This window comes from Allocatenococcus thiocycli (genome assembly GCF_921292965.1).
GTDB classification, from domain to species: domain Bacteria; phylum Pseudomonadota; class Gammaproteobacteria; order Enterobacterales; family Vibrionaceae; genus Vibrio; species Vibrio natriegens.
In genome coordinates this window covers 1-57,671 of record NZ_CAKLCK010000015.1, presented here as the reverse complement: position 1 = coordinate 57,671, position 57,671 = coordinate 1, and the positions used below count along the sequence as shown (strand labels likewise).

At 45.1% G+C, this 57,671-nt stretch carries 42 protein-coding genes (1 of these 42 running past the window's edge); 18 read left to right on the top strand and 24 right to left on the bottom strand.

Translation table 11 applies throughout. From position 1 onward, the window contains the following. The 4 genes from L9Q40_RS06160 to L9Q40_RS06145 form a co-directional block, all read left to right on the top strand. A protein-coding gene (locus L9Q40_RS06160) for an alpha-ketoacid dehydrogenase subunit beta (protein ID WP_014234327.1) crosses the window boundary here: on the top strand, positions 1-483 show its 3' portion. 501 nt of this gene lie to the left of the window's left edge; the window shows 483 of its 984 coding nt (coding positions 502-984); its start codon lies beyond the left edge, outside the window; it ends in the stop codon at positions 481-483. Further along, positions 480-1,628, top strand: a complete 1,149-nt coding sequence (locus L9Q40_RS06155) for a dihydrolipoamide acetyltransferase family protein (RefSeq protein ID WP_498792705.1) — start codon at positions 480-482, stop codon at positions 1,626-1,628. Before L9Q40_RS06160 ends, L9Q40_RS06155 begins: the two co-directional genes overlap by 4 nt. Positions 1,629-1,829: 201 nt before the next feature. Then, the gene (locus L9Q40_RS06150) at positions 1,830-3,491 is read left to right on the top strand and encodes an electron transfer flavoprotein-ubiquinone oxidoreductase (protein WP_498792703.1); all 1,662 of its coding nucleotides are present in this window, start codon (positions 1,830-1,832) and stop codon (positions 3,489-3,491) included. 93 nt (positions 3,492-3,584) lie between these two features. After that, positions 3,585-6,413 carry an AMP-binding protein gene (locus L9Q40_RS06145; RefSeq protein ID WP_498792701.1) on the top strand — a complete coding sequence of 943 codons (2,829 nt, stop codon included), beginning with the start codon at positions 3,585-3,587 and terminating at the stop codon, positions 6,411-6,413. A 91-nt stretch (positions 6,414-6,504) separates the two neighbouring features. Here L9Q40_RS06145 and L9Q40_RS06140 read toward each other — a convergent pair whose 3' ends face one another. Then, positions 6,505-7,284, bottom strand: a complete 780-nt coding sequence (locus L9Q40_RS06140) for a DeoR/GlpR family DNA-binding transcription regulator (RefSeq protein ID WP_440878632.1) — start codon at positions 7,282-7,284, stop codon at positions 6,505-6,507. 329 nt (positions 7,285-7,613) lie between these two features. Between L9Q40_RS06140 and L9Q40_RS06135 the strand changes: the two genes are divergently transcribed. Both L9Q40_RS06135 and L9Q40_RS06130 read left to right on the top strand, forming a co-directional pair. Continuing rightward, positions 7,614-8,657: an oxidoreductase gene (locus L9Q40_RS06135; protein WP_498792698.1), complete on the top strand. Its 1,044-nt coding sequence runs from the start codon at positions 7,614-7,616 to the stop codon at positions 8,655-8,657. Positions 8,658-8,667: 10 nt separating this feature from the next. Further along, the gene (locus L9Q40_RS06130) at positions 8,668-9,141 is read left to right on the top strand and encodes a heme-degrading domain-containing protein (RefSeq protein ID WP_498792696.1); all 474 of its coding nucleotides are present in this window, start codon (positions 8,668-8,670) and stop codon (positions 9,139-9,141) included. 63 nt (positions 9,142-9,204) lie between these two features. On the opposite strand, the gene L9Q40_RS06125 is transcribed toward L9Q40_RS06130, so the two are convergent. Together L9Q40_RS06125 and L9Q40_RS06120 are read right to left on the bottom strand one after the other, a co-directional pair. Continuing rightward, positions 9,205-10,167 carry a tetratricopeptide repeat protein gene (locus tag L9Q40_RS06125; protein WP_498792694.1) on the bottom strand — a complete coding sequence of 321 codons (963 nt, stop codon included), beginning with the start codon at positions 10,165-10,167 and terminating at the stop codon, positions 9,205-9,207. Positions 10,168-10,171: 4 nt separating this feature from the next. Beyond that, positions 10,172-10,861, bottom strand: a complete 690-nt coding sequence (locus tag L9Q40_RS06120) for a phage tail protein (RefSeq protein WP_020334973.1) — start codon at positions 10,859-10,861, stop codon at positions 10,172-10,174. Positions 10,862-11,165: 304 nt separating this feature from the next. Here L9Q40_RS06120 and acsA point away from each other — a divergent pair, with 304 nt between their 5' ends. From acsA to ppsA, 5 genes are all read left to right on the top strand, one after another. Next, positions 11,166-12,902: an acetate--CoA ligase gene (gene acsA, locus L9Q40_RS06115; protein WP_498792692.1), complete on the top strand. Its 1,737-nt coding sequence runs from the start codon at positions 11,166-11,168 to the stop codon at positions 12,900-12,902. After that, a complete protein-coding gene (gene pdhA / locus L9Q40_RS06110) occupies positions 12,899-14,905 on the top strand; it encodes a pyruvate dehydrogenase (acetyl-transferring) E1 component subunit alpha (protein WP_491843510.1) in 2,007 nt (668 codons plus the stop codon). Before acsA ends, pdhA begins: the two co-directional genes overlap by 4 nt. 13 nt (positions 14,906-14,918) lie before the next feature. After that, on the top strand, positions 14,919-16,229 hold the full coding sequence (locus L9Q40_RS06105) for a dihydrolipoamide acetyltransferase family protein (protein WP_498792691.1): 1,311 nt from the start codon (positions 14,919-14,921) through the stop codon (positions 16,227-16,229). Further along, positions 16,226-16,471, top strand: coding sequence for an acyl carrier protein (locus L9Q40_RS06100; protein WP_498792689.1), 246 nt, complete (start codon positions 16,226-16,228; stop codon positions 16,469-16,471). The genes L9Q40_RS06105 and L9Q40_RS06100 overlap by 4 nt, the downstream gene beginning before the upstream one ends. Positions 16,472-16,533: 62 nt before the next feature. Continuing rightward, positions 16,534-18,948, top strand: a complete 2,415-nt coding sequence (gene ppsA, locus L9Q40_RS06095) for a phosphoenolpyruvate synthase (protein ID WP_498792687.1) — start codon at positions 16,534-16,536, stop codon at positions 18,946-18,948. A 17-nt stretch (positions 18,949-18,965) separates the two neighbouring features. Here ppsA and L9Q40_RS06090 read toward each other — a convergent pair whose 3' ends face one another. The 3 genes from L9Q40_RS06090 to fdhF are packed head-to-tail and all read right to left on the bottom strand — an operon-like array spanning position 18,966 to position 23,021. After that, positions 18,966-19,790, bottom strand: coding sequence for an iron-sulfur cluster-binding protein (locus tag L9Q40_RS06090; RefSeq protein WP_498792685.1), 825 nt, complete (start codon positions 19,788-19,790; stop codon positions 18,966-18,968). Continuing rightward, a complete protein-coding gene (locus L9Q40_RS06085) occupies positions 19,780-20,832 on the bottom strand; it encodes a 4Fe-4S dicluster domain-containing protein (protein ID WP_498792683.1) in 1,053 nt (350 codons plus the stop codon). Before L9Q40_RS06085 ends, L9Q40_RS06090 begins: the two co-directional genes overlap by 11 nt. Then, positions 20,829-23,021 carry a formate dehydrogenase subunit alpha gene (fdhF, locus tag L9Q40_RS06080; RefSeq protein WP_498792682.1) on the bottom strand — a complete coding sequence of 731 codons (2,193 nt, stop codon included), beginning with the start codon at positions 23,019-23,021 and terminating at the stop codon, positions 20,829-20,831. The genes L9Q40_RS06085 and fdhF overlap by 4 nt, the downstream gene beginning before the upstream one ends. Before the next feature lie 260 nt (positions 23,022-23,281). On the opposite strand from fdhF, the gene L9Q40_RS06075 reads away from it, so the two are divergent. Next, on the top strand, positions 23,282-25,999 hold the full coding sequence (locus L9Q40_RS06075; RefSeq protein WP_498792680.1) for a cation-transporting P-type ATPase: 2,718 nt from the start codon (positions 23,282-23,284) through the stop codon (positions 25,997-25,999). Here L9Q40_RS06075 and L9Q40_RS06070 read toward each other — a convergent pair. Further along, a complete protein-coding gene (locus L9Q40_RS06070) occupies positions 25,992-26,564 on the bottom strand; it encodes a dioxygenase family protein (protein WP_498792678.1) in 573 nt (190 codons plus the stop codon). The genes L9Q40_RS06075 and L9Q40_RS06070 overlap by 8 nt on opposite strands. 436 nt (positions 26,565-27,000) lie before the next feature. Between L9Q40_RS06070 and L9Q40_RS06065 the strand changes: the two genes are divergently transcribed. Then, positions 27,001-28,512, top strand: a complete 1,512-nt coding sequence (locus tag L9Q40_RS06065) for a sigma-54 interaction domain-containing protein (protein WP_498792676.1) — start codon at positions 27,001-27,003, stop codon at positions 28,510-28,512. Between the two features lie 135 nt (positions 28,513-28,647). Here the strand turns inward: L9Q40_RS06065 and L9Q40_RS06060 are convergent, their stop codons facing one another. The 6 genes from L9Q40_RS06060 to L9Q40_RS06035 all read right to left on the bottom strand — a co-directional run bounded on the left by L9Q40_RS06060 (position 28,648) and on the right by L9Q40_RS06035 (position 36,242). Next, positions 28,648-30,777, bottom strand: a complete 2,130-nt coding sequence (locus L9Q40_RS06060) for a 3-hydroxybutyrate oligomer hydrolase family protein (protein ID WP_498792674.1) — start codon at positions 30,775-30,777, stop codon at positions 28,648-28,650. A gap of 781 nt (positions 30,778-31,558) precedes the next feature. Continuing rightward, positions 31,559-31,990 carry an NUDIX hydrolase gene (locus L9Q40_RS06055; RefSeq protein WP_498792672.1) on the bottom strand — a complete coding sequence of 144 codons (432 nt, stop codon included), beginning with the start codon at positions 31,988-31,990 and terminating at the stop codon, positions 31,559-31,561. A 152-nt stretch (positions 31,991-32,142) separates the two neighbouring features. Further along, positions 32,143-32,520 (bottom strand): nuclear transport factor 2 family protein, encoded by a 378-nt coding sequence (locus tag L9Q40_RS06050; protein ID WP_498792670.1) that lies wholly within the window; start codon positions 32,518-32,520, stop codon positions 32,143-32,145. Positions 32,521-32,636: 116 nt separating this feature from the next. Then, entirely contained in the window at positions 32,637-33,239 is a 603-nt protein-coding gene (locus tag L9Q40_RS06045) for a class I SAM-dependent methyltransferase (RefSeq protein ID WP_498792771.1), read from the bottom strand. Between the two features lie 190 nt (positions 33,240-33,429). Next, positions 33,430-34,668 (bottom strand): ISL3 family transposase, encoded by a 1,239-nt coding sequence (locus tag L9Q40_RS06040; RefSeq protein ID WP_498791601.1) that lies wholly within the window; start codon positions 34,666-34,668, stop codon positions 33,430-33,432. 248 nt (positions 34,669-34,916) lie between these two features. Beyond that, positions 34,917-36,242, bottom strand: a complete 1,326-nt coding sequence (locus tag L9Q40_RS06035; protein WP_498792668.1) for a 6-phospho-beta-glucosidase — start codon at positions 36,240-36,242, stop codon at positions 34,917-34,919. A 232-nt stretch (positions 36,243-36,474) separates the two neighbouring features. Here L9Q40_RS06035 and L9Q40_RS06030 point away from each other — a divergent pair, with 232 nt between their 5' ends. Further along, positions 36,475-36,663: a hypothetical protein gene (locus L9Q40_RS06030; RefSeq protein WP_420660189.1), complete on the top strand. Its 189-nt coding sequence runs from the start codon at positions 36,475-36,477 to the stop codon at positions 36,661-36,663. Positions 36,664-36,729: 66 nt separating this feature from the next. Here the strand turns inward: L9Q40_RS06030 and L9Q40_RS06025 are convergent, their stop codons facing one another. Continuing rightward, positions 36,730-38,049 (bottom strand): DUF1254 domain-containing protein, encoded by a 1,320-nt coding sequence (locus tag L9Q40_RS06025; protein WP_498792667.1) that lies wholly within the window; start codon positions 38,047-38,049, stop codon positions 36,730-36,732. A gap of 162 nt (positions 38,050-38,211) precedes the next feature. On the opposite strand from L9Q40_RS06025, the gene L9Q40_RS06020 reads away from it, so the two are divergent. Further along, the gene (locus tag L9Q40_RS06020; RefSeq protein ID WP_498792665.1) at positions 38,212-39,093 is read left to right on the top strand and encodes a LysR family transcriptional regulator; all 882 of its coding nucleotides are present in this window, start codon (positions 38,212-38,214) and stop codon (positions 39,091-39,093) included. Between the two features lie 190 nt (positions 39,094-39,283). Here the strand turns inward: L9Q40_RS06020 and L9Q40_RS06015 are convergent, their stop codons facing one another. The 4 genes from L9Q40_RS06015 to L9Q40_RS06000 all read right to left on the bottom strand — a co-directional run bounded on the left by L9Q40_RS06015 (position 39,284) and on the right by L9Q40_RS06000 (position 47,559). Beyond that, entirely contained in the window at positions 39,284-40,366 is a 1,083-nt protein-coding gene (locus tag L9Q40_RS06015; protein WP_498792663.1) for a YkvI family membrane protein, read from the bottom strand. Between the two features lie 819 nt (positions 40,367-41,185). Continuing rightward, complete coding sequence (locus L9Q40_RS06010; RefSeq protein WP_498792661.1) at positions 41,186-44,962, bottom strand: S8 family serine peptidase; 3,777 nt, start codon at positions 44,960-44,962, stop codon at positions 41,186-41,188. 1,412 nt (positions 44,963-46,374) lie between these two features. After that, the gene (locus tag L9Q40_RS06005) at positions 46,375-46,968 is read right to left on the bottom strand and encodes a cysteine dioxygenase family protein (RefSeq protein WP_498792659.1); all 594 of its coding nucleotides are present in this window, start codon (positions 46,966-46,968) and stop codon (positions 46,375-46,377) included. Between the two features lie 120 nt (positions 46,969-47,088). After that, complete coding sequence (locus L9Q40_RS06000) at positions 47,089-47,559, bottom strand: nucleoside deaminase (RefSeq protein ID WP_498792657.1); 471 nt, start codon at positions 47,557-47,559, stop codon at positions 47,089-47,091. Positions 47,560-47,702: 143 nt separating this feature from the next. On the opposite strand from L9Q40_RS06000, the gene L9Q40_RS05995 reads away from it, so the two are divergent. Together L9Q40_RS05995 and thpR are read left to right on the top strand one after the other, a co-directional pair. Beyond that, positions 47,703-48,593, top strand: a complete 891-nt coding sequence (locus L9Q40_RS05995; RefSeq protein WP_498792655.1) for a LysR family transcriptional regulator — start codon at positions 47,703-47,705, stop codon at positions 48,591-48,593. A gap of 35 nt (positions 48,594-48,628) precedes the next feature. Continuing rightward, positions 48,629-49,159: an RNA 2',3'-cyclic phosphodiesterase gene (thpR, locus tag L9Q40_RS05990; RefSeq protein ID WP_498792653.1), complete on the top strand. Its 531-nt coding sequence runs from the start codon at positions 48,629-48,631 to the stop codon at positions 49,157-49,159. A gap of 95 nt (positions 49,160-49,254) precedes the next feature. Here the strand turns inward: thpR and L9Q40_RS05985 are convergent, their stop codons facing one another. The 6 genes from L9Q40_RS05985 to L9Q40_RS05960 form a co-directional block, all read right to left on the bottom strand. Continuing rightward, positions 49,255-50,685 (bottom strand): alanine/glycine:cation symporter family protein, encoded by a 1,431-nt coding sequence (locus L9Q40_RS05985; RefSeq protein ID WP_231113068.1) that lies wholly within the window; start codon positions 50,683-50,685, stop codon positions 49,255-49,257. Between the two features lie 310 nt (positions 50,686-50,995). Then, entirely contained in the window at positions 50,996-51,664 is a 669-nt protein-coding gene (gene artM / locus L9Q40_RS05980; protein ID WP_498792651.1) for an arginine ABC transporter permease ArtM, read from the bottom strand. Further along, the gene (gene artQ / locus L9Q40_RS05975; protein ID WP_498792649.1) at positions 51,661-52,350 is read right to left on the bottom strand and encodes an arginine ABC transporter permease ArtQ; all 690 of its coding nucleotides are present in this window, start codon (positions 52,348-52,350) and stop codon (positions 51,661-51,663) included. Before artQ ends, artM begins: the two co-directional genes overlap by 4 nt. 1 nt (position 52,351) lies before the next feature. Further along, positions 52,352-53,083, bottom strand: coding sequence for a lysine/arginine/ornithine ABC transporter substrate-binding protein (locus L9Q40_RS05970; protein WP_498792647.1), 732 nt, complete (start codon positions 53,081-53,083; stop codon positions 52,352-52,354). A gap of 99 nt (positions 53,084-53,182) precedes the next feature. After that, positions 53,183-53,911, bottom strand: a complete 729-nt coding sequence (gene artP, locus L9Q40_RS05965; protein ID WP_014234361.1) for an arginine ABC transporter ATP-binding protein ArtP — start codon at positions 53,909-53,911, stop codon at positions 53,183-53,185. 411 nt (positions 53,912-54,322) lie between these two features. Beyond that, a complete protein-coding gene (locus L9Q40_RS05960; RefSeq protein WP_498792645.1) occupies positions 54,323-55,708 on the bottom strand; it encodes an FAD-binding oxidoreductase in 1,386 nt (461 codons plus the stop codon). Positions 55,709-56,438: 730 nt separating this feature from the next. Between L9Q40_RS05960 and L9Q40_RS05955 the strand changes: the two genes are divergently transcribed. Next, the coding region (locus tag L9Q40_RS05955) for a DUF6851 domain-containing protein (RefSeq protein WP_498792643.1) at positions 56,439-57,671 on the top strand (1,233 nt) is incomplete at its 3' end.

Genomic DNA, 57,671 nt, shown 5'->3' with positions numbered 1-57,671 from the left:
GTCATGTTCTTTGAACCAAAAAGAATCTATCGCACCGTAAAATCGGAAGTGGTTGATAATGGTGAAGCATTACCTCTGGACACTTGTTTTACGTTACGCAAAGGTCGAGACATCACCTTAGTTACGTGGGGCGCTTGTGTTGTTGAGTCATTGCAAGCAGCTCAGACATTGTCGAAACAGGGTATTGAAGTCGAAGTACTGGATTTAGCCAGCATCAAGCCAATTGATACCACTACCATCTTCCGCTCATTGGAGAAAACTGGTCGCCTGCTCGTGGTTCACGAAGCAAGTAAAACTTGTGGTGTTGGTTCTGAGCTTTTAGCTCGCACCGCCGAACACGCCATGTGCTTATTAAAAGCGCCACCGAAACGGGTTACCGGAATGGATACCATCATGCCTTACTATCGTAACGAAGATTATTTTATGGTTCAGGAAGAAGACATTGTGAACGCAGCGCGTGAACTCGTGGAGGATTGGAAATGAAGACGTTTAACTCACCCGATCTCGGCGAGGGCCTCGCTGAGTCAGAAATTGTAAAATGGCACGTTAATGTGGGTGACATGGTCGAAGTTGATCAGGTGATCCTTACTGTCGAAACAGCCAAAGCAACAGTCGATGTTCCGGCGCCTTATTCCGGCAGAGTGGTTAGTCGCCACGGTGAAGAAGGCGATATCGTCAACATTGGTGCCTTACTTCTCGAAATCGATGAGAGCGGTGCAGAGCATCATGTCTCCGCTGAGAAAAGGCAAACTGCAGACGCGGCTACTGTGGTCGGTAATGTGTCGCACCAAACTCAAAACGTGAATGTCGATGACTTTTGGGTAGGCAGCAGCGACGGTACATCTAATAACAATTTGATCACTGCCCTGCCTTCTGCTCGACTTTTAGCGAAGAAACTCGGTGTGGATTTAAACGCGGTTTCTGGCAGTGGTCCAAACGGCTTGATAATCGATTCTGATATCTACGATGAAGCTGGCAAGCAACGTCCGGGCACCGAAGTGCTGAAAGGCGCGCGCCGAACCATGGTTTCCGCCATGGCAGAGTCACACAAAAATGTTGCAGCCGTTACTATCACCGAAGAAGCCTTGTTAGAAAACTGGGCTTCAGGTGAAGACATCAGTATTCGTCTTGTTCAGGCTATCGTTCATGCTTGCCAGGAAGAGCCTGCCCTAAACGCTTGGTTCGACGAAGAAACCATGACGCGCTGTGTTCATACCACTGTAAACCTCGGCGTTGCTGTGGATAGTCGTCATGGCCTGTACGTACCCGTTCTTCGCCATGCCGATGAGTATGAGTCAAAAGACGTCCGTCGCTGGCTCGACCAAACTGTAGAAGGCATTCGCGAAAGAAAGATCAATCGTGAAGATTTACAACACGCCACGATTACTTTGTCTAACTTTGGCGCAATCGGCGGTATTTTTGCTACGCCAGTCGTTTCTCCGCCACAAGTCGCGATTGTCGGCGCAGGCCGTATCATTGAGCGCGTAGTGATAAGAGACGGAAAAGCGGTCGCGGTTAAAGTTATGCCGTTATCCATCACTTTTGACCACCGTGCATGTACTGGTGGTGAAGCGGCAAGGTTTACCAAAGTACTTGCGGAGCATTTGCAAAGGCCAAGTGGAAACTAGCTTTGATATGATCTCAAAGGCTTCCTTGATGGAAGCCTTTTTGTTTTAGCTTTTGATAAACATCTTAGAAACCCGCCCCCGGTCTTTCCTGTCACGTTCGTTCTGACATAAGCAAACACGTTCAATCACGTTTACGTTAACTGAGCTATAGTTCTTTATATGACAATAACATAGTTCAGCTTGATCAAAGGACAGAGAGATATGGAACGAGAAATTATGGAGTTTGACGTCGTGATCGTAGGTGCCGGTCCTGCTGGTTTAAGTACCGCTTGTCGTTTGGCTCAGATGAATCAGCAGCGCCAAGACAATCCGCTATCTATTTGTGTGGTAGAAAAAGGATCCGAAGTTGGAGCCCATATTCTCTCAGGGGCCGTATTTGAAACTCGTGCTCTGGATGAACTTTTTCCAGATTGGCAAACTATGGAAGCGCCACTGTCCACGTCCGTGACAAGTGATGATTTTCTCTATCTAACGACATCACTAAACCATGTCAAAGTACCTAATGCTCTTACTCCGAAGCCGATGCACAACGATGAAAGCAACTACATTATTAGCCTCGCTAACCTTTGCCGTTGGTTGGCAAAACAGGCTGAAGAGCTTGGGGTTGAGATTTTTCCGGGTTTTGCAGCAGCGAGCATCAATTACGACCAATCCGGTGCTGTTACAGGCATTACGACTGGTGATATGGGACTGGATAAAAACGGGAAACAAAAAGCTAACTTTGAAGCGGGCATCGAATTAAAAGCAAAATACACAGTGTTCTCCGAAGGCTGCCGTGGACATTTAGGTAAAGAGCTCATCAGTCGGTTTGGCTTGGACTCAGGAAAACAACCACAGCATTACGCGTTGGGTATAAAGGAAATTTGGCAATTACCTGATGGCGATGCGGAACGAGCAGGGAAAGTTATTCACTCCGTTGGCTGGCCGTTGAGTGAAACGAAAACGACCGGTGGCGGATTTGTTTACCACATGGAAGACAATCAAATTGCTGTCGGGCTTATCGTCGACCTTAACTACGACAATACCTACTTAAGTCCATTTGATGAGTTCCAGCGCTTTAAACACCATCCAGCGATTAAAAAGCACCTCAAAGATGCTCAGCGTGTTGCCTACGGAGCCAGAGCACTGGCGAAAGGCGGCTTTTCTTCGCTTCCTAAACAACAATTTCCCGGCGGACTTTTGATTGGCTGTGATGCTGGCACATTGAACGTCGCTAAGATCAAAGGCAGTCATACGGCGATGAAATCTGGCTTGTTGGCAGCAGAAGCAATCGACAAAGCGATACAAAAGGCTTCAGTTGAGCCTGATTACCAAACGCTATTTGAAGGGTCATGGTTGTATGATGAGCTTGTCGAGACACGCAACTTCGGAGCAAATATTCACAAGTTTGGCAGTCTGCTCGGAGGTGCGCTTTCTACCTTTGAGCATAATGTTTGGCGACCACTGTTTAACAAGCCATTGCCATGGAAAGTTCGAGATAATTCGCATGATCACGAACAGCTCAAACCAACCAGTGAATGTCATCCGATTCACTACCCTAAACCGGACGGAAAAATCAGTTTTGATAAGCCCTCTTCCGTTTTTTTGTCGGGGACGCAACACGAAGAAAATCAACCATGTCATCTCGTTCTAACATTCCCACACATTCCGATAGATGTGAATCTTGGGATGTTTGATGAACCGAGTCAGCGATACTGTCCCGCTGGGGTTTACGAAGTGATTGAAGTCGATGGAAAAACCACATTTCAGATCAACTCGTCAAACTGTGTTCACTGTAAAACCTGCGATATTAAGGATCCATTCCAAAATATTGCCTGGAAAACGCCAGAAGGCGGAGGCGGCCCGAATTATCAGAATATGTAACCTCATTTGATGAGTGGTCTAAGCTTTAAGCACGGAAAACGTTTATAACAGAGTAAAACGAGCAGCACTCTTCTTCGATCAGGAAGCTTCAGCATGTCTGACCAAAATGACACTACAAGTAGAGACTCTGAAAACATCGCGCAAACTGTGTTAGAGATCGTTCGGGACCTAAAACTTGAACTAGACCCCGAAGGTCTCTCGTCCGTTTCTATTCACTTAAAAAGTGACCTCGACCATGACCTTTGTTTGGATAGTCTAACGCGTGCTGAGCTAATCACACGCATAGAAAGTCGTTTCGACGTGTCACTTCCGGATCACGCACTGTCCAGCATATCGACACCAGAAGATATTATCGGCGAGATTTTAACGGCAGGATCATCAAATAAAACAGCCTACTTAGATGAGTCGGCGAAAGCGATCAAACTCGACTCAGTCCATCAGTTACCAACTGAGGTCAAAACGCTACAAGCGCTACTTGACTGGCATGTGGAACATCACCCGAAACGCCCTCATCTTTACGTTTATCAAAACGCTGATGAAGTGGTAGAAGTCAGCTATAAACAACTAAAACAACAAGCTCTCAAAATCTCCGCTGGGCTAATTGATGCGGGAGTTGAAGCTGGCGACTGCGTCGCGATCATGTTGCCAACCTGTACCGACTACTTCTACAGCTTCTTTGCGATACTTTATGCCAGAGCGGTGCCTGTTCCCATTTATCCACCAGCCCGAATTGAGCATGTCGAAGATCATTTGAATCGTCACGCCAGTATTCTCAACAACGCTCAGGCAAAACTATTGATTACGGTGCCAGAAGCAAAACCTGTTGCCCACTTACTTAAATTACAAGTACCGTCTGTTGATGCCGTCGTTACCGCGAGTGATTTGCAAAAAGACACCAGCTTCCCCGATATGGGTGAAGCTAAAACCGACGATATTGCTTTTTTGCAATACACATCCGGAAGTACGGGTGTACCTAAGGGCGTGACCCTTACCCATGCGAATTTACTCGCTAATATACGCGCAATGGGTAAAGTCATTAACGCCAAGTCGGACGATGTGTTTGTAAGTTGGCTACCCGTCTACCACGATATGGGACTTATCGGAGCATGGCTTGGTAGCTTGTATCATGCGATCCCACTAGTGATCATGTCGCCATTGCTTTTTTTAACTAAACCTCAGCGATGGCTATGGGCGATTCATCATCATCGAGGTACCCTCTCTCCCGCACCAAACTTCGCCTATGAGCTTTGTGTTTCTCGAGTGAAGGAAAGCGATCTCGAAGGGCTCGATTTAAGCAGTTGGCGACTTTCCTGGAACGGCGCAGAGCCCGTGAGTCCACAATCGATCCAAAACTTCTCTGAAAAATACGCCAAGTATGGATTTAAACCCGAAACCATGTCGCCCGTTTATGGGCTAGCGGAATCTTCGGTCGGGCTGACATTCCCAGTGACCGTCCGCGAACCGCGTATTGAGTATTTCCAAAGAGCATCGTTAAGCCAGTTTGGTCGTGCTGTACTCGCCCAACAGGAAGATGAAGATACCATTCCGTTTATTGGCTTAGGCTACCCACTTCCCGAGCATCAAATTCGTATCGTTGATGATCTGGGCAAAGAATTACCCGATGGAGAAGAAGGCGCACTTGAGTTTCAGGGCCCGTCCGCCACCCAGGGTTACTATCGAAACCCAGAAAAAACCAAAGCGCTATATCATGATGGTTGGCTGGTAACAGGGGATCGCGCGTTTACATTAGGCGGCGAGCTTTTTATCACCGGACGTAGCAAAGATATCATTATCAAAGCCGGACGTAATATCTATCCTCATGAGCTGGAACAAGCGGTAGGGAGTATTGATGGTATTCGCAAAGGTTGTGTGGCCGCGTTTGGTAGCCACGACGCGCACTCCGGTACGGAGAAACTGATCGTGTTGGCGGAAAGCCGAGAAACCAGTAAAGACAAAGTAAAACAGCTAAAGCGTAAAATTAACAAACTCTCTCTAAAACTACTTGGCAATCCCGTCGATGATGTCATTATCGGCCCGCCTCACTCCATTCCAAAAACGTCCAGTGGGAAAATTCGTCGTAGTGCGTGTAAAGATCTGCATGAACGTGGATCCTTTGCGAAGCAACATCGGGCTTTGTGGTTACAAACCCTGAATCTCGCCTTAGCGGGCATCATGCCGCAACTGCGAAAATACATGCGAATCCTTTTAGACATCGGGTACGCGGCCTATTCGTGGTTAGTGTTGGGAATACTTGCTCCTATCGTCTGGTTACTTGTTGCCGTCTTACCCAACAAAGCCATGTGCTGGAAGATAGCCCAGTTTGGTGCCAAAGCACTCATGGGACTTACTGGCACAAAGTGCACCATCGAAGGAAAGGAACACTTACCAGCAGCAAATGCCCCCTGTATTTTTGTCGCGAATCATTGTAGTTATCTTGATGGGCTGGTGATCGTCGCAGTTTCAGAATTGCCTTGTCGGTTTGTGGCAAAAAGTGAGTTACTCAATAATCCATTTACCAGAATTTTCTTAAGCAAACTCGGCACGGAGTTTGTTGAACGGTTTGATGTAGAAAAAAGCGTTGTGGACGCTAAGAGGCTGGCTTTTGAAGCTGAAGACTGTCAGCCAATGGTCGTCTTTCCTGAAGGAACATTATATCGAATGTCTGGCCTTCATCCGTTTCATATGGGCGCATTTATTGCTGCCGCAAGCTCACAAGTGCCAGTCATCCCGATTACCTTATGTGGCACGCGCTCTAAACTCAGAGGTAACTCTCTTTTCCCACGTAGAGGCGACATCAGTGTAACCATTGGTGAACCACTCTTCCCCAATGGTAATGACTGGAACGCAGCGCTTGAACTTCGCGATAAAGCCCGATCAGAGATCCTCACCCGCTGTGGTGAGCCAGATATGGCACGCAGTTAGCCAATACCTGCAGCAAAAGTCGTGAATTGCGGCGTGCCTGACGAGGCTCACTGATTGCCTTAAGCTGCTCTAACTGATTGTTTTTTTTAAACTAGAGAGTAACGGATTGAGATTCTGATTCTATATCCAGTACTATAAGTTCGACATCGTGGTCTTGCATTTTCTTCGCAATATTCTCGGGAGGTCGACGATTAGTCACGACAAAGTCGATATCTGACCACAAACAGGATTGGAACATCAGTTGGGTATTGAACTTACTGTCTTCCGCAATACAGATAACCTGAGTAGATTGATCTGCCATCGCCAGCTTTAGGTTGGCATCCGTCTCTAAGTCAGTTGTGATTCCCGATTCAGATAAAGCACTCACACCAATAAACGCTTTGTTTGCCTGATATTTTCTGATCTGTTGAATGGTCATATCGCCGAGTATGGCGTGAGAAAAGTCATCAAACGTTCCACCAAGCACACACTTTTTGATACCAGCCTTATCCTGAAGTTCACTAAGCGCCTCAAGTGAATTTGTTATCACACTGCAAGGCTCATTGAGATGATACGCCAGCGCGGCACAAGTGGTGCCAGCGTCTAAAAATACGATGTCATGCTCTTTGATAAGTGATGCTCCAAATGCAGCCAGATTTTGTTTTATCGGGTTGGATTTCGATCTCTGATTAAAGGAAATCGTCACCTTTTTATCATCCAGAATTGCGCCGCCTCTGATGCGCAATATTCCCGGATGGTCAGCCAGTTTAACCAGATCTCTTCGGGCTGAATCGTAAGAAATGTCATACTTAAGGCAAATCTCTTCTATCGTAACTTTACCTGTACTTTTTATATGAGCTTCTATCTCTATCAAACGTTCTTCTTGCGTCATTCACAATCACACTTTGCTTAGTTTTGTATGAGTGTAACGTATTCACGCGAAGTTAAACACTTGAATACGCGTAAAATCACTTACATTTATACGTGATTCAATGCGATTTATACACAGGACATCGCTTTTAACGCTTGAATATACGTAAGCAAACGTGCAGTATTTGTGTTTTACATACGCGTTTTACATGCGCATTAGTACGTGAATATAAGCATTAGCGCGTAGTGTATAAGTGATGTTGTAGCCAAAGGTGATAGATCATCCGAGTGATGTAATTCCGAATAAACGGCTCGGACGTCATGTAATCCACCAATTGAGAGTTTGAATTTATGACTTTATTACCAATCAAAACCGCGGTTATCGGCTACGGGTTTTCAGCCAAAACTTTCCATATCCCATTTGTGAGCGCGTTAGCTGAATTCGATCTCGTTGCCATCAGTACCAGTAATGGCGAGGCGGTAGCCAAAGACTGGCCTACCGCACAGCATTATGCTTCGGCGTCAGATTTACTCTCAAGTTCGGATGCAGAACTGGTCATCATTACCGCGCCAAACGATGTGCACTTCGATCTCGCTAAGCAAGCCCTTGAAAACGGCAAACACGTGATCATTGAAAAGCCATTCGTGACCAATGTGTCGGATGGTGAGGCACTTATTGCGCTCGCAAAAGAAAGAGGCCTCATTCTAAGTGTTTATCATAACCGTCGTTGGGATGGTGACTTCTTAACCGTTAAGAAATTAATTGAAGAAAAACGCATTGGTGAGCTCCGACATTTTGAGTCACACTTTGACCGATTCCGACCTGAAGTGCGTCAACGCTGGCGTGAACAGGCTACAGACGGTGGTGGCATTTTGTTTGATTTAGGCTCGCATTTAATTGATCAGGCACTTGAGCTTTTCGGACTTCCTGATGCCATCAGCGCTGAATGTAAGATGATGCGTGAAGGCTCGACAAATGTTGATTATTTTGATGTTGTCATGCACTACCCTAATCACTTAGCTATTGTCCATGGTGATCTCTTTAGTGCCGGACCAAATAAGCGTTTTACCCTGAAAGGGACCGAAGGTAGCTACGAAAAGCTAGGCTTAGACCCTCAGGAACCACGTCTGATAGAAGGTGTTGAGCCCACCAGCCCTGACTGGGCAGATGAATCTCCTGATAATTATGGCTACTTTTATAATGCCGATAACAGTGAAGCCGTGGTCACCGAGCAAGGTGGCTATCAGCACTACTTCTTACAAATGGCGGACGCAATTCGTAATAAAACGGCTCCACCTGTTTCCGCTGAAGATGCGCTATGGAACATCAAGCTGATTGAACTAGCGATGGAAAGCTGCCGTTTGGGTCAAAAATTACCAATTAAGAATGTGTGAGAACAAGGAAATGAGTAAAGGCATTTTATCAGAGCTACTAGAGCAAGAAGCGGAGTTACAGTTAACTCATTTTAATCATGGCACTGCATGGGAACTCGGCGGCGCATTGAAATCGGCGGCGGAGGAACGATCTGCTAACGTTTTTATCGAAGTGTACGCGTTCGAACAAGTGCTGTTTAGTTACGCAATGGAAGGCAGCACCAAAGACAAGCAAGACTGGGCAAAGCGCAAGCGTCAATCTGTTCTGCGCTTTGGTCACAGCTCTCATTATCTTGGTCATTACAATGCATCTAAGCAACGTGACTTTGACAGTCAGCCTCATATCGATGCGAGAGAATACTGTGCCCATGGAGGTGCCTTTCCTATTCGTATCAAAGGAAGTGGACTTGTTGGTGTGATCACTGTATCTGGATTACCGTCAGAAGAAGACCACAACATGGTGATTGAGGTACTGAGAGCGCATTTAGATCATTCTCAGCCATAAAGATCGTGATGGTTCGATTGGCTAAATAGTCGGTGACATAACGTCGCCGGCTCTTCGCCGTTTCTACTTAAATTGCGGAACATTTTCATTAAACTGTTCAACTTGAAAATCTAACTCCTCCTTCCATTGTCTTGGTAACTCCTTTTCAATTTCACCCAAGAAACGGGCCGTGTCAGTCGTTGGATTAACTTGGTGTGCCGCTTTTGCCCATACATAGCTTTTAGCCAACAGTTTAGAGCTATCATGGGAGCTATTTTGCAACTTCTTCCAATACATCTTTGCAGTCGGCTCATAGGCTTTTTCGATGTGACGAGATGAGGCGAGTTCCATCAAATAAAGGGCTTTATTATTGGCGTGGTCATCGCCACCTTTTTGACCGACAACTCTAAGATAGAGAGTTCCAAGTTTATAAGCGGCCTCCCCAGAGCCATTGTTTATTGCCTGCGTATACCAAAACTCTACCCGCTCTAAATTGAATACTTCCGAATAGGAGATGTAAATATCACCCAGTGTTACCTGAGCTTTGACTGCACTTCTCTCCGCTGCACGCAGACACCATTCTATTGCTTGTGACAAATTTTGCTCCTGCCAGCTAGTGCCCAAATATAAACGACCGATATCACAGGCTGCTTCATAGACACCATTTTCATACGCCAGCTTAAACCAATCGTCAGGCCGTTCATTTGCACTGTCTGAGGCGTTATTCATTGCGCAATAGCCATATTCTTGCTGAGCGACAGGGATTCCTTTTTCAGCAGCATACAAAAATAACTCGCAAGCTTTATCAGGATCTTGCTCTACCTTTCCCCACCCATGCTTATAAAACAAGGCTGAGACAAAATGTGCCTCAGCGGAGTTTTCTTTTACCAGGCGAGTAAAAATTTCAAACGACTCTGTATAGTCTCCATTGGCGAGTGCCTGATACGCTTGTGCCAATTCCTTATCTTGCTTTTCTGCAACGCAAAACGACGGATAAGCCAAGCTTAGGGTAAGCAGAGCAAGTCGTATCAGGGTGACGTTTAGCATGTCTTTAATTTCTCGATGGATAAATGCCCTGAAGCGCAATGACCCAGGTTATTGCGATATATGGCATGCGATTTTCGTGAGACTGACTCCCACCAGCACTCGATACTGTTGTCGAAGCCGTCAGGTTATTCTCCGCGACAAAACTAAAAGAAATCGAATCCGGGCTCATCGCGACATCCGGAGTCTCAGTCGCGTATTTTGCCCCGGCAAGCGCATTACCAGCCGGACTTTTTGTGTTTGACTTGCCACTAAATGCGTGAAGATCGATCACACCGTCAATATCTATATCACCAGACATCAACGTCGATGCTGTATGAGAGTGAGATGGCATTTGAGCCTCGGAAAGGATGACTGACTCAGTACCTCCTCGGGAGCCAAGTGGATAGTTAGTCAATCCTGGACCATTTCCCCATCCGATGAGTGCACGACCTCGAGTATCAGGTAAACCAAACGTTGAGCGTCCGTCACCGCCATAGGTCGTACCTAAAATAGAGAACAGCGCTGTATTTTGTGCGATCGACAAAATCTGACCATGGGCTAAGGTGTATCCGCGCGGAGCAAAATTACCGGCGAATGCACACATACTGCCAAGAAGTTGGTTGCCATCGCCGCTGCAAGCTAGCGCATTAGAACCGAACATTAATGATGGTAATACACACGCAGTAACCAGCAGCTTTCTTGTGAACTTTTTCATAATCCGAATCCTTTAATAAAAAGGTGAGGAAGCAAAAATCATTGGAATGATGGATAGCGTCATGAGTTCATGAATTGTTACTGATGTTTTTGTTATTAGTGAATCCTCACAGTATAGATTAAATTTGGAATTGGCATGCCAACTGGCCCAGTTTTATACACCTATTACGCAGAGAATTGGGCTAGCTCAAAACATTAGTAAAAACTTAATTACTCGGTGGCAAACTTACTGCGATAAACCATACTTTTAGCAGGTTTATTTCCCTAATCAGGAAATCGTTCACTTTTGTGCGGGATGCCAAATTATGGTTAAAACAATTTTTCACCAAACGCTAGCGGACAATGCCAACCTGCAATTAGATCCACGCAACGCTGTGCTCTCTCCTCCTTTGCTTAAAGGTTTGAGCGAAGGCGGTTTAAACATAGGTTTCGAGGCATTAGATAGACACCTTACCCAACCGGAACATAATAAACTGGCTATTCGTTGGATCAGTAAAGACAACGAGGTCATTGACTTCAGTTACCGCGACCTGAGTGAGCAAACTAACCGCTTTGCAGATCTATTATCTACACTCGATTTACCTCGTGGTAGCAGAGTGTTCAGCCTTGCGGGTCGCAGACCGGAACTCTACATTGCGGCGTTAGGAACCCTCAAAGCCGGTTGTGTGTTTACTCCACTCTTTTCAGCATTTGGCCCCGAGCCTATCCGCTCCAGAATGGAGATTGGCTCGGCGAATGTCGTCATTACCACTCGCAGTTTATACCGGAAAAAACTCAAAGGCTGGTGGCGGGAATTGGATCATATTAAAGCGGTATTGCTGATTGATGGTGGCGCTGATGGCGAACCCGGATGCTACAACTATCACGAGATGATGGCTGATACGAACACTGAACACCCTTGCGAATCTACACAGCCTGAAGATATGGCGCTACTTCACTTTACCAGCGGCACAACTGGAAAACCTAAGGGTGTCATCCATGTTCATCAGGCCGTACAGCATCATATTAATTCAGCCTTTTACGCGTTAGATCTAAAACCTGATGACATCTATTGGTGTACTGCCGATCCAGGTTGGGTAACGGGCACCACTTACGGCATTATCGCCCCACTCTGTTTGGGCGTAAGCATGATTATTGACGAAGCCGAGTTTGATGCTGAACGTTGGTATCAGATCTTACAGGATCAACGTGTGACCGTTTGGTATACCGCCCCTACTGCAATTCGTATGTTGATGAAAATAGGTGAAGCGCTGCCTAGGCAGTTCGATTTGTCTCGTTTACGTTTTATGGCCAGCGTTGGCGAACCACTGAATCCTGAAGCGGTTGAATGGGGTGAAAAAGTCTTTGGCATGCCATTTCATGACAACTGGTGGCAGACGGAAACTGGCGGGATCATGATTGCCAATGTTCCTTCGAGGCCGGTCAAACCGGGGTCAATGGGCAAACCACTTCCCGATATTGAAGCTGGCATTGTGAATCAAAACGATGACGGTTCCCTACGTGAAGAAACCGAGCCAATGCAAGTCGGAGAACTCGCGCTCAAATCCGGCTGGCCTTCTATGTTTCGCGGCTATTTAAATCAAGAAGAAAAATATCAGTCCTGCTTTAAAGGCGATTGGTACCTCAGCGGCGATCTCGCGATGAAAGATTCAGACGGCTATTTCTGGTTCGTCGGGCGTAAAGATGACCTTATTAAATCTTCTGGCCACTTGATTGGTCCTTTCGAGGTAGAAAGTGCCCTCATGGAACACCCAGCAGTCGCCGAGGCTGGTGTGATTGGCGTACCCGATCCTGTTGCAGGTCAAATCGTCAAAGCCTTTGTCGCGCTTAAACCTAATGTGACCGCAGATGAAGAACTTCAGCAATCGCTGCTTGGTTTAGCTCGCAAACGCCTTGGCGCCGCAGTCGCACCGAAAGAAATCGTCTTTCGTAACAACCTGCCAAAAACACGCAGTGGCAAGATCATGCGTCGCTTACTTAAAGCACGAGAGCTGGGCTTGCCTGAAGGTGATATTTCGACTTTGGAGAGTGATGAACAATGAACAAAAGACTCCATATCAATCGAGAACATTTGCTCAAACAGCTAGAGCAGATGCTACGAATTCGTCGATTTGAAGAAAAATGCGCGGAGCTTTATGCACTAGAGAAAATTCGTGGATTTTTGCACCTGTATATTGGCGAAGAGGCCATCGCTGTCGGTGTCATGTCTGCACTTAATAAAGATGACCAGATCGTCGCAACCTATCGCGAACACGGGCACGCCTTAGCCAGAGGCATGAGCATGGGTAGTGTTTTAGCAGAAATGTATGGTCGAACGAATGGTTGTAGCCGTGGCCGTGGTGGTTCGATGCATCTGTTTGATAAAAATCACAACTTTTACGGAGGTAACGCCATCGTAGGTGGTGGTCTGCCTCTTGCGACCGGCCTCGCGCTTGCGAATAAGAAAATGCAGAGAAATGCGATTGCGGTGTGTTTTTTTGGTGAAGGGGCTGTTGCTGAAGGCGAATTCCATGAAAGCCTTAACCTCGCAGCTCTATGGGATCTTCCGGTTTTGTTTATTTGTGAGAACAATCGTTATGCTATGGGCACGGCTTTAGCGCTCTCTGAGTCAAACACCAATATTTCACAAAAAGCCAGAAGTTATGGCATTGAATCCACTCAAGTTGATGGCATGAATGTGGTTGATGTAGAAGCCGCAGCCTGTGAAGCGGTTGATTACGTCCGCGAGCAGAAAAAACCGTATTTTATCGAGTGTCAGACCTACCGATTCCGCGGCCACTCAAGTTTCGATACGCAATTGTATCGGGATAAAAGTGAAGTCGCCCTTTGGGAAGAAAAAGGCCCAGTGAAGCAACTCATCCATTGGCTGCAAAAAAACAGCCACTTTCAGGATCAAGAGCTGTCTGATATTGAAGCTAAAATTGCCGAAGAAATCAGTGAAGCCATCACTTTCTCAGAAAATGGTGAGTTAGAACCCACCGAACAACTTACCCGTTTTGTGCACAGTCCGGGAGGCGAGCCACCACCAGAACCTCTACCTTGTAGCCAAGCACCTGACAAAATGACCTACCGAGAAGCACTTCGTGCTGGGATCAATGACGTTCTAATGAGTGAACCACGCTCGTTCCTAATGGGTGAGGACGTCGGTCGTTATGGTGGTTGCTACGCCGTCAGCAAAGGATTACTTGAACAATTTGGTCCTGACCGAATCATTGACACCCCGCTTTGTGAGTCGGGGTTTGTCGGTGTCGGTGTCGGTGCCGCACTGGGTGGCATGCGCCCTATCATAGAAGTCATGACCGTTAACTTTAGCTTGCTCGCCATGGATCAGATCATTAATACCGCCGCGACTTTGCAACATATGTCCGGAGGTCAGTTTAATGTTCCTATCGTCATTCGTATGGCCTGTGGTGCAGGTAAACAGCTTGCTGCACAACACTCACACAGCTGGGAGAATTTCTATGCGCATGTACCCGGTCTAAAAGTGTTAAGCCCAGCAACCCACAATGATGCTTGTTACATGCTCAACCAGGCAATGGCCGATCCTGATCCGGTAATCATTTTTGAACATGTCATGCTGCTCAATGAAGAAGGTCAAATTACGGAAGCACCTGATGCGCCAATGGATAAAGCGTTGGTTCGTCGGGATGGTAAAGACGTTACACTCATTACCTATGGCGGCAACCTTGGTAAAACCTTACAAGCCGCCTATCAGCTAGAAACCGAAGGCATCGACGCCGAAGTGATTGATTTGCGTTCTCTCCGCCCTTTGGATACCGACACCATCATTGCCAGTGTTTCGAAGACTCATCGAGCTGTCATCATTGATGAAGGTTGGTATACCGGAAGTCTGGCTGGTGAAGTCAGCGCAATCATTATGGAAAACGCCTTTTGGCAACTCGATGCCCCAGTCGGCCGGGTTTGTACACAAGAAGTGCCAATACCTTACCCTCACCATTTAGAACAGGCCGCCATTCCGCAAGTGGAAAAAATCGTGAGCGCAGCAAAGGCAACCTTTATGTCGCCCGATTGGCAGAATAAATGAGGAGTATCAGCTCATGGAAAACAATACGCGCGATGGCTCCTTAATTGATATCACCATGCCTGCACTTGGTGCCGACATGCGCGAAGGTACGCTGATGGAGTGGCAAATAAAGCCGGGCGATCATGTAGAAAAAGGTGACATCATTGCGATAATTGAGACCAGTAAAGGCGCGATAGATATGGAGTCTTACCATACGGGCACCATCACAGAGCTTCTGATAGAGCCGGACATCAAACTGCCGGTTGGTAGTGTTATAGCTCGAATGGCAAGCGACACCCCTGTTTCCAATGATATTGAGCACACACAACCAGTATCAACAACAGCAGATACATCACAGCCTGTAGCCGAAGCAGAAGAATTGCCACCTTACATTGCGCCTAAAACAGCCCGAACTTCAGTTAATGAGCCAAAACCAATACGTGACACCGTAACTGAACCCGAACTATCAAAACACATTTCAGAGACCTCGCCTTCTGAAAACCAACAACGGCAGTACGCATCGCCAGTCGCAAGAAAAACGGCGCATCTATCAGGCATTGAACTTTTTTCGACGTTAACTGGCAGTGGTCCATATGGTGCCGTTCTCCTACGAGACTTACCTAAAGACGCCGATTCACAAACACCGCCACCTACTGACAAAACAAAATCAGTACGACAAGACGTATCACCAATGCGGCAAGCAATTAGTGATGCCATGAGTCGCTCGAAAAAAGAGATTCCCCACTATTATCTCGCGTTGGACATTGACCTGACTAAAGTACAAACCTGGCTGGCGGAACAGAATCAACAACGTGAACCAGAGCAACGGCTTTTGCTACCCGCCGTTATTCTCAACGCCATCGCCCGTCAGTTGGTAAAATTCCCTGATCTCAATGGATTTTATCAAGACGGTCGCTTCACCCCCTCTGAGGAGGTGAATATCGGTAATACCATCAGTCTGCGAGAAGGCGGTTTAGTCATTCCGGGCATTCTCAATGCGGACCAGTTGTCCGTGGATCAAACCATGGATGCACTACGGGATTTGGCAGAGCGTAGCCGACGCGGACGACTTCGCAGCTCCGAGATTAGCCAGACCACCATAACAGTAACCAGTATCGGAGAACGGGGAGCCGACAGTATTACTGGTGTGATTTACCCACCTCAGGTAGCGATCATTGGTCTTGCCCGCCAGCGTCAGGCTCCAGTAATAAGAGAGAATCAAATAGAAGTCGGAGAAATCATGACCGTCACACTAGCCGCTGACCATCGTGTAAGTGACGGCGTCACAGGAGCTCGTTTTCTGCAAGCATTGGCGAAGCAACTTCAACATCCGGAGGCTTTATGAGCAATATCAATATACCAACCACGATTGCCGAAGCGATAAAACACATCGCACCGGAAATTGAAATGGACGAAATCGACCTTGATGAAGATTTGCGCGAAGAGTGCAATCTGGATTCGATGGATTTTCTTAATCTCCTCGCGTCTCTGAAAAAGAGTACCGGCGTTAGTATCCCGGAAGGAGACTACACCCAAGTACGCAGTTACAACCAATTAAAAAGCTATCTGCAAGAAAGGTGTCAGTAGGCGCAGCACTATCGCGCCAATGACGGCAGACAGCCCTTTAAACAGAACAAAGGACGCTGACTATGTCTACACAAAACGCGCAACCGTTGATATATCGCTATCAACAGCTTCATAAAACAGATGTCAGCCTCGTCGGAGGCAAAAATGCCAGTTTAGGTGAAATGCTCAGCCAACTCAGTGAGAGCGGTATTCGGGTACCAGACGGCTTTGCCACCAGCGCGCAGTTCTTCCGCGACTTTCTCGCGCAAAATGAACTGAACGGGCCAATTGGCGAATTTCTCAACCGGATGAATCGCGAAGAGATCAGCCTTGCGGAAGCCGGTAGGAACATACGCACCCTAATCAGTCAGGCAAGCTTTACCCCAGAGCAAGAGAACGCGATCTTAGATGCATACCACGCTTTATGCGAACAAATTGGTGTGCCTTCAGCTTCCGTCGCCGTTCGTAGCTCCGCCACCGCAGAAGATCTCCCTGAAGCCAGTTTTGCTGGTCAGCAAGAAAGCTATCTGAATATTCGTGGTGATCAACAAGTCCTTGAAGCTTGCAAACAATGTTTCGCTTCCCTTTATACCGACCGCGCCATTGTTTATCGTCAAGAGCAAGGATTCGAGCACCAACAAGTTGCTTTATCCATTGGTGTTCAACAGATGATCGAATCACAGTGCGCAGGGGTTATGTTCAGTTTGGATACTGAAAACGGCTTCCCGGATGTGGTCATGATTAATGGTAGTTGGGGTTTAGGTGAAACCATTGTTAAAGGCTCGGTCACGCCGGATCGCTTTATGGTTTATAAACCTCTGCTTGAGCAATCAGACAAACGCCCTATCATTGAAAAACAGCTCGGTAACAAACTGGAAAAAATGCAGTTCAATGAGTCAGGAAACGTCACTCAGCCAACCATTACCCTGCCAACCAGTAGCGAAGAACGCAGTCAGTTGGTACTGAGTGATGACGAAATATTGCAACTGAGCAAGTGGGCGGTGATCATCGAACGTCATTATGGCTGCCCTATGGACATGGAGTGGGCAAAAGACACCCTCACCCAGCAATTGTATATGGTTCAGGCAAGGCCTGAGACTGTGGAATCCCATAGAGATGCCGCTCTGTTGGTCAACTATAAGCTGGAAAAAACCTCCGCACCAGTGTTGCTTGAAGGCGCCAGTGTCGGCGGTGCTATCGCAATCGGCCAAACCTACACAGTGCTGTCTCCTGATGATATCGACTCATTTCCTGAGGGAGCCATTCTGGTGACTGAGCGCACCGATCCGGACTGGGTGCCGTTAATGCGTAAAGCGGCTGGTATCATCACCGACTCAGGTGGGCCAACCAGTCACGCGGCGATTGTCAGCCGAGAGCTTAAAGTTCCTGCGATTGTCGGCACCGAACATGCGACACAGAAACTCCAATCAGGACAACTGGTGACATTGAGTTGTGCTCAAGGTGCGGTTGGTCAGGTTTATGAAGGCGAAGTCAGCTACACCACGCAAGAGATTGATCTCAAAGCATTGCCTTCGACTAAAACGAAAATCATGATCAACGCCGCCATGCCGGATGGTATTTTCCACTGGTGGCAACTACCTACTGCTGGAATTGGTTTAACCCGTATCGAATTTATTATATCCAGCCATATAGGGCTGCACCCGATGGCGCTGTTACACCCAGAGCAAATCACCGATCATGAGGTCGAAAACCAAATCAGAACACGGTGTGAAGGGTTTGATACACTGGCGGATTATTTTGTCGATAACCTCGCCCTTGGCGTCAGTAAAATAGCCGCAAGCCAATACCCTAGGCCAGTCATTGTGCGCATGTCTGATTTTAAATCAAATGAATATCGTGGCTTGCTTGGCGGGGATTTCTTTGAGCTTCATGAAGAGAACCCGATGCTCGGTTTACGCGGAGCCTCACGTTACTACCATCCTCGTTACAAAGAAGCATTTCAACTTGAATGTAAGGCGATCTTAAAAGCCAGAGAAGAGATAGGATTCGATAACATCATCGTGATGATCCCATTCTGTCGTACCGTCAGTGAAGCCGACAAAGTGCTGGAAGTAATGGCGGAAGCAGGGCTTAAACGAGGAGAAAACGGGCTGCAAGTCTATGTAATGTGCGAGATACCATCCAATGTCATTCTTGCCGACCGATTTGCAGAGCGATTTGATGGCTTCTCTATCGGTAGTAACGACTTAACTCAACTAGTGCTCGGCATTGACCGCGATTCAGCGGAACTGAAACCGATGTTTGATGCCCGAGATGACGCGGTTAAAAGCCTGATTGAGCAAGTCATCCATGTCGCACACAGCAAAGGATGCAAAGTCGGTATCTGTGGGCAAGCACCTTCTGATCACCCTGAATTTGCTGAGTTTCTCGTCTCTTGTGGCATTGATTCAATTTCACTCAACCCAGACTCATTCGCCAAAGGCTGTACAGTGGTTGCCAAAGCGGAACAGGAAATTACTCAAGCCAACAAACCGTAACGCAAACTTAAACAGCACTATACGGTTAATAATTCACCCACCTCGGCCCAACGTAATGTTGGGCCATGGGTGCAAACATAACGATTTTTCAGGTAACAATGTCCGCACACCCCCACCGCACAGTGCATTCTTCGCTCGACGGACAGATAAATGTCTTTCGCATCGATACCGTAAGAAACTAAATATTCGCTCACCACACTCATCATCGCTTCAGGCCCGGCAACCAGTACACAATCTGGCTGCTCACCAAATGAATGCAGAACTTTCGGTAAAACGCCGATTGCCGTACCGGGATAATAATCTTGCTCATCCAGCCCAGTGAGATCTTCAACAACGTTGAACATAGGAATGCAGTGCTTCCAACGCTCTCGCTCTGGTTTAAGTAACAAAGTTTTCTTGTTACGCGCAGCATAAACCACTTCCAACTGAGTATAACTTTGCTGATCGATAAGTTGTTCAACAACGCTAACCAAAGGCGCGAGACCGCACCCACCACCTATGACTAAAACCTTCTTATCCACCAGTTCACTTACTTGCCACCCATGACCAAAAGGCCCCCTAGCGCCCAATATTTCCCCACGTTCTTTGCGGAACAAAGCCGTTGTGACAGTGCCCATTTTGCGTACCAGTGCTCTAAAATTTCCCGTCTCGTCAGGTAGTTGAGTAAAGGTAAACGGTGCTTCACCACTCCCCGGTACGCAAAGCATGAAAAACTGACCACTTTGGGTTTTCATCCATTTTGTGTCCAAATCGAGTAGCCGAAAATGGTAATGGCGCGTGTCTTCGCCATCATCATAAAAATCAATAATTTCAATACTATCCGGCGTGAGGTTAAACATCATCGGCTATCCTTTTCATTAGTGAATGTACGCCAATAACTCCAGGGCAAGTCTGCTCACATCGTCCGCAGCCCACACAGCCATAACGTCCAAACTCAGGTACAAAATCAATGCTGAATTTGTGATACCAGAACCGCTCTACCCTTTTCCCTGCTTCCTTAGTGGGATTGTGAAAGCTGGCTTCACGCTGGAATCCCTCATAAAAACAGGAGTCCCAAAACCTGACTTGAGAAACATTGTTACCTTGAGAAGCATGAAGGTCTTCAGAACCATTTTTTTCTGTAATTGAACGAGTACCGAAGCACGAACACGTTGGACAAAGAGTCGTACACCCAGAACACCCTAAACATTGGATGCCCACGTGTTGCCAAAACTCTTCTTTCACTCTGCCTTCACTTATTTTTTCGATACCGTCGATAAGATAACGATCGTCGGGGAAAGCCTGCTCACAGTGGGCGATATTTTCCCAGCGTTTGCTCCGATGGTGAGTCGACGCCACTTTAAGATCGAGTCCTTGTATTGCTTCTTCGCCCAACTTTGACAATACCACCAATAGCCATGATTCTTCGTCTAAAGGATGAATAACTAAATCCGCAGTTTCGTCTCGCACACTCGGACCCGCATTAACGGTAGGACAGAAGCCGTGCTTACATGGGTGAGTACAATCCACACCGACCAACAACGCTTGTTTGCGGCGAGCTTGATAGTATGGATCTTGCTCAAAGAACTCGTCTTGATAACGAATCGCGACCAAATCACAACTTTGCACACCAAACAAAACGAACGGTTCCACGTTTGGCAGTGTCTCTTTAAACAACTTCCCGTCAAATACGTACAGTGGCTCGTTTTCAGTGAAGAAGAAACCCTTAGCCGAATGGGTCGGTAATTGATTGATCAAAGGTGGTAGGTCTTGTGCTAGCACTTGTTGCCAAAAATAATCTTCTGTCCCATTCTCACTATTCGCAACGACCTGATACAGAGTACGACTCTGTAGTAAATGCATTCGGAGTTCATCTAAAGAATCTAACAGGTAAGTCTTTGTCATTTTCCTTCTCCCGGCTTTTCCCAAGGAGCGAGCGGCTTATGCCCAACAGGCAATAGCTCCACCTCAACAGCACAGGCTTTTAATTCTGGCATTTTAGTGACAGGATCTTGCGCAGTATTGGTTAGCTGATTCGATGGCGCCTCTTTAAAATGGTAAGGCATGCTCACCACTCCAGGTGCAACATCATCGGTGATCACCGCTCGTGTTTCGATATAGCCGCGTCTTGATCGAACACTGACCGGGCTATACAAAGAAATCCCGAGGAGATCAGCATCTTTAGGGTTAATAAACAAAATTCCAGGAGGGATTTCTCGTTCCAACAACGGTGATTTGCGCGTCATGGAACCACAGCCATAGTGAAAATGCAGCCGATTGGTGGTTAATAGCAGTGGAAAGTCAGAGTCGGTGGATTCATCAATCGGTATGTATTTAACGGGTGTCAAACGAGCCCGTCCGATAGGAAACTCTTTTTCATGAAGCACCGCGGTACCTTCGGGCGCATCGTCGTTGCAAGGCCACTGTAGACCGTAGTTCTTATCCAGCTTCGCGTAGCTCATCCCTTGGTAAGCAGGGGTAATCGCTGCCATCTCATCGAACAGTTCTTCACTGTTACTCCAATTTAAAGCGTCACTCCCCATTTTCTTTGCCAGTGCTTGCAACCACTGCCAATCCGCCATGGCTTCGCCAATAGGTGTCATCGCAGGGTTAATATGCTGTACACGACGTTCACAATTGGTAAAAGTGCCCGATTTCTCAGCAAACGAAGCAGCAGGAAGAACATAGTCAGCCAGTTTTGCTGTTTCAGTCATGGTCAATTCTGCAACCACCAGCAAGTCCAAAGATTTGTAAGCTTGTCGAACATGGTTTTGGTCCGGATCGGTTACCACGGGGTCTTCACCAAAAAGAATCTGAGCTCGAAAATGCCCCGCTAACGCCGCTTTGGTCATTCCCAATGATGTTAAACCCGGTGTTGATGCCACATCGCAATCCCAGTAATCAGAAAAGCGCAGCTGAATAATACTGTCTTCCACGGACTGATATCCTGGGTAGACGTTAGGTAAACAGCCCATATCACAAGCGCCCTGCACATTATTTTGTCCGCGTAACGGATTAATGCCCGTGCCCGGTTTGCCAATATGTCCGCAAATCAGAGCCAAATCCGCCAACGCAATCACACTGGAAGTGCCACTAACAAACTGCGTGATACCCATCCCGTACAGAATCATCGCTCGCTCGGATTGGCTATAATATTGGGCAGCCTGCCGAATCAGATTAGCGTCGACGCCAGTAACACTCTCCACGGATTCAGGCGTTATTCCTTCAACGTGTTTCTCTAAAGATTCAAATCCCTCACAACGGCCAGCGATGAATTCCTCATCATGCCAGTGATTACTTAAAATAACGTGAATCATGGCATTAATGAGCGCAATATTACTGCCCGGTGTAAGCTGCAAGTGCAAATCCGCCAACTTAGCCAAACGCGTCACTCGGGGATCGATAACGATTAACTTGGCTCCGGCCAGCTTGGCACGCATCACCTGCCCTCCGAGAACGCTGTGGTTTTCCGTGGGGTCTGCACCGATCACCAAGATCACTTCCGCCTCGAATATATCTTTGATGCTGTTGGTCATAGCGCCTGAGCCAAGAACTTGCTGTAAGCCTGCGACAGTCGGGCTATGACAAATACGGGCGCAATGATCGATGTTATTGGTACCTAGTACTGCACGAGCAAATTTCTGAGCCGCGTAGTTATCTTCATTGGTCGCTCGAGCACTACTGATCACCCCAGTCGCGTCAGAACCAAACTCATCAATAATACTAAGCAGAGATGAACTGATTTCCTCTAGCGCCTCGTCCCAACTGATGGGGGTAAATTTATCCTTAATGCGCTTTAATGGCTGAGTTATTCTGTTTTCAGGTGAAATGGCATAGAGACTACTCCATCCTTTTTCACACAGCTTCCCCCCGCTGATAGGATGGCTTTCTAACGGGCTAATACCAGAAACTTTTCCATGTTCGTTACACGAAAGCAGCATCCCACACCCTACACCGCAAAATGGGCACACGGTTTGCGTCGGTTTGGGGCAAACAGCAATATGATTGAGAAGTGGAATTGATGGCATGGAATGGCCCACACCAGATACCGGAGCCTTAGAAGCTTTTGACGAGTTTTTCGGCTGAGAGCTCATAGCCTTAACCTTGCTACGTGAACCTAGATAAATTATAGCAGTCCACAGTTACCCGTTGCGTTCTGACACCAAAAGTAGCGCGCGAGGCGTTACTTCAATAGGGTTCTCTTTATGCACAAGTTGATTGAGATGAAGTGAATCAAAATCACTGAGCTAAGTCATGATACTCCCCCTGTTTTCTCATCTCATCATCTAGCCGATATTCTATAATTATAAAACGAAGAGCATATTCTTAAGTGCCACTAGTAAGAGGCAGGTTCATGGATAAAATTAGCAACCTTTGGCACAATAAATCCATCGAAGATACCTTTGCTACGCTCTCTAGCCAAGCAGGCGGTCTGGCGCCTCAAGAGGCATCTCAACGCCTAGCTAAGTTTGGAGCCAACAAGCTTCCGACTTCTCATGGTCGATCGATTTTCCAACGCTTACTCGGCCAGTTTAACAATGTCCTGATTCATGTGTTGTTAGTGGTTATGGTCGTCACCGCAGCGCTCGGTCATTGGGTGGATGCTGCAGTAATCGCAGGCGTAGTGATCATTAATGCCATTATTGGGTTCCTGCAGGAAGGCAAAGCGGAAAATGCGCTCAATGCTATTCAATCCATGCTTGCTCCAACCGCGTTAGTGCTGCGAAACGGCCATCAAGCCACTATCAATGCCGAAGATCTCGTTGTTGGTGACGTTGTGATTCTCCAATCAGGTGACCGAGTTCCCGCCGATCTTCGCTTGGTTCGCACCAAAGGCTTACAAGTGGCTGAAGCGATACTCACTGGTGAGTCAATGACAATAGAGAAAACCACTCACCCCGTCAGTCCCGAAAGTGAATTAGCAGACCGTTATTGCATGGCTTATTCGGGAACGATGATTACTCATGGACAAGGCTCAGGTGTCGTTGTGGCAACTGGCATAGACACCGAACTGGGAAAAATCAGTTCTCTGGTTTCTCGAGTAAAACCCACCACCACCCCGCTCCTTAAGCAAATTGCTCAGTTCAGTCGCCTTTTGACCGCTGGGATTTTAATTGTGGCCCTTGCTACCTTCATTTATGGCTTACTTATTCAAGGTTACCCGATCACAGATATGTTTCTTGCGGCTGTCAGCCTGGCCGTTGCGGCGATTCCGGAAGGGTTACCCGCAATTATGACCATCACGCTTGCTATTGGCGTAGAAAGGATGGCCAAACGTAATGCCATTATTCGCCGTTTACCTGCCGTAGAAACGCTAGGGGCGGTTTCAGTTATCTGCACCGATAAGACCGGAACCCTTACGCGAAATGAAATGACCGTACAAAAAGTCATTACTACAAATAACGAGTTCGGAATCGGCGGCACAGGGTTCGACCCACATGGTGAAGTGACTATTGATAACACATCGATTTACCCTGAGCAGCATCCTTTTCTTATTCAGGCGATGAGAGCTGCGGTGTTGTGTAATGATGCCAACATTCAACTGCATGATGGAAAGTGGCAGATACAAGGTGACCCGATGGAGGGAGCACTGCTTATCGCCGGAATGAAAGCGGGCATAGATATTGAGACAGAGACGAAAAACTTTCCAAGAACTGATCTTATCCCTTTCGAGTCTGAACACCGCTTTATGGCAACACTTCATCATAATCATGAAGGACAAGCGTTTATTTTCATAAAAGGTGCACCAGAACGAGTTATTGAAATCTGTAATCAACAACACACCGATACAGATACGAACAGTTCGACCACTGAAATTGACCGTAATTACTGGCACGCGCAGATTGAAATGATGGCCAAACAAGGGATGCGAGTTTTGGCGATTGCATATCGGCCAACTCATTATACTCAGCTTGAACTCACCTTTGATGACGTCAAAGATGGGCTCATCATGCTTGGGCTTTTTGGCCTTATAGATCCGCCCAGACAAGAAGCCATCAACGCAATTAGTGTGTGTAAGAATGCTGGAATACGCGTAAAGATGATGACTGGCGATCATGCGCTTACGGCACAAGCAATCGCATGCCAGATTGGACTTATCAATTCACATAACACGCTGACTGGCCAGCAAATCGATGCGCTGACAGACGACGAGCTTTTTGCCGTTGCCAAAGACATTGATGTTTATGCTCGCGTTAGCCCAGAACATAAAATGCGACTGGTCGACACGCTACAAAAACATCAACAGATAGTTGCGATGACTGGAGATGGCGTGAATGATGCCCCAGCACTCAAACGATCTGACATAGGGACAGCAATGGGTATTACAGGCACAGACTCCGCCAAAGAAGCCGCCGAAATGGTGCTCACCGATGACAATTTCGCGTCGATTACTGCTGCTGTTGAAGAAGGACGCGCTGTCTACGATAACCTGAAGAAAGCGATTCTGTTTATTCTGCCAACCAACGGCGGAGAAGCGTTGATTATACTGGCAGCGGTAGTTTGGGGGTTCAAAGACTTGCCCCTCACACCCATTCAAATTCTTTGGGTCAACATGATCACGGCCGTTACACTTGCCTTAGCCTTGGCTTTTGAACCCAAAGAACCAAATCTAATGCAACGTAAACCTCGCTCAGCAAAATCACCGCTATTAACTTCACACCTGATCTGGCGAGTCGTATTTGTTTCACTGATATTAATGCTTGGCACTCTCAGCATGTTTGTTTGGGAAATGGAACAGCAAGAAAACATTAGTAGAGCGCGTACCGTTGCAGTAAACACATTGGTTATGTTTGAAATATTTTACTTGTTCAATACTCGATTTATTCTCGACACCGCTTTTTGTCGACAAGGGTTAATAGGCAATGTCTACGTATTAATTGCAATAGCGGTGCTGATCGTCTTTCAAGCTTGCTTCACCTATCTACCTTTCATGCAGGTATTGTTTGGAACGACAGCTCTGGAGTTTGATGTATGGCTGCGAATAGTGATCGTCGCCTCTTCAGTGCTATTTCTAGTCGAATTAGAAAAGTATTGCCTAAGTAAAATAAAAAGCAGTCTGCTATCTATGTAATCACAAAGGTAAACTCTCCCGTTAAGCGATTGTCGATTTTTATTGGCTCAAATTGCAAATAGTCGCGCGCTTTGCCGCCCCACCACTCGTTACCAGTATTGCCTTTCAAATAGAGTTGTGTAGTTAACAGTTCTTGATCTCCTCGCCACAGTTTTACATGTATATGAGGAGGACGCGAACCGTATGCAACGGGATATAAGGTTTGGAAGAGGTAACGCCCGTTCTTGTCCGTAATAGAGGCACCAAAGCCAGCAAAGTGAGGATCAAACCTTTCGTTGCTCGATTGATTGGGATGGTCATAAATGCCCTGACCGTTACACTGCCAGATCTCAACCTTAATACCAAAGACTGGATTACCAGACGTATCCACGACCTTGCCCTGTAATACAATGGGCTCACCCACTAATCCATCAGGCTGCAAAATCAAGTTTTCACGAAGCGGTATTCGCTTAACGGGATAAAACGGCCCCTCTGTTTGCGCTGGTGTAGGTTTCATTGGACTCATCGCTTTGAGCGATGGAGCAAACAGTAGTGTCCATAAAGCTAGAAAATGCCTTCGTTCCATGATGCCACCCTAATTTTTGACTACTTTAATTGTGGTGTACACAGAGCAAATTTCCACTTAAGCGTAAACGTACTAGCGGTATGAATAGCCACCGACTTGATAGACACCTTTTAGTCCAACCAGAAAACGCAGTAATACCACTTTTACGATTTTGAGTCATGACCCCAAAATAATATAGATTCTGTTACCTGGGACAAAGAAAGTTGTTACAAATATATAAATTGATTTATTTCTTTTTGTGACTGAAATGTTATCTTTTTATTCAGTTACTTTTGAGTTTTATACTCAAAAATCTAGAGTAAGAGGGATTATGAATAACGATACTCCGAAGATACCATTCACCATGGCGATTCTGCCGGCCATTCTCATGGATCTCTCTCATGGTCGGGGCCATGATATAAATTAGAGAGTGCCTCTAAAAAATAATAAGCTGATTATGACAGAACTACATGCAACAGCGACACTCAAGGACTCCGCCTTCAAAACCCTGGCGGATTCCTTTGCCACCTTTTATAGCAATACCATCGCTATTGACCAACAGCACCGCATCACCTGGATAAGTAAGGGCTATCGTCAGTTTCTGGGGCTGAGCCATAACCCTGTAGGTGAGCCGATCACCCGTTATATTCATAATAGTTTTCTACCCAGAGTCTCCGACAGTGGAGAACCGGTACTGCTGGAACTGTTATGGGTCAAACAACAGTGGACACTGGTGAGCGTGATTCCTCTGCAATCGGATCAGGGAGAGGTGATCGGAGCCTTTGGTTTTGTTGCTTTGGAGCAACGCAAAGGTTTTCACTCCTTGGCCAACCGCTTCAACCAAATGCAGCAACAACTGGACAATGTCACCCAGGAGTTAAATCAGGCACGACAAAATAAATACCGCTTATCTCAGATTACGGGCCGCAGCGAACAACTGCAGAATGTCAAACATCAGATACGACAAGCGGCACGATTTGATATCTCTGTTCTACTGACCGGCGAAACGGGCACCGGCAAGGAGATGTTTGCCCACGCCCTGCATGAACTCTCAGCCCGCTCCCATAACGCCTTTGTCTCACTTAATGTCGCCGCAATTCCCAATAACCTGATCGAAGCAGAGTTCTTTGGTGTCGCCCCCGGAGCCTATACCGGCGCATCCAACAAGGGGCGTAAAGGTAAACTGGAGCTGGCCGATGGCGGCACCCTGTTTCTGGATGAAATTGGCGATATGCCACTGGAGCTGCAAAGTAAACTGCTGCGCGCCCTCCAGGAGCAAGAGTTTGAGCCATTGGGTTCCAATAAGGTAAAAAAAGTCAATATTCGCATCGTTGCCGCCACCAGTCGTAATCTGCCAAAAATGGTGGAAAACGGCGAGTTTCGCGCAGACCTTTACTACCGCCTTAATGCCATGCCGATCCATCTGCCTCCTCTCAGGGAACGTAAGGCAGACATTGACCTGATTGCAGAACGCCTGCTGGATGAGCTCTGTATCAGACTGCATCTGCCAGTTAAGTATCTGACACCGGATGCCATTAACCTACTGTGTCAGCATTCTTGGCCGGGCAATGTACGGGAACTGCAAAACCTGTTGGAACGAGCGGTGATTATGGCAGAGGAACACACCGAGATTGACGCCCTACTGATTCAGTCACTGTTAATTCCAACAGCACAGTTTCAACAGGCTGCACAGACGCAACTAATATCACCGAGAATAGATCCGAACACGGGATTGCCTATATACACTACCTCATCAGATAACCGACTTTCCCCCACTCTGCCTCTGGCCATCACTCCACCACAACCACTGCATGAACAGATTGCCCGAGCAGAGCGTAAAGCTATTGAAACCGCACTTGCTTACACTCAAGGGCATAAGGTACAAACAGCTAAGCTGCTGGGTATATCCCGTGCAAGTTTGTATGAAAAGATGCGTAAGCTGGATATTCAGTACATCAAGAACTCATGAACAGCAAACACTCATTGCCACTCATACCCATCAGTCGGTGAAAAGGCGTATTAACCTGTAAACATAAAAAGCCCCGACCAGCACAAGAGAACTGATCGGGGCAGCCGATAATAGAACTGTTTTTAGGGAAGCGGATTAATGAGGAATCACCAGCGTATTATCCTGCCAGCGAACAGCATCATCACCCGGCATAGCCAGCACTTCACCAAACATGTCATCTGTAATCTGCTCTTCACCGCTTTCCTGCATCGACGTCGTGCGAACCAACTGACTCGGAGCCAGCGCCTCGCCTGAGCTCAGATGAGCAAACATCTGATTCAGCGCCTGTTCAAAGTAAGGATGAATATAGGCATAACGGTGCTGCATATTAGGTGGTGTGGCATAGAAACCCAGATTCGGGGCTAACAGATAGGCAAACATCTCCAGGTGATGGCCATTTTCGATTTCCCAGTACACGACATCATCGCGGGCATCGACCTGACGATTACGAGCGTAATAGGCGCGACCACCATGATTTGGTGCAACCACCTGATCGGCACGACCATGCATAATTATGGCTGGTTTACCCTGTAGATCACCACTCATTATCGCTTCCTGAATACCCGCCTGAACCCGGTCAAAATCACCGTTGCCCTTGTAAGTATCCAGAATCCCCAACTCAGTTAGCTTGGCCTTTCCGTAGTGGGACATCGCAAAGAAACACAGATCTGCATCCAGATTTTTATCCGCTGTGGAGTTAAACGCCGTCGCCCCATAAGGATCATACGAATTCATATTGACCGGTTGAATCCAGCGGCTACCACCAGCGATCATATTCTGTCCCAGGAAGCGCAGCGCCTTATCTTCATCACTCAGCACCTCAAACTGTTTCGTCCCGCCGTTATAGCTGGCGAAGCTGATACCACACAGCTGGTCTGAGATACTGTAACGACCGTAGGAGTTACCATAAGTATTGGTGATTTCAGAAAACATATTAGTAAACGCTGGCATACCCAGATTCTGCTCTGGCAGGAAGCCCGCGACAGTATTCATCAGATCCTGTGCTTCCTGAGCCAGTACCTGTAAATCAGCAGAATAGGATGTTAACAGCCCTAATTGTTGCAGGCGGGTACAACGTTCAGGAGACTTAGCTGAGTTAACCAGATCGGCACTGTCGTTTTCAGTCAGATTATTAGCACAGGGCTGATACACCGCACCAAAGGCATGCATATCGTATAAACTCCAGCCTACCGATTCAGGCCCCCAGTTTCGCTCCCCCTGAGTAATGGTAAAATCATGCTGATTCATTGCCGTACTCGGCTCAACAGCAACCACACCATCAATCAGCCCTTGCGTATCCTGCTCTGCAGCCATCAGTACAGAACGCCCGCCATTGGACCAACTGGCTGCAATCACTGTGGTATTGTCAGGATTAAAAGCCAGATCAGGATAAGCCTGGTGTAAGGCATAGAAAGCAAACTCAATGGATTGCAAGGTATTCAAGCCCCAGTCTTTACTAGGGTTCTGCTGGGAGTGAGCGTGTTTGGTTGTTGCAGTCCGCGGATCAGTAGCATCCGCAAAGCCTTCTGCAAACTCAGCGGTAAATGCAGAAGAGGAGCCTGCACTAGTGGCATCAACAACCTTTCCATCCAGATTAATCACCTGCTGACTGCCAATAAAGTGTACGCCATCACCGGTGCCTTTATCGGTATAGGCTACGGCACAACCCCGTTTTAACGCCGCATCACCTGCCGTACCTGCCGCCCCATAAACACCACGGGAACCGGATGATGGCCCAGCAATAATACAAGGTCTCTCGGTAGAGAAACTACTCGGAACCTGCACCACCAGTTTGACATTGGTTTTACCAGAACCATCATCCACAATGGCTTGATATTCCGTACCTGACACCTGGCCGGTAAACGCCTCTACCGTATGAGAACTAATCCCTCCTGTAACCAAAGGCCCCCAATGAATACCCCAGCCACCGGGCGTTACCGGATCCATCATACTGTTATAGCTGGCTCCTAACTGGTAGCGACGGATCTGTTCCGGGCTAGAACCTATCCCCACCGCTTCCGGTGTTACTGCACCAGTATTGCTATTCAGAGCCATACCTGCGAGCAAATCATCACTTATACCATCTACCTGAATGACATCAACCGAACCAGAAAGATAACTGGGCAGTACGCTGTAATCCGTGGTTTTTTCTGAGCTGTCGGAAGAGCCTAAGCAACCCGATAGCACCAGTGAGCTGGCAGTCGTTAAAATAACAGTCCTTTGCATATCAACCTCGTCTTGTTGTTTTTCTAAGTTGTTCAGAATGGATAAAAATCGAACCAATCCAACGTAACTCAACCTAATCCAAGATATATGCCAAACACTTAACCAGCTGATAAGCAATGATTTATTATCCTCCCTGCTCACTAATATCCAGAAAGCTGGACACAAGACCGTATAAAAAACTGGACACTATCCTGAATTTAAGACAATGAGAGAAAGACATATAAAACGGTATACATGAATAACCGTTTCCAACAAAAGTGAACTTATGAAATTCTTGCACTAAAACTCCGGCACATGAGATTTATAAGAGCAGGTTCTGTAGCCCAACAATATGAATACAAAAGAAATGAAACCGTAGATAGCGATAACCTACGCATTGGCCGCCAGATTCGGGATTTTCGTAAGGCTAAAGGCGTAACTCTCGCTGAGATGGTCTAGCGTATTCAGCGTTTAATGGGATATGTCAGTCAGGTTGAGCGTGGTGTTTCCTCTCTGTCCATTCCAACACTTCAATCCACCAGTGATGTATTGAGGGTCCGAATCCGCTGTTTTTCCACTCCGACTGGGAAGCACCTGCAGAAGAATTGAACCATATTGTGCGTGAATCAGTTCGGCGTAGCTTAAGTTTTTCCAATTCATTACTTTTTGTATAACAAAGCTAGCTGATCATCTTAGTTCGCACATCGAGAAGTAACACGTGTTTGGACAAAGCTTCTTAGCGAAAATGACTTAGTGGCATCCGTTCAGATAATAAAAAGTATCTTGAAACCTTAGTCGTTTGTTATATGCACAGAATTTCTACTTGTTTGATGGCGTCAGAGAATACTTTATGACACTTAAACTCGGGCTGACTACCTACTTTATGCCAGAAGAAATTGAATTCATGCCCGCCGTCGTCTTGAGTAAAGAAACTCCAGTTATTCGGTAGTTGTTGTTCTATTTCACAAAGCACGAAGTGCCACAAATGATTTTGAAAGCCGCTTTCCCAACTACCTAGATAGCGAGTTCTTGATACACTAGATAATCCTGATTCTTCTTCCAGTTCTCTCAAAGCGGCACTTTCAATAGAAATATCCGACTGTTTTAATGTGCCTTTAACCAACTGAACTTCAGCTAATGGATGTTCAAACAGCAGTAACTCGCGATTGTTTCCTGATTTTCTAAGCACTACAGGGCAGACTTTGACTTCACTCTTTCGGATTCTTTCTTCCACTAAACTCTCCCGTGTATATAGCCGCGCTAAGGGGTGAACAACGCAAGCCACTAAACCTAAGTTATTGTGCCATAGCCACAAAAGCTAAACTTAGAACCAAAATTGCCAAGCGCTGAGAACCCCTCTTGAACGCTTTGTTATGTGCGCGCCTGCTATTGCACGACCGTCACCCACTTGGAGCGCCACCCCTGCGCTTCCATTGAGTCTGGCCAGAATTCTTTCTGTTTACGGATAAGCCCATTTTCTACCGTATGGAAAGTAATAGCACGCGCCTTTTGAACGCTATCAGTTATAGAAACATCAGTGACTACTGTTTCGCCATCGCAGACGATTGAATGAACGACGAACTCCCAAGTACCATTTGCGGGATAGTAAGAATTGATTGCTGTGAAGTTGTCTCGTCCCACAATAAGCTCACCAGATTGAGGCCAAAACCCTTCAAAATCTGGGCTAAGCCACTCACTTGCTTTCGCGAAATCATTAGTTTTCATTGCGTCCCAAAAAGCTAAGACGACTTCATTTGAATTCATTATTTCCCTCCTAGCACATAACGCATTACTAAGGTGAAGCACGCAATGACCAAGCCAGGGCAATTCAACACCGAAATCACCACATACTAAAAATGCCACGCGTGTTGAATCCCTCTTTATGTACGTTTGACGGCAACCACCGAATAAATGTGCCAATGCTTTGATTCACCGACCATTGTTGTTCCATCTTCATCCCTTTCATTGAACTCGATGATTTCAAAGTTAGAGAATAAGTTTAGCAACTCATCTTTAGAGAGTGCTGTTACAGGTGTATGGAAGTCACTAGCCCAAGAGTCGTTTTTACCCATGAAATCACCAGAAAAAACACCACCCTTTACGAGACCAGCATCTATGCTTGTCCATACCTCTAGAAACTGCTCAGGGTTTACAAAGAATAAACTCGCGTTAGCGACGATTAAGCTGGCATCAGTATAATCAAACTCACAAAATGATGATTGAACTACATTTACACTCGACTCATCACCAAACCTATCTCGGCATATTGCTATTGAGTCAGGATTGATGTCAAAGCCGAAGACTTTATAGCCTTGCGAGGTTAAAAACTTTATATCGCTACCCGTTCCGCAACCACAATCTATTGCTACTTTAATTGAAGAAGCATCTAAATTTACAGCTCGTTCAGTTCTTATGGAATGTGGTCGACTTAATGCCTTTTCGTAAAACTTTCGCCAATTTTCTCTATATTTTTGATCATCCATAATCTTCGTTTTACCTCTAAGTACATAACGCTTGTAGCCGCTTTCATACTCAATCATGCAGCCTTTTCGTTCATAGTTTAACTTACAATCAATAAGTTAGAGCTAATGGATATTAGATCAAAAAATGGCGCATAATTTTAAAAAGATTTCTTCGACACTCCCCCGGATAACTTTAGGGGTTCTTCTCCGCTTAGGTGAGCTTGATATTTGGGTAAAAAGTTGAGTGGGTATCAGGAACCGATGTTTGTCTGATCTTCAACTTAAAATAATCTGTATCTCTTACTCCTCTGGCTCTTCGTCTGAGTAACCCTATAGATACATTGCCAGCCTCAACCCGAGCGTTGGTCAGCTTGTATTTTGCGTAGTTACAGATACCTACTTTTCTTTCTAATATTGAGTCTGCAAAGCTGCTTAGTGACATTATCCGAGTTGACTTTGCTAGACGGCACCAAGCTTCAAGAGCGGCTGTCATGGTCTCGTAACAAGGCTCATCCCATATCGCTTGTAGCTGCTCTTTTAGCATATAAATCACGCACAACGTCTTGTTACTCTCAAGTAAATCGTCGAGTCTGTCAGACTGCTTGTCATCCAATTTCTGTGCATTTTTCAGTAGGAGGAAGAGTGTGCCTTTAAGCATCCTTTTCTCATCGTGCGAGCCAATCCTAAAAGCTTTCGCTCTCTCTTTTCTGATTAAAATGCAGTAGTTTTGCATCACATGGAATCGGTCAAAAACGATGTCTGCATGAGGTAACATTTTTCTTACCGCTGATTGGTAAGCTTGCCCCATATCCATTGATACCGCTTTAATTCCAGCCTTTGTTTCCTCTGATAGTTGCTCGAAAAATGAGATAAGGACTTCTGCTTTTCGTCCATGTTCTACCCAAATTAAATGACCAGAAACAAGGTCGTAAACGACGGTCATATAATCGTGTCGTTTAGCTCTAGCTACTTCATCAACGCCAATGTGGAGTAAGTTCTTTAGTTTCTCGGGTTCTAAAGCTGGCAGGCTTGAACGCAAGTATTCTCTATCGATGTTTTTGACTGTTTCCCACCGAATACCTAAATGCTGAGACACGGCATGTATGCTCATGTGGCGGCATAATCCACTGATAAACTTGCAAAAGCGAGCGGTATAGCGACCTCCTTTAGAGACATAGTCAGTATCTTCAATTAGCCGTCTTCCGTCTTTATCTCTGGTTTTAGCCAGTTCAACTTCTATCGTGCATGGCCGTCCGCTAACAGGCAGATCCTGAAGTCGTCTTTTGACATAGTGGTCTACGGTGCAGGTTGCACCTGTGATTGGATCTTTGACCTTATATCTTCGGTCTCGACGGCAACGAACGAAAACTGATTGGGACACTTCTTCTATTGAACAAGATTCGACACACTGACCTTTAAAGCAAAACAACGAGGAATACAAAGACGACAAAATACACTACAAACTTATAATAAAAATAAGCATTATAAATCATGTGATTATGATAGGTTCATTGATGTTGTTTGACTCATGAAAGCGGAGAAGAGCCATCAAAGTAAGGCAAAGGTATTTACTGGAATGTCCGGCGTTCTATCGCACCAAATAAAAAGTTTCATTGGGAAGTCTACATGCTTCTATGTTGATAAGGGCCTGTGAGCAGGCCCGATTTAGCGTTTTAGAATAAGCCATTGAATGGATAATTAGGCTTCAAACATCCAGCGGAATTGCGGCATATAGTCCAGGTTTTCTTTTACGGTTTCTTTCAATGCTTCATCCAGAACAGTTCCGGTGTTAACGATAGGGTTCAGTATCAAACCACGTTTAGCCGCCACCAGGTTACCTGCGACTGCCGCTTCAACAGTCAGAGATTCAAACTCCTTCATTAACTGAATAAGTCGTAAAGTGTCACTTGGGAATGGTGCAACGTTAAGTGGGAGCGGACCATTTTTGGTGATCAAGGCGCTGGCTTCTACGGCGCAATCATTAGGTAACCCCGTTATCGCACCGTTATTGCGTGTATTAACGTGCATGATAGTGCGCTTGTCATTAAAGATTGATGCCATTAATTCACAAGCCGCTTCTGAATAATACTGACCGCCTCGTTTTTCCAGCTCTTTAGGTTTTTCTGCCAAATCTGGGTTTTTGTAGATGTCAAACAGACGCTTTTCCATCGCTTTAACAACTTCCCCACGAGTACCTTCACCATCAGCTTCGTGTTGTTCTTGCTTCATAATATCGTCGCTGGTGTAGTAATAGCGGAGGTAGGCGCAAGGAATCATGCCCATATCTTGTAGCAAATCTTTTGGCCACTTAAATGGAGGAATGTTTGCAGGCACTAAAGGATCATTACCATTGAGTATTTCGCTCATCACGTAGTCCAGTTTATCCTGTCCTTCGTGCAAGATTTGACGCGCCCAAATGAGGTGGTTTAATCCCGCAACTTGCATGATGAAATCGTCTTCTTTAGCATTCAGTATTTGCGCGACGCCTTTTTGCATGATGACAGGAACATTACACAAACCCACCGCTTTAACTTTGGTATGTTTAAGAACTGCTTCAGTCACCATACCTGATGGGTTGGTAAAATTTAGTAACCAAGCATCAGGGCAAAGTTCTTCCATATCTCTACAGATTTCAAGAGTGATAGGGATGGTACGACACGCGTTCGCAAAGCCACCAAGCCCATTGGTCTCCTGACCAATCATCCCATATTTAAGTGAGATACGTTCATCCCTGATACGTCCTTCCAAACAGCCCGCACGGAACTGAGAACAGACAAAATCTGCATTTTCAAGCGCTGGGCGACGGTCTAGCGTTACATGGACCTCAATATCCAAACCTTCCTTTTTGATCATGCGGCGAGCAAGCCCTGCAATGATATCGACCTTTTCTCTACCATCTTCGATGTCGACTAACCATAGCTCACCGATTGGCAATTCGTTTTTGCGTTTTAATAAGCCTTCAATTAATTCGGGGGTGTAACTAGAGCCGCCACCGATCACCGTGATTTTTAGTTGTTTGTCCATTTCTATTTCCTCGTCTGGATAAGCTGTACTAATTTCACTCCAATATTTATGGGTTAACAAACGAAATAATCGCCAGCATACATTAGATACATTAATACATAGTGGAAGTATGGAACATAAAGCACACCTGCTTGCTCTCTTTATACCTTTAGTGTGGTAGCAAAGCTTTTGAGCATTACTTACTCTAGCAACTGAAGAGCTTTGTTCAACGTAAGAGGAAGTCAGTCAGCGAATTAAAAAGTTGGAAGAAGATCTGGGATTTAAATTATTTGTGCGGGTTACTCGTAAGTTAGACATGACAGACGAAGGGAAACGTATTCTGATTAAATTGACCTATTCGCTTAATAACCTGTTTGCAGAGATTGAAGACATTCGCTTCAATGATCTTCGTGGTGAACTCTATCTCAGGGCTAATCGTTGAAAATCACCTATGGCCGAAATAATAAAGCGCCCAAACTGGGCGCTTTATTCGATAAGTCGTTGCGAGTTACTTACTGACTTTTAACGTAGGAAATGCATATCCACCCTGCTGTATTTCTTTACTCGGTCCATACATCCGCAAGATAATGTAAGCATCTTTTTCTGGAATTGGCAGCCAATTGGTATCACTTTCTTTTCCAGTCGAACTTAGCTCAATCGTATACATGCCGTCCGCATCGGGTTTAAGAGTACGGTCGCCGCGGCTGTGACGGTTAATTTCGTTGTGAGCCATCAGACGGTTATCAGACCCATATACAGTGAACGACCAGAACTGGCTCACATCCGGAGCTTTGAAGTGCATAACATATTTTTTGCCATTGGAGCCGTTGATATTCTTACCATCTCCTCCCGTCTCTGCTTTTAGGTAAACAGATTCATCAGGCGGCAATCCCCACTGTCCCAAGTATGTACCTTCAGCAAACAAATCACGTTCACCTTCGTCCAATTGCTCTCTGGTACCAAGCAATTTACCTGCATTGGTCATTTGCGGAGCGAGCTCTTGAAGATGTTTCATCCCTAACTCTTTACCCACTTTGGCGGCGGCGAGTTGTTCTTTGGTAAAGTCTTCTTTGCAAGGTTCTAAACCAATGTCTTTGTATTGATCGAGCCATTTCTTATCAGCGGTACCCATGTCACCATCACAAAGAACGTAATTAACTCGTTGCAACCAGTTTGTTTCGTCATATTTAGGATAGGTTCTGACTTTCTCTTTTGGTCCCGGAACACCAAGATACGCCGATAACGTTCTAATATTCCAATCATCCATATAATTTAGGGCAACCTTTTCGTCTTCTTTGCCCACAGCCATGATTCGGCCCATTAACTTAATGATATTGGAATCAACATAAATAACTTCATCGACACTTGCAGGAACATCCCCCGTCCACGAACGGGCAGCAAACATAAAGCTGCCACCTTTGTTCCCTCTTAAACGAGAGCCAATCATGGATGTAGTGTAGTGACCCATGTCCATAGTATGTAGAATCCAATAGCGACCTTCATCCATGTCAGGCACGCTTACCACAACAGGCTCTGCGGCTACATCTAACCACCCCATTAAATGTAATGTGTCATTGTTTATGGTTACATGGGCAGTGTATGAGTCGTCAGCAATATGACGAATATTCTGAAAACGATTGAGCGGTGTATCCGTTTCAACAGCAGTTTCGTAGAAAAATTTGTAAGCTTCATCGATAGAATAAGCATAAATAAAAGCGTCTTGAGCTAGCTTATCGGGGATAGGCTTAGCAAAAGCGAACTGAGTAGCAAAAGGGCTTAACATCGCTGAAGCGACTAGCAACGAGACAAATGGTTTTTTACCAATCATTTTCTTCTCCGAGAATATGAACAATTACCTAATCAACCGATTGAATATAGTTGATAATTAGAACCTTTGAACTAATTGTTGCTATATTATTAGGAATTTCCGGAATGTGAGAAAATTCAATCTTGAATAATTTTCAATTTAGCTTGAGATTAGGATCCATCAATGCGCTTTGACCTCGACTTCAATCTATTAAAAACACTGCTAGTGCTTGCCGAAAAGCAAAACCTGAAAAAAGCGGGGATGACCTTAGGTTTAACAGAAAGTGCGGTTAGTAAACAGTTGACTCGCCTTCGAGAGCAACTTAATGACGAACTGTTTATTAGAATGTCTGGTAAGCTTGAACCGACCAGTTATGCTCAATCCATTATTCCGAAAGTAAAAATTGCTATTGGCGACCTAGAAGAAGCGGTCGAACCAGCCACCTTTGAACCATCGACATACTCAGATCCTATTCATATTGCCTTACCTGATTTAGTGATAGAAAGGTTTGGTATCACGTTGTACGAAAAACTGTTGCAAAAGTTCCCTTCCACATCTGTCACTCTTCATTCTTGGGGAGATGAGACTGAAAATAAAATCGTGTCAGGACAAATTGATTTCGGCGTTCACCTTCTTAACCCTGAAAGATCTTCAGGGGTTTACCAGCAACATATATGCGATGACGCATTAATCATCGCGTCTGCTGCTCACCATAGTGAGTACCATTGGGATGAAGTGAAGCACTGGCCTTTTATTAAACAAAGAGCAATTGGTTGGAACGAGCAAAAATTCCAGTTTATAGAACATTTGCATAACAATGGAATCGATCTCAACTATGCCCATGAGATTGACAGTGCCTCTTTTGCGTTAAAGATAATGACGAGCAGAAAGGTAGCAAACGTGTTGCCTAGCAAGGTGCTTGGTAAAGAGTTTATGCAGGTTGCGGGAACAGAATTCATTAATTTCGACATCATTTGGGCATCCAATACACGTACAACTGATAGAAAATCACCCTTATATCAATGCCTACACTTATTGTTCTCACAGATGTTTATTGAAAGATAACGTGAATAGAGGCTAGGAAAAAGATCGATTACCACACAAGAAAAAAGTAGAGAAAAATCCTACTGGGAGTGGTAGGAGGCATTACCATTTCAACTTTAAATTTGGATAGGCAATATACTGACTCTTATAAAAAACGGCATCCCGATTGGTCCGGTCTGCCGTTTTTACTATTAGTCAATGTTAATGAAGATTATTCGGTAGCAAAAGCGGGCTGCTGAAGTTGTGCTTCGTCTTTTCTTAGTTTAATTGGAGCATAGATAAGGGCACCAACAAGGAACAGACCTAAGTAACCGATCAGCGGGTAGAATACAGCAACTAACTGAGTGAAACCGGCAAAACTAGCCACAAAGCCAACAATCAAGGTAGCAAAGATAAACTTGTTCGCTTTAGCCGTTTTCATTGGTACAAAGCGAGCTGCAAATGCGTAGAACATGCTCACTGCGGTATTGAAGATCATACCTAATAAAATGAATGTCATGAAGGTTGACAGTGCTGGTGACATCATATCGATGATTTTTAGTAGCGGCATTGGGTATTCTGCGACCACTTCAATCTTAGAAAATAGTGCTAAGTGGCTAAGTACGATTAGTACACCGACTCCAGCACCACCAAGAAGTCCACCCAGTTTTGCAACTTTAGGGTTTGATTCCGCACCGCCCATAACCAGTGCCATGGCCGCGCCCACCGCTAGGTTGAAAGATACGTAGTTGATTGCTGAGATAAACCAGTTAGGTAGTGTTGATTCAACACTTTCAGCAATTGGCGCTAAGGTATCAAAAGATTGATCCATTGTGATGATGCTGTAGGCACAAATAACAACCAGAGCTACAATCAAAAATGGTGTAATACTACCAATAACCGCGACAACACGATTTACATTCATCATTGCGGTCAGGCCGATTAGCACCGTTAGAAGAGCGCTTCCGACGTATCCTGGCAGGTCAAATTGTTGTGTTAGAAGGGAACCAGCTCCGGCAATCATTACTACGCCTACACCAAACAAGGTGAAGATGATCACATAGTCTACGATAACGCCAACCCAACGGCCGCTAATTTGGTAGATGACTTTTTTGTGTGACATGGTCTTGGTTTGAGAGCCAAGCATTGTCAGCATCATACCTAGGTATGCAAATAGGGCCGTTGCCAGCACCGCGGCTGCTGTGCCCCAATGTCCAAAGCTTGTGAAGTACTGCAATACTTCCTGTCCGGAGGCAAATCCGGCCCCGACAATAATTCCGATAAACGCACTCGCGATTTTAAGAATGTTCCACATGGTAGGCAAATCTCCTTGTCGACTATTAATCAACTTATGTAATTGTATTTGTAGTTGTAGTTCTTTTGGTTACTTGTTGTTAATTGATGTAACAACAGCGGGAGCAATAAGTATCACATCTGTTAACAGAACTGCATAGTGTGTTGTTTTATATGTGATCAAAAGTGGAAGCTTGCTAATTTTTTGTTAAAACTCTTGAAAGTTTAACTCTTAGAGTATAGTGCGATTATTGACGTTTATTTAATCTAAACAATATGGAAGAGACATGAGAAATTTTAATTATTTTTCTATATATATCATATATTTAAATTAACAAAAATAACCTCTCTTACCATTGATTATAGTTTTACTATAACCTACTTCTCATTTAACTATTCACTACGATCTATTTTTCCATGGGAATGTTTCTTATTTTTGTGATGATATTGTGTACATTTAAGCATTTCACTACTAAGTGATATTAAATATCCGATATTACACAATCTTTGTGACACCACCGACTAAGAACCTCAGCATTTAAAGGATAAACCCCCTTAAATTAGAATAAGATAAAGAATAAAGGTCAGAAAATATTGCGCTGGTGAATCAGAGTTTTTTTACTAGTTATCTATTTTTTAGACATGTGATAAGTGTGTTCAAATGTGTTGATATGTTCATTCATTGAGCAGCAGCTCTGTCTTGCTAGAAGTGCTGCTGTAGTAACCCTAGACTTTGCCTAATACGGAAATGCAAACAATAAAAAAGCCCCTTTCGGGGCTTTTACTTTCTAGAAAACCACACTGTGCCAAAGATTGTCACCGTGGCTGTCATAAGCGAGCTTTATTTGAGCATGTAAGCACGTAATGTTGTAACTTGCGCAGAGCTTGAGTCTGTATCGCTCATTACTACACGTAAGTGAACAAATTCACCTGCTTCCGCGTCATTTGGCACGGTCGCAACCCACTGGCCATCTTCATAAGCCACTTGAGCGTTGACCCAATCTGATTCATTCAGTTTGTCATAAACCGGGCAGTACGAGTAAGCAGAAACATAGCTCACTACACATTCCTGACCATAAGCGTATTGCAGGGTCACTTCTGCGAGAGTCACCTCTTCATTGCTGTCCATTTCACCCGACAGGACAACTTTCGCAGGCTCGCCTGCAGGATGGCTGTTGTGCATATCGACTGGAACATCAATTTTCGGTACCAAAATAGGTTGCGCACCTTGCATGCTTTGGTCAGTCATAAAGGTAAAGATACCCTGATAAAACGAACCTAGCTTGTCGTCAATCGGTGAACGCTCAGCAACACCACGGTTATAGTTACGTAGCTCCAGGCGCACTTCCGCACTTTCTACAGGCATGGTTAAGGTGCCAGTGTCCATGTACGTGCTCTCACCATTTACCCATAAACCATAGGCTGCTCGACCATTGTAACCTGCAATAGCATCGTGACCTGACGCATCCCCAAACTGCGGGAAGTTCCAGCGAATCAAATTGGTATCGCGGTAACCCACAGAATGAGAACTCGTGTTCAAGCTAGCGCCTTTTGGTCCTCTTAGCCAGGTAGTCTCTTCTTTAACGCCAGCTTCCATAATTCGTGGGCCATCAAAATACGCGCCATCCGATTGAATGCGGCTGCCTTGCATTACAATGTTGGTCCAGGTATTTTTGCTGGTTGCGGTGTAATATTCATCACGCACAACCGGTGCCACTAACATTTGTGGACTGCCCGTTGAATAGAACTCACCAGTGCTGTTGGTTTGAGCCATCATGTCGCGGAAAACTGGACGTTCCTCACCTTGAGCATGGTACGCTGCACTAATGTGATACATGTCTTTATCATGCACACGAATTAAGCCACCTTTGTTGTGACCTTCAGTGATGTGATGTAGTTGGTAAGTATAAGGCGTCTTATCAACGGCAGTACCTGACCAACTCACCTTGTTGCGACCACTTTGGATTTCTGCAAACAACATTTCACCTTCTTCAGCACTTAAGCCAACAATCGGCTTAGTCGGGATACCAGTAAAGGCTGTTTTATAACGACCATTAGTGCCTGGACGATAGAAAAGTACACCAATTGCACCTTGTTCCAGCGCACCTTTCACCATGTAAGAAGTGACATTGTAAGGGTTTTGGATCAAAGCAATTTTGCCAGCCAAATCAAATTGGCTCCAATCTGTGCTGTAACCACCTTCACCAACAGGTACTACTTCAGCGCTACCTTCACCATCAAAACCAACCGCAAGACCTTGTGCGACGGCATGTAACTGCTGACCATTTTCCATGCTTAGCACAGTTTCAGGAGCGGTTGCATGAGTAGATAAAAATGCACGGAAACGGCTGTCGTAACCTTGTGACCACAGATACATGTTTTCAACATAATCCGGCATCAAATCAATCGCAGCGAGTTTCGCTACTTTATTGTCATCCAGAGCGTAGGTGAAACCAAACGAGAAGCCCTGTGTATCAATTGGCTTATCCGCTTTAAACTCCACTTTTTCTGCCACACCAGCATCAAAAGTCAGTACCGTATCTGAAGTGACTTTGTGATCAAGGTAGGCCATCTGCGCTGCGGATTCTGGTAGTCCACTAAAATCAGAATCATTGTCGTAAGTTACAATGTGTGAAATAACACTGTAGTTACCTTTAGGCAGGCTAATGCTGGCTTGACCATTGGTAAAGGAAAGTGCATGCCCCCAGTCATCTTCTTCATTAATGATATAGGCTTTAGAGAAACTGTTTGCAGGCTTGCCGCGGTTATCGTACGCGTTTAATGTCAGCTCGACTTCTGGCGGCTGGATCAAAAACGAAACAGGCACAATAATTTGATCATCCGATTGACCAGTACCCTCGCCTTTAATACGTCCAGTTATGGTGCCATAAGCGCCATCGCGCAGCGCCACTTGTGGCTCAATCCAAATTGGCACGTCCACTGAACCATTCGCAGGTACTGTTACTGATTTAACGCCTAAACCCGCCAGAGTCGCAGGCAATTGCGTTATACCGTCTTCACCAATCAGATCCATGCTCAGCTTATAAGTTACATCACTGTTGCTGATATTGGTCAGCGTCACATGCGCATCGACACTGACAGCAGATGATACGTCAACAAAGCGACCTAGTTCTACGTTTGGCGCGGCAATAACTGGTTGAGTAATTGCGCGGTTCACATCCATTGGGCCTGCGCCCTGCTCCAACACATGAGCGTCATTATCAAAGACTGAAGAAGTTAAAACGCGTTTGAGTTGTACTGGAGATAGATCTGGACGAGCCTGTAATACAATCGCCGCACCACCTGCAACATGAGGTGCCGACATTGATGTACCCGACAAAGAGCGGTAAGCGTTGCTACCCACGCCTCCAGATGCAGCAGCCACGACATCAACACCTTGTGAGCCAATATCTGGTTTCGCTGAGTGACCATCTGGTGATGGACCACGCGAAGAGAACACAGCCGTCTGATTTTCTCGATCCAGTGCAGCTACAGTCAAGGCGCTTGGCGCACAGCCCGGGGAACCCACCGTTTCACGGGTAAAGCTGTTACCGGCTGAAATAACAAACAGAGCTTGATCTCTAAAAGCTTCAACCACATCAACCATCGGGCCTTCACAGGCTGTGGCTGAACCACCTAGTGACATATTAACGATGTCTGCGCCATTTTCGACAGCCCAGATCATGCCATTAATAATACCGTAAGTACTGCCACCACCGCTGTTGCTCAGAACTTTACCAACGAGAAGATCAGCACCAGGCGCCATGCCTGCCCAATACCCATTCGATTCTGACCCCGTACCTGCAATAGTTGAAGCCGTGTGAGTGCCGTGACCATTTAAATCATCAACACCGTTTGCTGAATATGAAAAATCTTTTGAGCCAATCACCTGCCCTCTCAAGTCACTATGCTCAACATCGTAGCCAGTATCCAATACCGCTACTGTGACGCCTTCACCATTAAACGTGACGGCTGAAGGGCCCAACGCGCCTGTCAAAGGTACGGTAGGTGTTAACGTGGTGCCAACAGATTGCTTATGACCATGAATCACAGCATCAAGCCAAACTCCTTCAATGCGTCCATCCTGTGTCAGGCTTTCCCATACAGCCTCGGCTTTCTCTTTTTCGATGCCAAATGCGGCACTGTCGATTAATTCGATTTCACCGGTCAGCGAAGTACCTTCGATTACAGTGGGCGTTGCTGCACCTGCAAGTGATCCATCTGCGTATTCAATTATCACCGGAAGATTGTCTGTGCTCGCGTCATCATACTTTGACTGATAGAGCTTATTGATATTAAACAACTCTAAGTCAATGGCGCGTGAATCTACAAAAGGCTGTGCTTTGGCTGGCACCAAGTAGGTGTCGTTACCACGTTTGAAAACAGAAGTAACTATTTCCACACCGTCTTTATTCAGCATGCGAATACCACCAAGTTCACCGGCATTATTCACAACGGCACTGACTTTGTCGCCAGTAATCAACGTGAATTCAAGCCCTTTAGCTCCCCCTTGTACCGCAGCCAATTCCGTTTCAGCTTGCGTACATAGTGACATACTTGCACCTAATAACGCTAAACAATGCACAGCAACCTTGCTGCGCTTAAAGCGACTACTCATATATTCCCTTATATCTAAATTTTTATATTTATGCAGTTTGCTATCGTTTGAATTTACAGACTGCAAACCAAATCTCTTTTATTTCAAACACAGTACACACAGCCCCTGAGTATGAGAAAAAATGACTACCACATTATTTACACCAGATAACCACTATGTGTTTTTTACCGTCAACTTTCGTTTTTATGAGGATAAAATTTATATTTAAACGTACTAGCGTACGGTTTAAAAAATCTTATCACCTCCTTAAAACAGAGAGTAGTTATATTAAATAAACCCTCTAAAACCAATATTAATGGATACAAGAAACACTATACATGCGGATAAGATCACGCCAGATAACGCAATGTGTTTTCATTAAAATTGTCGTTTTGAAAATATAATTGATAATATTTAACTTCAAATGCCATCGAAATATCAATTAAAATCAAAATAAAAACCTAGCAGAACAAAAAATATTTGAATGATTTTAAAATTCATATTTTCATTCATTTACTGCACAAAATGTGATTCTAATTCAAAGGTGTTATTTTAATAATAACCCACTAAATTAGTGACGTAATGAGTTAAATGAATAAAGTCACTAATGGGATACTAATGATTTTCCTACACGTACGTTGCATCATTTTCACAAGAGACTCATTGGCAATCCGTTCATGACAAATGGCTACATAGAACCACAAAATACCTGACTTTCATTCAATAGGTTCATGGTGTGCACGCAAATCGACGTCTGTTAAGCGCTTCTTCCAAGCCTTTGAGCATCATGGGATGCGTCGATGTAAAGACTCAACCAAGTGTTAAGCAATCTGATTGCTTTAGCCGTCAAACAACTTAAACAATTAAATCTATTCGTAGTAAAAACACCATGCATCGAGATTGATTTTTAAACATATTTCAGCAGCTTTTATTAGTAGCGTCACGATTACCATTCTTTACAAATTGAACTAATGCGTATGAGATACCGAGTGCGGGATATTTTATTACCCTAGGCGCTAGTGCAGAGATAATGGTCGGAAGATCGTACACAATTCCCGATATTATTGAAGACAATATTTATACTATTTATCCATAGTAATTATAATGATATAAGAGTTCTTACTTTCTTTATTATTGCAGTACTCACTATTTTATATAAACACTCACTTCCATAAACTGAACGATTTTTAAATAACTTACGTGTTCGTTTTAAACGACGACTACTTATTTTTATGAGTGTTGGGTAAATATTAATCGCTATTGCACAAAATAACGAATGAAGTGAGGCAACATATTGAGGGATATTTTCATGTTACAGGTGAAATGTTCTTCGTGCTAAAGCTTGAGCTTGAAATTGACCGTTGAAGAAAACAGCTGCTTCGGCGTAGCACCTTTATAGTCTCATTGGTCAATACTCATCAACAGACCGTTCATTACTCCGTTGAACGGTCCCATATATTCGGCAGCACTTTGTTTGAATATCCAGAAATAAAACGCTTTACCTCCCCTGTCTGTGAGTCATAGACATGTCGACTCACAGACCCAATATTGGCACCGTAGATGTGGATGCTGATCGACGTACGATCTGAGTGAGCGTTTGATACCTTATGAATGTCTCCGATACGAGGTGATACTAGGTCAATGCCACCACATTGGAGTTGATGTTTCCCATTCGGTTGTAATCGATTAGATTTTGGATCCAGATAAAACTCTTCACAACACTCAGCACCTCGCATTACGCCGACCATACCCCACACGGTGTGATCATGTACTGGCGTCTGCTGACCAGGTCCCCAAACAAAACTCACCACGGAAAAGCGCTCCAATGGGTCGCAATACAATAAATATTGCTGATACGTTTCTGGATTTGGTTGGGCGAACTCATCAGGCAACCAATCATCGCAGCTGACAAGTTCGGAGAGGAGCAGTTTGCCGTCCATCATAATACGCGTTTCATCTTGGCCCGCTTTATCAACCAATTGTGTGAAGGCGTGAATAAAGTCCCTTAACCTGGATATGTTACTCATTGCTGACTTTCCGTCTCGTTAGATAAAACGTTTTAACTATAGCAGGTCGTGCAGTCGGCCTTGGGTTTCAGCTTGCGCTATGCAGAGAACTGAGAGGTAGAAGCCTCTTGATATTTCTTCTTACCAAAAACCAATATGATCAGCAGCAATCTCTTCCTCTAGCTGAACGTATGGCCCACGGACTTCAACTTTGCGCTGTCCTGCCATGAATACATCCCGGCAGGCTAAATCTAACGTTAAGTTTTCAGGGTTGTCGCCGGTTAATTCAGCTAGACGCTTTTCTGTAAGCCCGAACACCACGCTACCAATACCAGCCCAATAAATGGAACCAGCACACATACAACAAGGCTCGACTGATGTCACTAGCGTACACTTCTCTAGAAATTCCGGTTTGTATTGACGAGAAGCAAGGCGAGCGACATTAGACTCAGCATGACCAACTCCCTTATCTTGCTGATAAGTGTTACCAGAACGAATCAGTATTTCTCCGTCTGGACCAATCAACATTGCGCCAAAAGGATGATTCCCACTTTCCACACTCAATTTTGCTAACTCAATGGTGAGTTTCAGATTTTCAATGTCGCGTTTCATCACTAACTCCATATATTGATGTTTTTGAATCCCTTAATGAATCTGAAAACACTATAAGAGAGCGTAACCATTATTTAAAATAGAACGTTTAGAAAGCTGCGTGCTAATATTTAGAACAGTATTTTTATTCTCGAGTATTGGTCATGTCTGCAATAACAAAAGAAGTTCGGTCGTTTGTCGTCATCGCACACGAAAAATCTGTACGTAAAGCCGCAGAAAAGCTACATATTGCCGCGTCAGCGCTGAGCCGTCAGATGAATATTCTTGAAGAAGATTTCGGTACCCAATTACTTGTGAGACTCCCAAAAGGGATTGAGCTAACGGAGCAAGGTCAGGCTCTTTATAAACAAGCGCAACAATGGATTACTGAAGAAAACCGCTTTCGGCGGAGCTTAAAGGAAGAGGCTCAGCAAAACTTAATTCAACTACGTATCGGCGCAGTTGATTGCCTAAGCCACAGTGTTCTGCCTAAACTTTACAATTTGCTTTCCTCTCAACTCGACAATTTGCGTGTTCACTTTACAACCGGAGACACACAAACACTGACAAACTTGCTTTTGGATAATCAATTGGATTTCATTATCGCGTTTAACGTCTCCAGACATGAAAAAATCCAATTTGCAGCGCGGCACAGGACTAAGATTGGGCTGGTCCACCTCCCAAAACTATTCGATGAAAAAACGAAATCCATAGAATTGCACGAGTGCCTCAAATGGCCACTTTGCTTTCCTGACAGAAACTTATCAGTGCATACGCGTCTTTATTCGGAGATCATGAGACAGAACAGTAGTTTTGATATTTCCGCCACAAGCAATTCGTTTAATTTGCTTGCTAGCCTGGTTCGTGAAGGTGCCGGAGTCAGTTTTATGACTTGGTATGACATTGAAAAACAAGTGATGAATGGTGAATTGGCATTTACGCCACTGAAAGACAAACGACTAGAAGAAGAACTCTGCGTGTGCTTGCCGTCTACTGTAAAAATGAACGAACAGACCCAAAGTATAATCAATAGTATTCTTAAAGTAATCCAGTGAACACAAACACCGATTCTGGTTTGAGAGGGCGTTTTATGCGGTTATTTTTTGCACTGACCTTTGATGATGACACAAAGCGCAACTTAATGACGTACCAAAATTTGTTGCGTTCACGTGGTATAAATGGCCGACATACTCGTACAGCGAACCTCCATCTCACGTTAGCTTTTGTCGGTGAAGCGACGCAAGAGCAGAAGCAAAAATTACTCCGTATCTTGCGTCAGTTGAAATCAAAATGTGATGGTCTACAAATCGATCATTTAGGTGCGTTTCACCAAAAACGAAGTCGGTTGGTTTGGATGGGAATAGCGAGCAATCGCGCATTAATGAATTTACAAAGAGAATTAACGACAGCACTGAAAGAACAAGGCTTTGCTACTGAAGCAAAAAAGTATATGCCCCATATTACGCTTTTTCGTCACGATACTGGCGATACACAGCTAAAGTACGTCGATGTTAAACCGCAACACGTTGATGTTTATTCAATTGCGCTAATGGAAAGTCTCTACGTTGACAATAAGCTAGCTTATCGAGTTATCGATGAGGTGTTTCAGAGTCAGGGATAGGCTCCCTGACTCGTAACTGTAACAAACGCGATTAACGCTCTCCCCCCTTCTAAGTAATCTCAACAGGATTGAAAAGGAGGTTTGCTCCATGTTTGCTATTTTTTATTTTTAGGTACCCAAGCCGTGCGGTCAATATCCAAATCAGGGAACTCATCAGGATTGAATTCCGGATGCTCAGCACCGGCAGCAAGTTTCTTCCTGTAATCCTTTAACAAACGCATTGCGGTTGGGAACAGCATAATCAATGCCAGCAAGTTTACGATGGCGAGTATCCCCATCATCGGATCAGAGAAGAAAAACACTGAAGTCGCGCCTGGTGCAACCGCGCCAACAAATACGATAGCTATAACGGCAATACGTAAAATGTGCAGCGACAATTTGCGCTGAGACATAAAGGTTAGTGCGTTTTCACCCAAATAGTAGTTGTAGATAACCGAACTAAACGAGAACAACAAAATAGCACCGGTTAGATAGTACTGAGACCACTGACCGAGGTGAGACACCAAAGACTGTTGGGTAAGGACAACGCCATCAACACCTTCGGCACCCGGTACATAGACATCCCCGAGTAGAATCACGAAAGCGGTACAGCTACATACGACAATCGTATCGATAAATACAGACAGTGACTGAGTAATCCCCTGGCTTATCGGATGAGATACATCTGCCGTTGCCGCGACATTAGGCGCTGAACCCAAACCCGCTTCATTTGAGAACAAGCCTCGTCGTAGACCGTTAGCCAAAGCAGCACCCATACCACCGCCCACGACTTCCTCAATACCGAAAGCATTTTTAACGATAGTCATAATAACGCCTGGGAGCTCCGCAATGTTGATAATGATGACAAGCAGCGCTAAGGCAACATACGCAACCGCCATGATTGGAACGATAACATCGGCCGCTTTCGCAATACGATGGATACCACCATAGATAATGAATCCGACAGCAATAGAAAGAAACACACCAGTGTACAAACGGTCAATACCAAGGCTGTCTGAAGCGGCACCTGCAACGGTATTGCCCTGAAATGCATTAAATCCGATAGCGAAAGAAGCGATCAGACAAACCGCATAAACGTAGGCGAGCCAACGATAGTCCTCACCAAGACCATGAATAATCGTACGCGCAGCACCGCCACGAAAATCATTGCCTTCCTTTCGTTTATAAAGCTGAGCGAGAGAACATTCGACCAAACTGGTCGCCATACCAACCAATGCCACCGCCCACATCCAGAAGACGGCTCCCGGCCCACCAAGCGTGATTGCAACAGCAACACCAGCGATGTTACCGCCACCTACACGTCCACCAATAGAGAGTAAAAGCGCTTCACGACCAGAGATAGCTTTTTCATCTGAAGTCTGGTTTTTCGTCAGCAATACGCGAAACATTCGCTTGAAGAACCGGAATTGAACAAAGTCAGTTACGATCGTAAAGAATAGACCAAAGATCACGAGGAACGGGACAAGAGCCCAACCCCATGTGAGGTCTCCGATAATACCAAAAAAGGATTCAAGTAATTGCATCATTATTCCTCAAATTAATTAAAGGCTTTCTGATTTATTAACTATACATTTGATAAATAAGTATAAATTTTTCAGTCCATGATAATCGGCACATCAGTTTTGTTTTTTCGATAAAACATCATGTAACTATTATGATAGTCAGTGAATTTGGGGATAGGAATAAAGATTGCGTAGCTAAAGATCATCGGGAAGCGATCGCTTTAAATGGCAAGTAGCATTTGTTTTTCTACAGGATGAGAAACAAAAAAATGCCCCTATTCGAGAGTCCGTGAATAGAGGCATTTAAAATTGAATGGCGTTTTGTAATAGCGTGTTATGCAGCTTCGAATGCTAAAGCTTTCTTCTCTACCTGACGGAAAATCAGCGTCAGAATGCCGTTGACCGTTAAGTAGAATGCACCCGCAACACCAAATACGGTAAGCGTATCGTAAGTTTGAGCGTTGATACGCTGCGCGTACCCCATAAGATCAATGATGGTGATGGTGCTCGCGAGAGAAGTCCCCTTGAAGACCAAGATCACTTCATTGGAATATGCCGGAACCGCGCGGCGAATCGCATACGGAAGCAATACTTTTAACGTAGTCGACTTATTCATGCCAAGCGCACGACAAGCTTGCCACTGGCCTGATGGAATTGCGTTGAAAGCACCTTTAAACAACTGAGTACTGTATGACGCGGTATTCAACGCTAAAGCGAACATGGCACAGAACCACGGCTGGCTTAGCCATGACCACAAGAAGCTTTCCCTGATGACATCAAATTGCCCTGGGCCGTAGTAGACCAGAAAAATCTGTACCAACAGTGGTGTTCCCGTAAACAAAGTAATGATGCCTCGACTCAACCAATGCAAGCCTGGCGTACGCAGAATCAACGTTAGTGTCATCAACAAAGCAAGGATACAGCCGACAACCAACGACGCAGCGGTCAGTTGGATGCTGGTGCCGAGACCTTCAAGCAATTGCCAAACGTGTTGTTCGTTCATGCGGTAGCCTCCTGACCCATACTGATTCCTTTAACCGAAAACTTCTTATCGATTAGCTTCACCGCTCGTTGTGTTATCAGAGTAATCACCAAATAAACGGCAGCCGCTGTCGCGTACCAAGTAAACGCCTCATGTGTCGCAGCAGATGTAAGCTGAGCTTGCTTAAGAAGGTCAGTCACACCAATCAGAGAAACCAATGCGGTATCTTTGAGCAACACCAACCATTGGTTAGTGAGGCCTGGTAGCGCGTGTCTTACCGCTTGTGGTAAAACAACGCGTATAAAGGCGTGAACCGGGCCGATCCCCAGCGCGCTTGCTGCTTCTCTCTGTCCTTTCCCGACCGCTTTGAGAGCGCCCCGCAGCGTCTGAGAAGCGTAAGAAGCAAAGATCAATGACAGCGCAATCACACCAGACAAAAACGGGCTAACTTCAATAAAGTCACCGGTGATCAAAAACAGAACCTGTGTTGAGCCAAAATAGATGAACAACACAACAAGAAGCTCTGGCAATCCGCGAATCACCGTGACAAAGGCTGTTGTTGGCCATTTCACGAATATACGACGAGACATTTCACCGCTGGCGAATAACACTGCCAGAATCAAACCGACTAACAGACTTGTAAAAGCTAACTGGACTGTCATCCAACTAGCTTGCACAAGCGATAAAGAGTAACCCGTTAACGCCATATTAGTTACCGAAGTACTTGTTGAAGATCACGTCATATTGACCGTTTGCTTTTACGGTTTTAAGCGCAGTATTCAGTTTGTTTACAAGTTCTTCATTGTCTTTGTTTACCGCGATACCAAAACCGTTACCGAAGTACTTCGCATTCGTTACACGTTCGCCAACGTAAGTTAGGTTATCTTGTTTCTTGAACCATTCAGCGACAACGGCTGTATCACCGAAAACAGAATCAATACGGCCGTTTTTCATATCGATGAATGCGTCTTGGTAGCTTGCATAAGGAACAGCAGTCACACCAGGAAGCTGCTCAAGCAGGTATGTTTGGTGAGTTGTACCATTTTGTACACCGACACGCTTGCCTTCTAACTGAGTTTTATCCGCGACTTTGCCTTCAACAGAAACGAACGCAGCAGAGTTGTCGTAGTACGAATCAGAAAAGTTTACTTGCTCTAAACGCGCATCAGTGATGTCCATCGCTGAGATAGCCGCATCGTAACGTTTGAATTTTAATGCAGGAATCAAGCTGTCAAAAGCTTGGTTGTAGAAGCTACATTTTGTTTCCATTTCTTTACAAAGTGCATTCGCAAGATCCACATCGAAGCCTTGGATTTGGTTATTTTCATCCATGTATTCGAATGGTGCGTACGTCGCTTCCATCGCGAATTTGATTTCTTCTTGAGCTGCTGCATTTGCAGAAATAAGGCCGATTAGTGAAGCTAGTAAAATCTTTTTCATTGCAATACTCCGTGTGTACGTCTTGGGCTGACACTCGCAATGACAGCCGGTCATCTGTGATGGTTGTTTATAGCTACACCCTTTTATGGGTATACATTTTTAGTGTTTTAAGTAATCAGCAAACTGAGTCGTCTGCGGATTGGTAAAGGCATCGTTTGTGCCATGCTCAACAATATGCCCTTTCTCAAGGTACAAAACATGGCTGGCAATCTTTTTGGCAAAATCCACTTCGTGTGTCACCACAACCTGAGTAATGCCCGTGCCACTTAAATCTTTAATGATCTTAACCACTTGGTTAGTAATCTCAGGATCAAGCGCAGCCGTTGGCTCATCAAACAAAAGAACTTCTGGTTTCATCATCAAAGCACGTGCTATCGCAACTCGCTGCTGTTGACCACCGGATAACTGCATTGGCCAAGCATCCGCTTTATCGGCCAAATGTAAGGTCGCTAAAATCTGCATCGCCTGTTGTTTGGCTTCATCTTTTGCCATGCCAGAGACCTTGACTGGTGCTTCAATCAAGTTCTCCATCACCGTCATATGAGGCCAAAGGTTGTATTGCTGGAACACCATACCGACTTTACGGCGAAGCGCTAAACCATGCTTTTCTTTAATTTCAGTTGAAAAGTCGAAAGCGTCATTCGCGATGTTTAACTGGCCATTATCTGCACCTTCTAAAAGGTTGAGAACGCGCAACAGAGAGCTTTTCCCTGCGCCGCTTGGGCCTAATAACACCAATGTTTCACCGCTTTCACAATTAAAACTGACATCGTGAAGAACTTGTGTATCACCGTAGGATTTGTTGATCCCGCAAACCTGAATACTCATGCTGTCATACCGCATTAATTGTCATCGGGTGTTAATATTACCAATAAGTGTGTTTTATGCAATATATATGTATAAAAATATATTTTGTTAAATTATTGTATGTGTAAATTACAGCACCACAGAGCATATGACTGGTTTGATGAGTAAACAAATTACAGAGCCGAGTAAATAAGAAAGTGCATCAAAAACGATGAGTTGAGACGTGATTAAGTGCAGGAGTTAACCTGTGGATTGGATTGCGATTTACTCGCCGTGGTGTCCCCCACCACTTGGATAAATTCATAAACAGTAATGGGGGAACCTTTAGTAATGCGACGTGCCGCTGTAATCAGCCAACGTTCTAATAGCGCAACTCCCTGAGCTATCAGGGCATTGAATCAGAACGAGTTAAGACAAATCCGAAACCAAATATTATTGCGGAGGAATATTCTGATTCATTCTGAATAAGTTATTCGGATCATACTTTTTCTTTATTTCCTGAAGACGTGCGTACGTTGGGCCATAAGCGGACTCGGTGCGTTCCGACTCGTCCTGAGTCAGGAAGTTGATGTAAGCACCGCCACTGGCAAAAGGTCTGGTTTTCGCGAAGAAATCACGCGCCCAAGTAATGCATTTTTCATCATCCTCTGCGGCATCCCAACGCCCGTGGACATTAAGAACGTACTCAGCATCACGACAAGAATACGCCATCGATTCAGGCGCAGGGCGGGAAGCGGCACAGCCTAAAGAGGCGATAAAAATTTCACATTGAGGTGACGGTAATTTCCCTGCGTATTCGATAGCTGCGTCTATCACCCCTTCGCTGAGCTCGGTAAAGTTATGTGATTTCCAATAATTACGTGCACCCGGCGTTAAAAGTGGATCAAAGGCTTGCTGCCATGCGGCAAAAGGTTGTACACCAATGTGCTCACCATGAGCATCACCAAATGACCGAAGCGGTTCGATCAGCTTTTCACCCTCGGAAGGATCTCCCGCATAACAAATAGCAAGAACGACAACCTCTTTACCATGAACCTCTTCCGGCAAAAAAGGTAACGGTGGCGCTTTGCGGCTAACCATCCAAACACTGAGTTCTTCTGGAGCGGTTTTCGTGAATTGGGCAAACTGAGTAATGACGGACTTGGCTTGACTAAATGGGAATACGATCAGGCCGCTAAGTACATCAGGACCAACAGGGTGAAGCTGGAACTCAAACTGAGTAACGATGCCAAAGTTACCACCGCCCCCCCGAAGTGCCCAGAATAAGTCTTGATTTTCTGTCTCACTAGCAAGCAACTGACGCCCATCTGCTGTCACCACGTTCGCAGATACCAAGCTATCAATCGTCATACCATATTTACGACTTAGCCAGCCAAAACCGCCACCTAGCGTTAAACCAGCAATACCCGTCGTAGAATTAATACCTACAGGAGTGGCTAGACCATAATTTTGTGTCTTAGCATCGATGTCACCAAGGGTACAACCGGGTCCAACAATTGCCTTTTGTGCCGACGGGTAGACCTGAACCTCGTTAAGAAGAGTTAAGTCTATCATCAACCCATCATCACACACGGCATTACCAGCAATGTTGTGCCCTCCTCCTCGAACAGAGACGAGCAAGTTGTTTTCTCTAGCGAAATTCACTGACAACACAACATCTTCCGCCGATTTACAGCGAGCGATCATACCGGGCTTGCGGTCTATCATGCCGTTCCAAATTTTACGAACCTCATCATAAGACGCATCATCAGGTAAAATAGCCTCACCACCGAAATGTTTTATAAAGTCTTCGACCTTAGCGCTTTCGATACTTTTCATACAAGTTGCCTCATACGTTTTGTACGAGCACTTGCGAGTATTGAATAAGACACCCAAGCTCCTCATACTTAAACGTTTATTTAGAGTAGCTATTATCCAGTTACAATAATCTGCTTCTTAAACCTCAATGTATTGCTAAAAAGTAGATCGTCCATTTTCTAAAGTAGGCAAGTTAAGGAAAACAGTATTTTCGAGTTTAATCAGGTCACTGTAATTTGGTTTAATCGTCTAATTTACTTGTCTACCTTGGAACCCGAGCTCCAACAATAGATTCGGGGTGATACAGTTTTTAAAACGCTTAAAGTGTATGAGCAATTCATTGAGATAGTTATGAAAAAGCGTCTCATTACTGATATTTAAATCAATAAAATGAAAATATATCGCTTATACAATCACTTAACTAAAATAAATCACTAACTAATTATTAAGATTGGTATCAGTTTTATTGCTTATCCAATTCCAAAAAAAGAGCCAGAAACGCTTTCAAGATTGGTGAGAACCCTCCCATAAATAAAATTAAACGGATGACATCGAGGCGTTCATATTACGATTTAATTGCTTAGCCATAAGACATTCATAGATTTTATATTATCCAAACGGAGGATTAAATCGCATATAAATTAGAACAATAAACCTAATTTATATTAAGAAAATAATGATTGGATTTTAGTTCGCAGTATTAACCCGATGTTTTAAGCATCCAATACTTGGATTAGATAGGATATCAAGCATGAAACTTAAACCACTTTCTTTAAAGTTAGCCACCAGCACCCTTTTGCTTTCAGTCCCTGGCGTTTCTTATGCCTTTGACTGCCCGGAGAATTTTCCTATATGCGCACCCGCAACGGTTATAGAAGCGGCAGTGCCAAGATTGTTGTCAACGGTATCTCCCGGTGATGCTCCACTAATATTAAGAACGACCACACTAATAACTGCAGCTTGGTTTGACGCTATTGCACCTTATAGTGATACCGCGATTGGTGTACATTCCGACTTAGGTCGACTTAACGCAGGAGACAGTGATTCAGCAAGAAACATCGCAATCATGTACGCCAGCCATAAAGTGCTCAATAGCTTAATGCCACAATTTGCTTCGGACTGGGATGCCATGCTGCTCACTGTGGGGCTCGACCCAGATGACAATACACTTGATGCGAACACGGCGATAGGCGTGGGTAACCTTGCAGGTAACGCCGTTGTGGCAGTTCGTGTCGATGATGGCATGAACCAGTTAGGAACCGACTGTAACCAATATTATCCAAAGCCGTACGCTGATTGCACAGGCTATCGACCAGTTAACACCGCAGAAAAATTAACCGACCCTAGACGTTGGCAGCCGGATACACTCACATCTGGTAGCGGCATCTTTTTCTCCCAACAATTTGTCACCCCTCAATTAGGCAGCACCCAACCTTTTAGTTACGACAAACCAACTATAACTGTGCCTAAACCAACAAGATCTTATGCCATAAATCCAAGTGGCAAAGCATTTCCGGACTATATCGAGCAAGCCAATGAAGTATTAGAAGCACAAGCAGACTTAACTGATGAACAAAAGTTATTTTCGGAGTTTTATGACAATAAAATCATTAGCTTGGGTTATTCAACGCTAGCCGCGACATTCTATCACCACCTATCACTAGAACAATTTGTTCAGCTTGATTACCTGGTGAACGTCGCAGCCTTCGATGCAGGGATAACAGTTTGGGACAATAAGCGTAAATACGACGCCGTCAGGCCATTTTCAGCGATTGGCTATCTGTATAAGAACGACAACCTTACCGCTTGGGGTGGCCCTGGAATGGGTACAGTAAGCGATCTTAAAGGCAGTGAATGGCGACCATATTTACAATCCGCAAATCACCCAGAATACCCTTCAGCCAGTGCCAGTTTTTGCCGCGCTCATGCCACTTCGACCAAGCGCTACTTACAAGAAGAGTTAGGCCTTCCTTACGAAGCTGCT

What these genes read in the sequence shown, in the direction of transcription:
- L9Q40_RS06120 (WP_020334973.1), bottom strand. Translation starts at nt 10,861, where the DNA reads ATGAAAAAGTTCACAAGAAAGCTGCTGGTTACTGCGTGTGTATTACCA.
- L9Q40_RS06150 (WP_498792703.1), top strand. Translation starts at nt 1,830, where the DNA reads ATGGAACGAGAAATTATGGAGTTTGACGTCGTGATCGTAGGTGCCGGT.
- L9Q40_RS06005 (WP_498792659.1), bottom strand. Translation starts at nt 46,968, where the DNA reads ATGAGTAACATATCCAGGTTAAGGGACTTTATTCACGCCTTCACACAA.
- L9Q40_RS06155 (WP_498792705.1), top strand. Translation starts at nt 480, where the DNA reads ATGAAGACGTTTAACTCACCCGATCTCGGCGAGGGCCTCGCTGAGTCA.
- L9Q40_RS06050 (WP_498792670.1), bottom strand. Translation starts at nt 32,520, where the DNA reads ATGAATTCAAATGAAGTCGTCTTAGCTTTTTGGGACGCAATGAAAACT.
- L9Q40_RS06045 (WP_498792771.1), bottom strand. Translation starts at nt 33,239, where the DNA reads ATGGATGATCAAAAATATAGAGAAAATTGGCGAAAGTTTTACGAAAAG.
- L9Q40_RS06060 (WP_498792674.1), bottom strand. Translation starts at nt 30,777, where the DNA reads ATGCAAAGGACTGTTATTTTAACGACTGCCAGCTCACTGGTGCTATCG.
- L9Q40_RS06085 (WP_498792683.1), bottom strand. Translation starts at nt 20,832, where the DNA reads ATGACAAAGACTTACCTGTTAGATTCTTTAGATGAACTCCGAATGCAT.
- acsA (WP_498792692.1), top strand. Translation starts at nt 11,166, where the DNA reads ATGGTTAAAACAATTTTTCACCAAACGCTAGCGGACAATGCCAACCTG.
- ppsA (WP_498792687.1), top strand. Translation starts at nt 16,534, where the DNA reads ATGTCTACACAAAACGCGCAACCGTTGATATATCGCTATCAACAGCTT.
- artM (WP_498792651.1), bottom strand. Translation starts at nt 51,664, where the DNA reads ATGAACGAACAACACGTTTGGCAATTGCTTGAAGGTCTCGGCACCAGC.
- L9Q40_RS06000 (WP_498792657.1), bottom strand. Translation starts at nt 47,559, where the DNA reads ATGAAACGCGACATTGAAAATCTGAAACTCACCATTGAGTTAGCAAAA.
- thpR (WP_498792653.1), top strand. Translation starts at nt 48,629, where the DNA reads ATGCGGTTATTTTTTGCACTGACCTTTGATGATGACACAAAGCGCAAC.
- L9Q40_RS05985 (WP_231113068.1), bottom strand. Translation starts at nt 50,685, where the DNA reads ATGATGCAATTACTTGAATCCTTTTTTGGTATTATCGGAGACCTCACA.
- artQ (WP_498792649.1), bottom strand. Translation starts at nt 52,350, where the DNA reads ATGGCGTTAACGGGTTACTCTTTATCGCTTGTGCAAGCTAGTTGGATG.
- L9Q40_RS05960 (WP_498792645.1), bottom strand. Translation starts at nt 55,708, where the DNA reads ATGAAAAGTATCGAAAGCGCTAAGGTCGAAGACTTTATAAAACATTTC.
- L9Q40_RS06140 (WP_440878632.1), bottom strand. Translation starts at nt 7,284, where the DNA reads ATGACGCAAGAAGAACGTTTGATAGAGATAGAAGCTCATATAAAAAGT.
- L9Q40_RS06135 (WP_498792698.1), top strand. Translation starts at nt 7,614, where the DNA reads ATGACTTTATTACCAATCAAAACCGCGGTTATCGGCTACGGGTTTTCA.
- L9Q40_RS06105 (WP_498792691.1), top strand. Translation starts at nt 14,919, where the DNA reads ATGGAAAACAATACGCGCGATGGCTCCTTAATTGATATCACCATGCCT.
- L9Q40_RS06145 (WP_498792701.1), top strand. Translation starts at nt 3,585, where the DNA reads ATGTCTGACCAAAATGACACTACAAGTAGAGACTCTGAAAACATCGCG.
- L9Q40_RS06035 (WP_498792668.1), bottom strand. Translation starts at nt 36,242, where the DNA reads ATGGACAAACAACTAAAAATCACGGTGATCGGTGGCGGCTCTAGTTAC.
- L9Q40_RS06015 (WP_498792663.1), bottom strand. Translation starts at nt 40,366, where the DNA reads ATGTGGAACATTCTTAAAATCGCGAGTGCGTTTATCGGAATTATTGTC.
- L9Q40_RS06100 (WP_498792689.1), top strand. Translation starts at nt 16,226, where the DNA reads ATGAGCAATATCAATATACCAACCACGATTGCCGAAGCGATAAAACAC.
- L9Q40_RS06090 (WP_498792685.1), bottom strand. Translation starts at nt 19,790, where the DNA reads ATGATGTTTAACCTCACGCCGGATAGTATTGAAATTATTGATTTTTAT.
- L9Q40_RS06130 (WP_498792696.1), top strand. Translation starts at nt 8,668, where the DNA reads ATGAGTAAAGGCATTTTATCAGAGCTACTAGAGCAAGAAGCGGAGTTA.
- L9Q40_RS06020 (WP_498792665.1), top strand. Translation starts at nt 38,212, where the DNA reads ATGCGCTTTGACCTCGACTTCAATCTATTAAAAACACTGCTAGTGCTT.
- L9Q40_RS06065 (WP_498792676.1), top strand. Translation starts at nt 27,001, where the DNA reads ATGACAGAACTACATGCAACAGCGACACTCAAGGACTCCGCCTTCAAA.
- L9Q40_RS05995 (WP_498792655.1), top strand. Translation starts at nt 47,703, where the DNA reads ATGTCTGCAATAACAAAAGAAGTTCGGTCGTTTGTCGTCATCGCACAC.
- L9Q40_RS06025 (WP_498792667.1), bottom strand. Translation starts at nt 38,049, where the DNA reads ATGATTGGTAAAAAACCATTTGTCTCGTTGCTAGTCGCTTCAGCGATG.
- fdhF (WP_498792682.1), bottom strand. Translation starts at nt 23,021, where the DNA reads ATGAGCTCTCAGCCGAAAAACTCGTCAAAAGCTTCTAAGGCTCCGGTA.
- L9Q40_RS06075 (WP_498792680.1), top strand. Translation starts at nt 23,282, where the DNA reads ATGGATAAAATTAGCAACCTTTGGCACAATAAATCCATCGAAGATACC.
- artP (WP_014234361.1), bottom strand. Translation starts at nt 53,911, where the DNA reads ATGAGTATTCAGGTTTGCGGGATCAACAAATCCTACGGTGATACACAA.
- pdhA (WP_491843510.1), top strand. Translation starts at nt 12,899, where the DNA reads ATGAACAAAAGACTCCATATCAATCGAGAACATTTGCTCAAACAGCTA.
- L9Q40_RS06070 (WP_498792678.1), bottom strand. Translation starts at nt 26,564, where the DNA reads ATGGAACGAAGGCATTTTCTAGCTTTATGGACACTACTGTTTGCTCCA.
- L9Q40_RS05970 (WP_498792647.1), bottom strand. Translation starts at nt 53,083, where the DNA reads ATGAAAAAGATTTTACTAGCTTCACTAATCGGCCTTATTTCTGCAAAT.
- L9Q40_RS06010 (WP_498792661.1), bottom strand. Translation starts at nt 44,962, where the DNA reads ATGAGTAGTCGCTTTAAGCGCAGCAAGGTTGCTGTGCATTGTTTAGCG.
- L9Q40_RS06125 (WP_498792694.1), bottom strand. Translation starts at nt 10,167, where the DNA reads ATGCTAAACGTCACCCTGATACGACTTGCTCTGCTTACCCTAAGCTTG.